Source organism: Rhizobium beringeri, from assembly GCF_004306515.1.
GTDB lineage: Bacteria > Pseudomonadota > Alphaproteobacteria > Rhizobiales > Rhizobiaceae > Rhizobium > Rhizobium beringeri.
In genome coordinates this window covers 227,644-284,933 of sequence record NZ_SILG01000002.1, presented here as the reverse complement: position 1 = coordinate 284,933, position 57,290 = coordinate 227,644, and the positions used below count along the sequence as shown (strand labels likewise).

Annotated in this window: 54 protein-coding genes and 1 pseudogene (2 of these 55 only partly in view); 17 read left to right on the top strand and 38 right to left on the bottom strand. The window is 59.8% G+C overall.

Annotated elements, in window-relative coordinates:
• From ELH03_RS25010 to ELH03_RS24975, 7 genes are all read left to right on the top strand, one after another.
• Nucleotides 1-295: the final stretch of a sugar-binding transcriptional regulator gene (locus tag ELH03_RS25010; RefSeq protein WP_027686361.1), read on the top strand. The gene continues 641 nt to the left of window position 1, outside the view; only the last 295 of its 936 coding nucleotides appear in the window; the start codon falls outside the window, past its left edge; its stop codon occupies nt 293-295.
• 99 nt (nt 296-394) lie between these two features.
• Entirely contained in the window at nt 395-1,171 is a 777-nt protein-coding gene (locus tag ELH03_RS25005) for a DeoR/GlpR family DNA-binding transcription regulator (RefSeq protein ID WP_128403332.1), read from the top strand.
• The gene (locus ELH03_RS25000; RefSeq protein ID WP_130766861.1) at nt 1,168-1,938 is read left to right on the top strand and encodes a triose-phosphate isomerase; all 771 of its coding nucleotides are present in this window, start codon (nt 1,168-1,170) and stop codon (nt 1,936-1,938) included. The genes ELH03_RS25005 and ELH03_RS25000 overlap by 4 nt, the downstream gene beginning before the upstream one ends.
• 11 nt (nt 1,939-1,949) lie before the next feature.
• Nucleotides 1,950-2,405, top strand: a complete 456-nt coding sequence (gene derI, locus ELH03_RS24995) for a D-erythrulose-4-phosphate isomerase (protein WP_003562478.1) — start codon at nt 1,950-1,952, stop codon at nt 2,403-2,405.
• Between the two features lie 279 nt (nt 2,406-2,684).
• Entirely contained in the window at nt 2,685-3,743 is a 1,059-nt protein-coding gene (gene ligD, locus ELH03_RS24990; protein ID WP_128411064.1) for a non-homologous end-joining DNA ligase, read from the top strand.
• Between the two features lie 299 nt (nt 3,744-4,042).
• Nucleotides 4,043-4,276, top strand: coding sequence for a BrnA antitoxin family protein (locus tag ELH03_RS24980; protein ID WP_128403330.1), 234 nt, complete (start codon nt 4,043-4,045; stop codon nt 4,274-4,276).
• 226 nt (nt 4,277-4,502) lie between these two features.
• The gene (locus ELH03_RS24975; RefSeq protein WP_128403329.1) at nt 4,503-4,898 is read left to right on the top strand and encodes a hypothetical protein; all 396 of its coding nucleotides are present in this window, start codon (nt 4,503-4,505) and stop codon (nt 4,896-4,898) included.
• 114 nt (nt 4,899-5,012) lie between these two features.
• Here ELH03_RS24975 and ELH03_RS24970 read toward each other — a convergent pair whose 3' ends face one another.
• The 13 genes from ELH03_RS24970 to araD form a co-directional block, all read right to left on the bottom strand.
• Nucleotides 5,013-5,912, bottom strand: a complete 900-nt coding sequence (locus ELH03_RS24970) for a carbohydrate ABC transporter permease (RefSeq protein ID WP_128411063.1) — start codon at nt 5,910-5,912, stop codon at nt 5,013-5,015.
• Between the two features lie 10 nt (nt 5,913-5,922).
• Nucleotides 5,923-6,855: a carbohydrate ABC transporter permease gene (locus ELH03_RS24965; protein ID WP_018516760.1), complete on the bottom strand. Its 933-nt coding sequence runs from the start codon at nt 6,853-6,855 to the stop codon at nt 5,923-5,925.
• 145 nt (nt 6,856-7,000) lie between these two features.
• Nucleotides 7,001-8,305, bottom strand: a complete 1,305-nt coding sequence (locus tag ELH03_RS24960; RefSeq protein ID WP_128403327.1) for an ABC transporter substrate-binding protein — start codon at nt 8,303-8,305, stop codon at nt 7,001-7,003.
• Nucleotides 8,306-8,455: 150 nt separating this feature from the next.
• The gene (locus tag ELH03_RS24955; RefSeq protein WP_128403326.1) at nt 8,456-9,523 is read right to left on the bottom strand and encodes an ABC transporter ATP-binding protein; all 1,068 of its coding nucleotides are present in this window, start codon (nt 9,521-9,523) and stop codon (nt 8,456-8,458) included.
• Between the two features lie 169 nt (nt 9,524-9,692).
• On the bottom strand, nt 9,693-10,679 hold the full coding sequence (gene denD / locus ELH03_RS24950; protein ID WP_128403325.1) for a D-erythronate dehydrogenase: 987 nt from the start codon (nt 10,677-10,679) through the stop codon (nt 9,693-9,695).
• A 21-nt stretch (nt 10,680-10,700) separates the two neighbouring features.
• Nucleotides 10,701-11,429, bottom strand: coding sequence for a FadR/GntR family transcriptional regulator (locus ELH03_RS24945; protein ID WP_128403324.1), 729 nt, complete (start codon nt 11,427-11,429; stop codon nt 10,701-10,703).
• Between the two features lie 82 nt (nt 11,430-11,511).
• Nucleotides 11,512-12,573, bottom strand: a complete 1,062-nt coding sequence (locus ELH03_RS24940) for an Ldh family oxidoreductase (RefSeq protein WP_130766860.1) — start codon at nt 12,571-12,573, stop codon at nt 11,512-11,514.
• A 77-nt stretch (nt 12,574-12,650) separates the two neighbouring features.
• A complete protein-coding gene (locus ELH03_RS24935; RefSeq protein ID WP_130766859.1) occupies nt 12,651-14,171 on the bottom strand; it encodes an ABC transporter substrate-binding protein in 1,521 nt (506 codons plus the stop codon).
• 186 nt (nt 14,172-14,357) lie between these two features.
• Entirely contained in the window at nt 14,358-15,263 is a 906-nt protein-coding gene (locus ELH03_RS24930) for a 5-dehydro-4-deoxyglucarate dehydratase (protein WP_018245658.1), read from the bottom strand.
• 17 nt (nt 15,264-15,280) lie between these two features.
• Nucleotides 15,281-16,798 carry an aldehyde dehydrogenase (NADP(+)) gene (locus tag ELH03_RS24925; protein WP_130766858.1) on the bottom strand — a complete coding sequence of 506 codons (1,518 nt, stop codon included), beginning with the start codon at nt 16,796-16,798 and terminating at the stop codon, nt 15,281-15,283.
• Between the two features lie 179 nt (nt 16,799-16,977).
• Nucleotides 16,978-17,688, bottom strand: a complete 711-nt coding sequence (locus ELH03_RS24920; protein ID WP_128403320.1) for a ribonuclease activity regulator RraA — start codon at nt 17,686-17,688, stop codon at nt 16,978-16,980.
• Between the two features lie 22 nt (nt 17,689-17,710).
• Entirely contained in the window at nt 17,711-18,901 is a 1,191-nt protein-coding gene (locus ELH03_RS24915) for an L-talarate/galactarate dehydratase (protein ID WP_128403319.1), read from the bottom strand.
• 9 nt (nt 18,902-18,910) lie between these two features.
• Nucleotides 18,911-20,647: an L-arabinonate dehydratase gene (gene araD, locus ELH03_RS24910; RefSeq protein ID WP_130766857.1), complete on the bottom strand. Its 1,737-nt coding sequence runs from the start codon at nt 20,645-20,647 to the stop codon at nt 18,911-18,913.
• 142 nt (nt 20,648-20,789) lie between these two features.
• Between araD and ELH03_RS24905 the strand changes: the two genes are divergently transcribed.
• Nucleotides 20,790-21,509, top strand: a complete 720-nt coding sequence (locus ELH03_RS24905; protein WP_130766856.1) for a GntR family transcriptional regulator — start codon at nt 20,790-20,792, stop codon at nt 21,507-21,509.
• Between the two features lie 27 nt (nt 21,510-21,536).
• Here the strand turns inward: ELH03_RS24905 and ELH03_RS24900 are convergent, their stop codons facing one another.
• From ELH03_RS24900 to ELH03_RS24870, 7 genes are all read right to left on the bottom strand, one after another.
• Nucleotides 21,537-22,484: a 2-hydroxyacid dehydrogenase gene (locus tag ELH03_RS24900; protein ID WP_130766855.1), complete on the bottom strand. Its 948-nt coding sequence runs from the start codon at nt 22,482-22,484 to the stop codon at nt 21,537-21,539.
• Nucleotides 22,481-24,115 (bottom strand): ABC transporter ATP-binding protein, encoded by a 1,635-nt coding sequence (locus ELH03_RS24895; RefSeq protein WP_128403315.1) that lies wholly within the window; start codon nt 24,113-24,115, stop codon nt 22,481-22,483. Before ELH03_RS24895 ends, ELH03_RS24900 begins: the two co-directional genes overlap by 4 nt.
• Nucleotides 24,108-25,034, bottom strand: a complete 927-nt coding sequence (locus tag ELH03_RS24890; protein ID WP_197727828.1) for an ABC transporter permease — start codon at nt 25,032-25,034, stop codon at nt 24,108-24,110. Before ELH03_RS24890 ends, ELH03_RS24895 begins: the two co-directional genes overlap by 8 nt.
• A 3-nt stretch (nt 25,035-25,037) precedes the next feature.
• On the bottom strand, nt 25,038-25,952 hold the full coding sequence (locus ELH03_RS24885; RefSeq protein ID WP_128403313.1) for an ABC transporter permease: 915 nt from the start codon (nt 25,950-25,952) through the stop codon (nt 25,038-25,040).
• 160 nt (nt 25,953-26,112) lie between these two features.
• The gene (locus tag ELH03_RS24880; RefSeq protein WP_128403312.1) at nt 26,113-26,988 is read right to left on the bottom strand and encodes a DMT family transporter; all 876 of its coding nucleotides are present in this window, start codon (nt 26,986-26,988) and stop codon (nt 26,113-26,115) included.
• A 271-nt stretch (nt 26,989-27,259) separates the two neighbouring features.
• Nucleotides 27,260-27,541: a hypothetical protein gene (locus tag ELH03_RS38680; RefSeq protein ID WP_024321456.1), complete on the bottom strand. Its 282-nt coding sequence runs from the start codon at nt 27,539-27,541 to the stop codon at nt 27,260-27,262.
• Between the two features lie 153 nt (nt 27,542-27,694).
• Nucleotides 27,695-28,177, bottom strand: coding sequence for an NUDIX hydrolase (locus ELH03_RS24870; protein WP_128403311.1), 483 nt, complete (start codon nt 28,175-28,177; stop codon nt 27,695-27,697).
• A 427-nt stretch (nt 28,178-28,604) separates the two neighbouring features.
• On the opposite strand from ELH03_RS24870, the gene ELH03_RS24865 reads away from it, so the two are divergent.
• Nucleotides 28,605-29,285: a redoxin domain-containing protein gene (locus tag ELH03_RS24865; protein ID WP_128403310.1), complete on the top strand. Its 681-nt coding sequence runs from the start codon at nt 28,605-28,607 to the stop codon at nt 29,283-29,285.
• Nucleotides 29,286-29,396: 111 nt separating this feature from the next.
• Here the strand turns inward: ELH03_RS24865 and ELH03_RS24860 are convergent, their stop codons facing one another.
• From ELH03_RS24860 to ELH03_RS24820, 9 genes are all read right to left on the bottom strand, one after another.
• Nucleotides 29,397-30,467 (bottom strand): ABC transporter ATP-binding protein, encoded by a 1,071-nt coding sequence (locus ELH03_RS24860; RefSeq protein ID WP_128403335.1) that lies wholly within the window; start codon nt 30,465-30,467, stop codon nt 29,397-29,399.
• A gap of 67 nt (nt 30,468-30,534) precedes the next feature.
• On the bottom strand, nt 30,535-31,833 hold the full coding sequence (locus ELH03_RS24855; RefSeq protein WP_128403309.1) for a D-tagatose-bisphosphate aldolase, class II, non-catalytic subunit: 1,299 nt from the start codon (nt 31,831-31,833) through the stop codon (nt 30,535-30,537).
• A complete protein-coding gene (locus ELH03_RS24850; RefSeq protein WP_128403308.1) occupies nt 31,830-32,783 on the bottom strand; it encodes an SIS domain-containing protein in 954 nt (317 codons plus the stop codon). The genes ELH03_RS24855 and ELH03_RS24850 overlap by 4 nt, the downstream gene beginning before the upstream one ends.
• A gap of 11 nt (nt 32,784-32,794) precedes the next feature.
• Nucleotides 32,795-33,628 (bottom strand): carbohydrate ABC transporter permease, encoded by an 834-nt coding sequence (locus ELH03_RS24845; protein ID WP_197730014.1) that lies wholly within the window; start codon nt 33,626-33,628, stop codon nt 32,795-32,797.
• A 20-nt stretch (nt 33,629-33,648) separates the two neighbouring features.
• The gene (locus ELH03_RS24840; protein WP_130766853.1) at nt 33,649-34,569 is read right to left on the bottom strand and encodes a carbohydrate ABC transporter permease; all 921 of its coding nucleotides are present in this window, start codon (nt 34,567-34,569) and stop codon (nt 33,649-33,651) included.
• The gene (locus ELH03_RS24835; RefSeq protein WP_130766852.1) at nt 34,566-35,822 is read right to left on the bottom strand and encodes an ABC transporter substrate-binding protein; all 1,257 of its coding nucleotides are present in this window, start codon (nt 35,820-35,822) and stop codon (nt 34,566-34,568) included. Before ELH03_RS24835 ends, ELH03_RS24840 begins: the two co-directional genes overlap by 4 nt.
• Nucleotides 35,823-35,853: 31 nt before the next feature.
• Nucleotides 35,854-36,813, bottom strand: coding sequence for an N-acetylglucosamine kinase (locus ELH03_RS24830; protein WP_130766851.1), 960 nt, complete (start codon nt 36,811-36,813; stop codon nt 35,854-35,856).
• A complete protein-coding gene (locus ELH03_RS24825; RefSeq protein WP_130766850.1) occupies nt 36,810-37,604 on the bottom strand; it encodes a DeoR/GlpR family DNA-binding transcription regulator in 795 nt (264 codons plus the stop codon). The genes ELH03_RS24830 and ELH03_RS24825 overlap by 4 nt, the downstream gene beginning before the upstream one ends.
• Nucleotides 37,605-37,802: 198 nt before the next feature.
• Nucleotides 37,803-39,119: an alpha-glucosidase/alpha-galactosidase gene (locus ELH03_RS24820; protein ID WP_130766849.1), complete on the bottom strand. Its 1,317-nt coding sequence runs from the start codon at nt 39,117-39,119 to the stop codon at nt 37,803-37,805.
• Nucleotides 39,120-39,218: 99 nt separating this feature from the next.
• On the opposite strand from ELH03_RS24820, the gene ELH03_RS24815 reads away from it, so the two are divergent.
• Nucleotides 39,219-40,085 carry a helix-turn-helix domain-containing protein gene (locus ELH03_RS24815; RefSeq protein ID WP_128403302.1) on the top strand — a complete coding sequence of 289 codons (867 nt, stop codon included), beginning with the start codon at nt 39,219-39,221 and terminating at the stop codon, nt 40,083-40,085.
• Between the two features lie 164 nt (nt 40,086-40,249).
• Here the strand turns inward: ELH03_RS24815 and ELH03_RS38040 are convergent.
• Nucleotides 40,250-40,423: pseudogene (locus tag ELH03_RS38040) on the bottom strand (blue-light-activated histidine kinase); the annotation flags it as partial.
• An 11-nt stretch (nt 40,424-40,434) separates the two neighbouring features.
• On the opposite strand from ELH03_RS38040, the gene ELH03_RS37530 reads away from it, so the two are divergent.
• The gene (locus ELH03_RS37530; protein WP_164902111.1) at nt 40,435-40,623 is read left to right on the top strand and encodes a hypothetical protein; all 189 of its coding nucleotides are present in this window, start codon (nt 40,435-40,437) and stop codon (nt 40,621-40,623) included.
• A 182-nt stretch (nt 40,624-40,805) separates the two neighbouring features.
• Nucleotides 40,806-41,990: an MFS transporter gene (locus ELH03_RS24805; RefSeq protein WP_130766848.1), complete on the top strand. Its 1,185-nt coding sequence runs from the start codon at nt 40,806-40,808 to the stop codon at nt 41,988-41,990.
• Nucleotides 41,991-42,321: 331 nt separating this feature from the next.
• Here ELH03_RS24805 and ELH03_RS24800 read toward each other — a convergent pair whose 3' ends face one another.
• Genes ELH03_RS24800 through ELH03_RS24775 form a run of 6 tightly spaced genes read right to left on the bottom strand, consistent with a single transcriptional unit; the run spans nt 42,322 to nt 48,397 of the window.
• Nucleotides 42,322-42,993 carry a flavin reductase family protein gene (locus ELH03_RS24800; protein ID WP_128403300.1) on the bottom strand — a complete coding sequence of 224 codons (672 nt, stop codon included), beginning with the start codon at nt 42,991-42,993 and terminating at the stop codon, nt 42,322-42,324.
• A gap of 1 nt (nt 42,994) precedes the next feature.
• A complete protein-coding gene (locus tag ELH03_RS24795; protein ID WP_128403299.1) occupies nt 42,995-44,419 on the bottom strand; it encodes a M24 family metallopeptidase in 1,425 nt (474 codons plus the stop codon).
• 45 nt (nt 44,420-44,464) lie between these two features.
• On the bottom strand, nt 44,465-45,286 hold the full coding sequence (locus ELH03_RS24790) for an ABC transporter permease (RefSeq protein WP_128403298.1): 822 nt from the start codon (nt 45,284-45,286) through the stop codon (nt 44,465-44,467).
• Nucleotides 45,279-46,106 (bottom strand): ABC transporter permease, encoded by an 828-nt coding sequence (locus ELH03_RS24785; RefSeq protein ID WP_018444758.1) that lies wholly within the window; start codon nt 46,104-46,106, stop codon nt 45,279-45,281. The genes ELH03_RS24790 and ELH03_RS24785 overlap by 8 nt, the downstream gene beginning before the upstream one ends.
• Nucleotides 46,107-46,115: 9 nt before the next feature.
• Entirely contained in the window at nt 46,116-47,156 is a 1,041-nt protein-coding gene (locus tag ELH03_RS24780; RefSeq protein ID WP_128403297.1) for an extracellular solute-binding protein, read from the bottom strand.
• A gap of 5 nt (nt 47,157-47,161) precedes the next feature.
• Entirely contained in the window at nt 47,162-48,397 is a 1,236-nt protein-coding gene (locus ELH03_RS24775) for an ABC transporter ATP-binding protein (protein ID WP_130766847.1), read from the bottom strand.
• Between the two features lie 505 nt (nt 48,398-48,902).
• Between ELH03_RS24775 and ELH03_RS24770 the strand changes: the two genes are divergently transcribed.
• The 4 genes from ELH03_RS24770 (at nt 48,903) to ELH03_RS24755 (ending at nt 52,851) form a co-directional block, all read left to right on the top strand.
• Nucleotides 48,903-49,835, top strand: coding sequence for an ABC transporter substrate-binding protein (locus ELH03_RS24770; RefSeq protein WP_128403295.1), 933 nt, complete (start codon nt 48,903-48,905; stop codon nt 49,833-49,835).
• A 5-nt stretch (nt 49,836-49,840) separates the two neighbouring features.
• Entirely contained in the window at nt 49,841-50,713 is an 873-nt protein-coding gene (locus ELH03_RS24765; RefSeq protein WP_130766846.1) for an amino acid ABC transporter permease, read from the top strand.
• 88 nt (nt 50,714-50,801) lie between these two features.
• Nucleotides 50,802-51,932 carry a sugar phosphate isomerase/epimerase family protein gene (locus tag ELH03_RS24760; protein WP_128403293.1) on the top strand — a complete coding sequence of 377 codons (1,131 nt, stop codon included), beginning with the start codon at nt 50,802-50,804 and terminating at the stop codon, nt 51,930-51,932.
• Nucleotides 51,933-52,104: 172 nt separating this feature from the next.
• Entirely contained in the window at nt 52,105-52,851 is a 747-nt protein-coding gene (locus tag ELH03_RS24755; RefSeq protein WP_130766959.1) for a GntR family transcriptional regulator, read from the top strand.
• Nucleotides 52,852-52,934: 83 nt separating this feature from the next.
• Here ELH03_RS24755 and ELH03_RS24750 read toward each other — a convergent pair whose 3' ends face one another.
• A complete protein-coding gene (locus ELH03_RS24750; protein ID WP_348630540.1) occupies nt 52,935-53,894 on the bottom strand; it encodes an HD-GYP domain-containing protein in 960 nt (319 codons plus the stop codon).
• Nucleotides 53,895-53,981: 87 nt separating this feature from the next.
• Nucleotides 53,982-55,796, bottom strand: coding sequence for a putative bifunctional diguanylate cyclase/phosphodiesterase (locus ELH03_RS24745; RefSeq protein WP_128403291.1), 1,815 nt, complete (start codon nt 55,794-55,796; stop codon nt 53,982-53,984).
• A gap of 367 nt (nt 55,797-56,163) precedes the next feature.
• Between ELH03_RS24745 and ELH03_RS24740 the strand changes: the two genes are divergently transcribed.
• A protein-coding gene (locus tag ELH03_RS24740; RefSeq protein ID WP_128411025.1) for a sensor histidine kinase crosses the window boundary here: on the top strand, nt 56,164-57,290 show its 5' portion. It continues 409 nt past the right edge of the window; the window shows 1,127 of its 1,536 coding nt (coding positions 1-1,127); the start codon lies at nt 56,164-56,166; its stop codon lies off the right edge, out of view.

The following is a 57,290-nucleotide window of genomic DNA, read 5'->3' as shown; positions in this document are numbered from 1 at the left end:
CGAGGCGCAGCTTGTGTTGTCCGGCATGGTTGAACCCGGTGAAATTGACGACATTGCTGCGGCAGGCGGCGTCGGCGAAATCCTCGGACACTTTTTCGACGCCGACGGCCACATCCTCGACACCGCGCTGACGGCGCGTACGCTCTCTGCGTCTTTCCCCAAGACCAAGAAAGAGCGGCTTGTGGCGCTGGCGGGCGGACAGTCGAAAGTTCCGGCCATCCGGGCAATTCTGAATAGCCGCCGTCTTTTCGGGCTGATCACCGACGAGCGAACCGCGCAGGCATTATTGAAGTAGCGATCGAATGCAACAACATTTGATCGCAAAATAACACAGACGATGTTGATTATCACGTATGTTCCGTTATCTTAACATCAAACGAGGGTGGAGAGCGGGATGAGACGGGAAGAGCGGCAGCAGTTGATCGTCAACCTGCTCGTCGAAAACAAGACCGTCGATCTCGACGACCTTGCCGATCGCTTCACCGTGTCAAAGATGACGATCCATCGCGATCTCGACGATCTCGAGCAGGCGGGCGTCCTGCGCAAGGTTCGCGGCGGTGCGACTATTGATGCCGGAACGCAGTTCGAAAGCGACTTCCGCATTCGCGAGCGCCAGGGCAACGAGGCCAAGCTGGCCATGGCGCAGACCGCGCTGGAATTGGTCGAGCCGGGGATGACGGTGATGGTAAACGACGGCTCGATGGCGGCCGTGCTCGGCGAAATGCTGCTGCAGAAGCGGCCGCTGACGTTGATCACCAACAATGCGGCGATCATGGAGCGGCTGAAAGGCGAAGCCGGCATCACCCTGATCGCGCTTGGCGGCATCTATTCGGCGAAATTCAACGCCTATCTCGGCGTCGTCACCGAGGAGGCATTGTCGCGGTTGAGGGCCGACATTGCCTTCATTTCAACGCCTGCCGTCAGCGGCAGGCTGGCCTATCACATGGACGACAACGTCGTGCGCGCCAAGCGGGCAATGATCGCATCGTCGACCAGGACCTGCCTTCTGGTCAATCATCAGCGCATCGGCCACACCGCCCTGCATGTCATGGCGAATCTGGCCGACTTCGACGCGATTATCACCGACAGCGCACCGGATGCTGCTGTCCTGGAGGAATTCGAGCAGGCGGGCATTACGCTCACCATTGCATCAACGCAGGATCCGACATGACCGAAAAGCCGCGCTTCTGGATTGGCACCAGCTGGAAGATGAACAAGACGCTTGCTGAAGCCGAACATTTCGCACGCGGCCTCGAAGCCGCCGATGCCGCGCGCGACCCGCGCATCCAGCGCTTCGTGATTCCGCCCTTCACGGCCGTGCGCGAGGTCAAGGCGATGCTTGCCAAGACCTCGGTGAAGGTCGGCGCGCAGAACATGCATTGGGCCGACCAGGGCGCCTGGACCGGCGAAGTCTCGCCGGTGATGCTGAAGGATTGCAATCTCGATCTCGTCGAGCTCGGTCATTCCGAGCGGCGCGAACACTTTGGAGAGACCGACGAGACAGTGGGGCTGAAGACCGAAGCGGCCGTTCGCCACGGTCTCATCCCGCTGATCTGCATTGGCGAGACGCTTTCCGACCGCGAAAGCGGAAAGGCTGCCGACATCCTCGCGACCCAGGTGCGCGGCGCGCTTTTGAAACTTTCCAGCGCCCAAAAGGCTGCCGAAATCCTGCTGGCCTACGAGCCGGTCTGGGCGATCGGCGAGAAGGGCATCCCGGCGAGCGCGGATTATGCGGATGCCCGCCAGTCTGAAATCATCGCCGTTGCCGAAGCTGTGCTGGGCCGCAAGATCCCCTGCCTTTATGGCGGGTCGGTCAACCCGCAGAACTGCGAAGAACTGATCTCGAGCCCGCATATCGACGGGCTCTTCATCGGCCGTTCGGCCTGGAATGTCGAAGGTTACCTCGACATCCTGACCAAATGCGCCGCCAAACTCTGAGGAGAAAGACAATGAAGCTTGCCATTGCAGGAGACAGTGCCGGCGAAGGCCTCGCCAAGGTTCTGGCCGACCATCTGAAGGACCGCTTCGACGTGTACGAAGTCTCGCGCACGAGCGCCGGCGCCGATCCTTTCTACGCCAACCTTTCGGATCGCGTCGCCTCAGGCGTCATCGACGGCACCTACGACAAGGCGATCCTTGTTTGCGGCACCGGCATCGGCGTCTGCATCTCGGCCAACAAGGTTCCGGGCATCCGCGCCGCCCTGACGCACGACACCTATTCGGCCGAGCGCGCAGCGCTTTCCAACAATGCGCAGATCATCACCATGGGAGCCCGCGTCATCGGAACCGAGCTGGCAAAGTCGATCGCTGATGCGTTTCTTGCCCAGACCTTCGACGAGAACGGCCGTTCTGCCGGTAACGTCAAGGCCATGGATGATCTCGACGCGAAGTACAGCGCCCGTTGAGAAATGCTGAGGGTGATGCCGGGCCGGAGTGTGTTCGATGCCACTGAGGCCGCACCGGGACGACTAATGCGACGACTGCTCGGCCCGATCCAGATCCGGCAGCGATTTCGGGACTTGGAATACGGGAAGCATCGACGCGTTAAGTCCCAGAATTGAGAGTCGTTTCGACTCGGAACAATCAGCCAAGTGATTTGGTTGAGTCGCGTTGTTGCCATCGACGCGAAGAAGAAGCAGATGAAAAAACCGAGCAGGGCACCCGGGGAGGTGTTAGACCTGATCATGAAGCACCCGCGCCGCCCAATTCTGCCCTTGCTTGGCGAGTCACAGTCGAAGCTGCAGTCTCGTCCGATCCGTAAGCGCGATCCTGACCAGCCCAGTCTGCCCTTCGATCCAATGCCGCTGCGCGTCGAGCCCTGCCTCGCGCTGCTGAAGCCGACCGTGCCTGTCGGGCCGGACTGGCTCTACGAGGTGAAGTGGGACGGCTACCGATTGGCAATCCATATCGAGCCGAAGGGCGTGCGGGTCATCACCCGCGGCGGCCATGACTGGACCCACCGCTTCCCCACCATCGTCGCGGCAGCAAAAGGGCTTGGGGTAACCACTGCCATTCTCGATGGCGAAGCGGTTGTGCTCGATGATCATGGCCGGTCGGATTTTGGCGCCCTGCAACGTTCGCTCGGCGGGCGGGGCGGCAAGCGGGTGTCGACCGAGTCGATCCTCGTCGTCTTCGATCTTCTCTATCTCGACGGGCACGATCTCACCGGCACCGAGCTTGACGTGCGCCGGCACCTCCTTAGGGACCTGATACCGGAAGGCGGCGATCAGGCAATCCGCATTTCGGAAGAGATAGAACTGCCGGCCGAAGACCTTCTCGAGCACGCCTGCCATCGGCATCTGGAAGGCATCATCGCCAAGCATCGCGACCGCCCCTACCGCAGTGGCCGCACGGGCGACTGGCTGAAAATAAAATGCGTCCAGAGCGAGAGCTTCATGATCGTCGGCTATGAGCAGTCGGCATCCGCCCGTGGTGGCATCGGCAGCCTGCTGCTGGCCGGCAGACAAGGCTTCGACTGGGTTTACGTGGGGTCGGTCGGGACAGGTTTCAGTGCCAGGGATGCTGAAGACCTGAAAAAAACGCTCGACCGATTGAAGACGAGCCGGCCGGTCGTTCCCCTGAACGGCAAACGCCTCGTCTTCGTGCAGCCAACGCTGATCGCCGAAATCGAGTTTCGCGGCTGGACGGATGACGGCAATCTCCGTCATGCCTCCTACAAGGGGCTGCGTGAGGTTCAGGACAATGCCGCCGTTTTCGACATGAAAGGCATCTTGGGCCGTTAAGGATCACGATTATCAGCTTTCCCCTTTGAGCTGGAATTCGCTCCTATGGCTGCCTGTTCATCGCCGACGGCTTTTACGAGATCACCGAGCCGGAAGATCCGAAGATGAAGCGTAAGGACAAGCGGTCGTTCCGGCCGTCTCTGCGAAGTCGCTAATCAAGTCCCTGCCGCCGGCACGCTGCCGATCGAGCAGGTCGGCTAAATCGCCGTGTCGTAAAACAAGATAAATGGTCGACGAAGCTGCCGACATCACGTATGCCGCTCATATGTCGCTCCGACAGGCAATAGAAAGTGACAACGATGACAAACCCGCCCCGCCGACCTGTCAATCCAATGGATGCCGCCGAAGCATTGTTCAAGCCCGTAAAGAAGAAGCTGGAACAAGCTGTCGAGCGGCCGGCACTGCCGAATACCAAGGAGCTTGTTTCGCTCAAGATCGACAGCGATGTGCTGGCCTTTTTCCAGGAAAATGGCCCTGGCTGGCAGGATCGGATCAACGATGTATTGCGCGCCGCGATGAAGAACAGGCTCTGACCTTGCTGCACCCGAGCCGCGCCGCCGCCCGACGTGTGGCCAGCTTCGCCTATCCAAATATACTGCTTGAAAGCAATTCGCAGCCAATCCTACGCAACTGGTCGAGCCGCGGATAGGCACTCCGCATGCCAGGCATTAGAGGCGCCCGTAAGATGATCGTTTTGATCGATAGGCTGGATTTCCTCGTCTTCTCGGCGCCTATCCATCGTTACGGGTGGTCGCTGTGATGCCGAATGCACTGCACCGGCTTCTCCGCAGCGGCATTGTCCATGTTCTCTTCGCCTTTTTGGCAATGGGCAGCTGGGCGGTTTTCGCCAATCGTGCGCACGCCATGCCATTGCCGCTCTATGCCGGCCTTGTGCAGGGTGCGATATCCGCCTGCCTGACGCTTTTCCTGAAATCTGTGATCGACTGGCTTTCAAAGCGCTTCTTCGGATCGGTACGATTTTGGGCGCCGCCTCTCATTGCTTGTCTCGGCTCAGCCAGCATTCTCGTGGCGATCCATGCGGCGACCGGTACACCGGAAATACTCAAGACCATCGCATTTCCGCTGCTCGTATCGACGAGCTACGCGGCAATTTACAATTATTCGATCTCGGCAAGACGAGGTTTCGATGCATGACGGGACGGACGCTGATCCCATTTAAGCTGCGGACACGCCTATCATTGCTACTGCGCACCGGTAACAACCAGTCGCAGTTGCTGCGGAAAGCAAGGGCGTGCCCGCGGTAGGCTCTCACTCCTTCACCGCCCCGGTCATCGATGAGACGTAGTAGTCCACGAAGAACGAGTAGAGGATGACCACCGGGAGCGAGCCGAACAGCGCGCCTGCCATCAGTGCTCCCCATTCGAAGACGTCGCCGCGCACCAATTCGGTCAGCACCCCGACCGGAATGGTTTTGTTTTCCGACGACTGGATGAAAGTCAGCGCATAGATGAATTCGTTCCAGGACAGCGTGAAGGCGAAGATGCCGGCTGAGATCAGCCCTGGCACCGCGAGCGGCAGGATGATCTTGGTGAGAATCTGCCATCTATTGGCGCCATCCACCAGCGCGCTTTCCTCCAGCTCGAATGGGATCGACCGGAAATAGCCCATCAGCAGCCAGGTGCAGAAGGGAATGAGGAAGGTCGGGTAGGTGAAGATCAGCGCCATCCGCGAGTCGTAGATCCCGAGCTTGAAAACAATGAAGGCAAGCGGGATGAAGAGGATCGATGGCGGCACGAGATAGGCGAGGAAGATCACCAGGCCGACTGAACGCGAGCCGGTAAAGCGGACGCGCTCGATGGCATAGGCGCCGAAGACCGAGGCTACCAGCGAGAGGAAGGTGGAGCAGACCGCAACCAGCATCGTGTTCCATAGCCAACCCGGATAGGACGTCTCGAAAAACAGATATTTGATGTGGTCGAGCGTTGGCCCGACCACCCAGAAGGGGCTGTAGTTGTTATAGTCGGTCAGCTGGTCGTTCGGCTTCACTGCGGTGATCGCCATCCAGTAGAACGGGAAGAGCAGCACGAAGACGAAGACGGCCATCGGCAGGTAGAGCATCACGATCCGCCGCGGCAGCCGGTTCAGATAGCTCATGCCTTCGGCATTGTCGGTCACGACCTGATCGGCGGCGTTTGAATTTATCGACATCATCAATCTCCTAATCCTGGCCGCCCTGTTGCCATTTGCGCCGCTGCAGGCCGAAGAAGCTGAACATGATCGCGCCGAGCAGGAAGGGCACCATGGCGACCGCGATGGCCGCACCTTCGCCCAGCTGACCGCCGGGAATGCCGCGCTGGAAGGAAAGCGTCGCCATCAGATGCGTCGCGTTGACGGGTCCCCCCTTGGTCAGCACGTAGATGAGCTGGAAGTCGGTAAAGGTGAAAAGCACCGAGAAGGTCATCACCACGGCGATGATCGGCGTCAGCATCGGCAGCGTCACATAGCGGAAACGCTGCCAGCTCGTGGCGCCGTCGAGCGAGGCGGCCTCCTGCAGCGACGCCGGAATCGTCTGCAGGCCCGCAAGCAGCGAGATCGCCACGAAGGGAATGCCGCGCCAGACATTGGCGACGATCACCGATATGCGCGCATTGATGGGGTCGCCGAGGAAGTTGATCGGTCCGCTGATCAACCCCAGCTTCATCAGCGACCAGGAGATGATCGAAAATTGGGAATCATAGATCCACCAGAAGGCCAGCGCCGAAAGCACCGTCGGCACGACCCAGGGAAGCAGCACGATTGCCCGGAAGAAGGACTTGAACGGCAGGTGCTGGTTGAGCAGCATCGCCAGCCAGAGGCCGAGCGCGAATTTTAGCACCGAGGCGACGGAGGTATAGAGAATGGTGTTGAAGACCGACAGCCAGAAGACGCTGTCGTCCATCAGGAACTGGTAGTTCTCCAGCCCGATGAAGATGCCGTCGCGGCCGATCCTCGTATCGGTGAAGCCGAGCCAGACGCCGAGCCCCAGCGGATAGGTGAGAAAGCAGACGAGGAACACGGCCGCCGGCAGCATGAACAGGAAGCCGAGCACATTGTTGTTCTGCAGGAGTGAAGAGATCGGCCCACGCCTGTCCTCCGAATTCACCATCGACATTGCCTATCTCCCAGATTGCGTTTGAACTCGCAGAGGACTTGCGGCATGCCGGGGGCCGGCACACCGCTTGCTGCGTTAAATAGTGAGAGCATGATGTCGTCCGAAAACCGCTCACACTTTTCGGCATCATGCTCTAAGGCGTGGCTCAGACGCGATAGTAGCGGTTTGCCCGGCGTTCAGCTTCCTTCATCGCATCTTCGGGCGACATCTGGCCGGTGACGGCGGCCGCATACATGTCGACCAGAACGTAGTCGGCCATGGTCGCTGCCGAGGCATAACCGAGTGGGCCGGCATAGCCGTTCGGACGCAACTTTTCCGAGGCACGCGCATAAGGCGCGTGGATCGGGTCGGATGTCCAGATCGGGTTCTTGGCAAAAGCCTTGAGCGGCTGGCAGCAATAGGCGCTGGAGCCCTGGATCCAGGCATTCATCTGGTCGGCTTCCATCATGAACTTGATGTAGGCCTTTGCCGCTTCCGGATATTTGGTGTGCTTGAAGAGAAGCAGCGAGCTCGTCTGGCAAAGTTCGACGCTCTGACCGACCGGACCGATCGGGAAATTCGTCGTGCGGATGTCCTTGGCGATCTCGGCAAGTTTCGGGTCGCCTTTGGCTGTGTAGTAGACCGAGACACCGTTGGCGATCAGCGAAACCTGGCCTGCGAGGAAGGCGCGGTTGTTGTTGACGTCCTGCCAGCTTTCCGTGCCCGGAATGAAGGTCGCATAGAGCTCCTTGGCATAGTTGATCGAAGCCAGAGTTTCCGGGCTGTTGATCGTTACCTTGCCGCCTTCGTCGACCATCTTGCCGCCATGGCTCCAAAGCAGCCAATGGGCGTAGTTGTTGCCGTCGCCGACGGCCTTGCCGTGCGGGAAGCCGGCCGGCGTGCCCTTGGCTTTCATCGCCTTGCAAAGCTCGAGGAAGCCTGCGGTGTCTTTCGGGAACTCGCTGAAACCGGCCGCCTTCACATGAGTGTCGCGATAGACCACAGCATTGCCGATTGCCGTCAGCGGCATGGCGATGAACGTGTCGCCGCGCGCGGCATAGCCCCTCACACCATCATACCAGCCGCCATATTTGTTGCCGAGATAGTTGGCGAGCTCGGTTAGGTCGACCAGCTTGTCGGGATACTGGTGAGCGTCATCGAACCAGCACATGATGAGGTCCGGGCCGGAGCCGACATTGGCCGCGACGGCGGCCTTTGGGCGGATATCTTCCCAGCTTTCCTTATCGATGCGTACCTGGACGCCGGTCGCGTCTATGAATTTCTTGGTGTTTGCAAGCCAGGCCTCCTCGTCGCCCTTGACGAAAGGTGTCCAGCGCAGCAGCCGCAGGCTAGCGCCGCTTTCCGGTGTGTAGGTCGGTTCGGCCTGCGCAAAGGATGGCCGGATGCCGAGGCCGGCGGCGCCGGCGACGGCTGCCGAGGCGGCAAGAAAGTCACGTCTCTTAATCCTCATCATATTCCTCCTCTTCAAAACAGCGGGTGCGAACTCTCCGCCATTCACCTCCCGCTTGGTGAACGGCGGTCCTTGCATCCCTGAACCAGGGTGCAGCCGACCTGCGGCTGACGGGGGGCTCCTCCGCCCCCGCGCAGCCGCCGGACGGCGTCAGTCGGTCAATCTCCGGCCGCTCTCGGCATCGAAGAGATGAATATGCGCGGCGTCGATCGCAACGCGCAGGGTCTCCCCTGGCCGCGCGCTGACGCGTTCGCGGAAGACGCAGCTGAGATCGCTGCCGCCGAGCCTGAGAATAAGGTGCGTCTCATAGCCGGTCGGCTCGATCACCACGATTTCACCGGGCAGGCCATTGGCATCGAGCAGGATGTATTCCGGGCGAAGACCATAGACGAGGTCGCGGCCCATGGCGCCGGCAGGCGGATTGGAAACCGGGAGCGCCGTGCCGTCGGGCGCCTTGAAACTTGTCGGGTTTTCAGGATCGAGCCTGCCCTTGATCATGTTCATCGCCGGCGAGCCGATGAAACCGCCAACGAACAGATTGGCGGGCTTGTCATAGAGCTCGAGCGGGGTGCCGATCTGCTCGACGACGCCGTCATGCATGACGACAATCTTGTCGGCCATGGTCATGGCCTCGATCTGGTCGTGGGTGACGTAGACCGTCGTCGTTTTCAGCCGCTGGTGCAGTTCCTTGATTTCGGCGCGCATGGCGACGCGCAGCTTCGCATCGAGGTTGGATAGCGGTTCGTCGAACAGGAAGACTTCCGGATCACGCACGATCGCCCGCCCCATGGCGACACGCTGGCGCTGGCCGCCGGAAAGCTGGCGCGGATAACGGTCGAGCAATTTGTCGAGACCGAGGATGCCGGCGGCATATTTCACCCGCTTTTCGGCTTCCGCCTTCGGCGCCTTGTTCAGCATTAACGAGAAGCCCATGTTCTGCTGCACCGTCATATGCGGATAGAGCGCATAGTTCTGGAACACCATGGCGATGTCGCGATCCTTGGGCGGCAGCGTGTTGACCACGCGCCCGCCGATCTTGATCTCACCGCCGGAAATGTTCTCAAGTCCCGCCAGCATCCGCAGCAGAGTGGATTTGCCACAACCCGACGGGCCGACCAGGATCACGAATTCCCCGTCGGCGATGTCGATATCCACGCCTTTGATGACCGGAAATGCCCCGAACGATTTCCGCACATCCGCGAATTGAACGCCTGCCATACTCACTCCTCCCAGAAATCGAGCGCTACATGCTATGTATTCGTATTTTCGTATATCTTGGCCGCGGCCGTCATCTCCTCAAGGCCCTCGGCCGCTTCAATCCCGCATCTGTGGGCGTGCCCGGTCGGGGGTTCTCCTCCCATGCGACCGTGTTAGCCCCAGTTTGATCTCATCCGGACGCACCCGGAGCGTCTTCGTCGAGGTAGACCTCAATCAACTCATCGACGGTGGTTTCGGCGATGAAACCCAATTGCGTTGCGCGTTCCGGCGTAAAGGACTTCGGCCATCCCGCGACGATCCCTTCAATGACCTCGTCGCGGCGGCGGTCGATCAAATCCGCCGCCTCGGGACCGGCAGCACGGCGCAAGGCGGCAATCTGGTCGGCAACGGTGGCGGCAACGCCCGGCATGGTGAGCGTGCGCCGAACACCCAGCGCCGATGTGTCGAGCGTCGAAGCATGGATCAGGAATTTGATGGCAGAACGCGGGCTCGCCAGCCAGTGTTTGACGGTCTCTTCGACCGGAAGAACAGCCCGCTGGCCCGCGAGCGGTTCACGCAGGATTCCAGAAAAGAAGCCCGATGCGGCAGCATTCGGCGCTCCAGGCCGGATCACGATGGTCGGCAACCGAATTCCGACGCCGTCAATGAAGCCGCGGCGCGAATAGTCGGCAAGCAGAAGCTCGGATATCGCCTTCTGGACTCCGTAGCTGGTGAGAGGTGCGAGCACGTAATCGTCGGGAATCGGATCCGGAAACGGCGAGCCATAGACCGCGATCGATGAGGAGAAGACGAACCGGGGAACATAGGCTTGGCGTGTTCCTTCCCGACGGATCGCTTCCAACAGCGATCGCGTGCCATCGAGATTGACCCGGTAGCCGAGTTCGAAATTGCGCTCGGCTTCGCCGGAAACGATCGCGGCGAGATGGAAGATCACATCGGCCCGGCGAGCCGCCAGGGCTTCTGCCGCACCGCTTTCGGAAATATCGGCAGCCAGCGCTTCCACCGGCCAGGAGATGCCTGTGGGTACCGGCGGCGGCGTGATGTCGGCGAGCGTCATGCGCGTGATCGCATGGCCGCCGAGGGAGCCGCTACGCCCCAGTGTGGCGGCGAGCTTCCGGCCGATCATTCCTCCCGCCCCTATAATGAGAATATGCATCGTGTTTCACCTCCCTGCGAGCTACGAAAAGAGCAGCTTGGTCGTCGTATAAATACGGGTTTCGTGGATCGCGAAGGCAGCGGCAGCGGCATCCGGATCCCGCGTCTCCAAGCCAGCCAGGATCATTCGGTGATCGGCGATGCTGGTGGCGATGCTCCCGGGCTGCGAAACGACGCGCCTTCGGTGGCTCAGCAGATAGGAATAGAGGTCGGCGGCCATATCAGCCAGCACCGCGTTGCCGCTGGAACGGTAGATAGCGGTGTGAAATTCCCGGTCACATATCAAAAAACGAACGGGATCGTCACAGGCGGCTTCCTGTGCTGCGATCGACTTGCCGAGATAGTCAAGAGTTGAAGGCTCCATCTTGAGCGCGGCAGCCCTGACGACCTGTGCTTCGATAAGAAGCCGCGCCTCATGAACATTGTCGAGACTGTAGGCCGCGATGTCGCGATACCGTGCAGCCTGGACAGCCAGTTCGCCGACGTCCACCGATGCCACCACCGTGCGCGTTCCGTGCACAACCGAGAGAATGCCGTGGGTGGAAAGGATAAGGATCGCGCCGCGGACGGTCTCGCGGCTGACCGAGAGTGCGGAGGCGAGTTCACGTTCGCTGGGCAGCGGATCGCCCACTTTAAGGATGCCGGTGGCGATGAAGGTCGCAATCTTCTGGACGACGAAGTCTTTCATCGACTTCTTCGGCGCTCCACCGAGCGCTGCAACGTCGTCTTCGAGCATCGCTCGAACATCCATTGCCTTTGCCCTCCCCCGCGCTCAGGTCTACTGGTCCGGTTAGTGGACCAGTAGACCTGAGCTGACGAGGGTTGTCAACGCTTCAGGGGCATGCGGCGATGTCAGGAATAGGCAAGCCTAGAATTTCGGCATGTTTACAAAGCTTCTGCCAAGGTGCATCGCCGACCGGCACGCCCTCTTCCAAGGCCGCGCGGCGCCTTCGTGCTGCGCTGTCACCCGGCATGCGCACGGGGCCATTGTTCCAGGGCGCGGGAGGATTGCTGCGGCATGCAGAGGCGAGAAAATCAGACTGCGCCGTAAAGGCATCCAGCCCAGCGAAAAAGGCGGGGTCAATGACCTGAAGGAAAGCGCTTTGCGAAAAGACACCGGACGGCGCGTTCGCCCGTCCCTTGCCGGAAAGCCCCTGCCCCAGCAATTCGACGATCAGCCCGAGCCCAAAGCCCTTGTGCCCCTTCAGCTGACCGCCGAGAGGCATCATCGTTCCGCCACGTTCGGTCACCTCGCGCGGATCATCGGTCGGCTCGCCTGCGGCGGTGAAAGCCCAGGCCTCCGGAAATTTCTTGCCGGCCTTGGCCAGGTTTTGCGTCATGGTCGTGGTGGTGATCGAGGCCGAGACGTCGATCAGGATCGGATCCTGAGATGTCGGGAATCCGGCAGCCATCGGGTTGGGCGTCAGGAGCGGCTTCGTGCCGCCATAGGGCGCAACGCGGCTTGCAGCGGGGTGCGAGACGGACAGCTGCACGATGAGGCCCCGTTCGGTCACTTGCCGCATGAAGGCTGAAAGAGCGCAGGTATGATGGCAGTTGCGGATCGCGGCGGTGACGACGCCATGATCGCCGACGCGTTCGCAGGCCTGTTCGATCGCCTTGGTCAGCAGCCATGCGCCTGGGAGGGATTTGCCGTCCCAAACAAAGGCCGCGCCGCGGTCATTGACCACCTCATAGCTGCCCGACTTCGCCAGCGAGCCGTCTTCCAACGCCTCGACATACCAGTTCAAAAGGCTGACGCCATGGGTTTCGTGGCCGATCATGTCGCCTTCCACCAGCACGGCGGCAGTCGTTTCGGCCTTGTCGGGCTCCATGCCGGCGCGGGTCAATATCTGCTCGGCGAATTGGGTCAGGGCGATGCGGTCAATCAGGGGCATAGGTATCCCTCCGTCACGTCATGGAAAGCACGGGCCGCTATTTGCGGGCGACCCGTGCCTGAGTTCGGCTTGCCGGCTTACTTGAAGCGGATTTGCGACAGCTGCAGTTCGGAATTCGTCGCGATCGTCGGCTTGAAGTCGAGACGCGGCGAGACGCGGGTGAAACCGACCATGTGAAACATCGGGATGTCCGCGATGATCTCGGTGTTCACCTTGGCGAACAGCTCCTTCCAGAGCTTTGTGCGCTCGTCGCCGGTGGCAGACGTCGCCTTGGCGATCAGCCCGTCGACAGCGGGATCCCGAACCATGGAGTGGGAGCCGTCGGTCGCGTATTTCACGAATGCGGTGAAGACGGGATCGCCGGTCGCATTATCGTGTTGCGACTGGGTCAGCGTCGGACCGGAATCGGCGACAAAGGGTGCAACGAAGTAGCCGTTCCACACGGAAACGTCATACATGTCGAGCTTCACGTTCAAGCCGACTTCCTGAAGCATTGCCATTATCGCTTCCATCGCTTCGGTGGCGTTTGGATATTGCCCGTTGCGACCGATGATGCGGATCTCACGATCGACCGGGACGCCGTCAGCTTTCGCCGCTTCGACCAGTGCTTTCGCTTTTTCGGGATCATAGGGCCAGGCGGGGATATCGGCATTGTAGCCGATCGTTGTGGGTACGACGAGCTGCGTCGCGATCTTCGCCTGTTCGGGGAACAGCGTTCCGAGCATCGCCTGCCGATCGATGGCGAGGTTCATCGCTTCGCGGATGCGCCGATCGTTAAGGGGTGCTGCGCGCGTATCGATGCGCAGCGATGTCGTCTCCGAGTTCGGATAGGCGAAATCGGTTTCCTTGTTGGTGGCATCCTGCACGGATACGGCCGGAACGATATCGGCTTCGCCGGCATCGACCATGGCCGCAGCAACGGCGCTGTCAGAGCGGAACAGATAGGTCGCCTGTTCCACCTGCGGCTTCTCCCCCCAATATTCCGGGTTACGCTTCAGCACGATCGACTGGCCGATTTCCCATTTGTCGAACGTATAGGGGCCGGTGCCAATCGGCTTGCGGGTGAATTCGTCGGCTGGTGTCGCCTCGGCCGGTTCCACAGCCATCACCGTCATCAGAAGCGGAAGAATCGGCTGCGCCGGTTTTGTCGTAATCCGGATCGTGTTGGCATCCGGCGTTTCGAAGCTGAACTCCGTGCCGCCGAAATATTTGCCCCCGGTTTCACAGCTGAGCTTCTTGTTCTTGTTGCGCTCGATGGTGAACTGGACATCTTTGGCGGTGAACGGCTTGCCATCGTGCCATTTGACATTCGGGCGCAGCTTGAACTCCCAGGTGTCGTCGTCGATCTTCGACCATTCCGTCGCCAGGCGGGGTTTGAGGCCGCCATTGACGTAGTCGAATTCCACCAGCATCTCGTTGACGTTTTCAGAAATGACCCGGCCGACGTCCTGGCGCGCTGCCATACAGGGCTCGACGACATCGACGGTTTCGGCAAGCACGACAGTGACTTTGCTCTTGGCATCCTCAGCGTGAGCCGAGCCGGCGCTCAGCGCGAGCACCGTTGTTGAAAAACAGGCAGCTAGCAAATGCAATTTCATTTCGTTCTCCTCCCATGCGCCTTTGGCGCTCCTCACAGTGAACTGCGTCCCGTTTCCGGGGCTCCGGCATTTATCTCCTCAGTAGTTTCTATAAAGTACAAGTGCACTAATATACTAGTTAACGACGGCTTTCAACCCTGGCGCTTCCAAGCGTGAAGCCTTCAACCTTGGCTGGGATGCGAAATTTTACCTTGCCGAAGCAATCAGTTCGCGCATCATCTCGACTTCCTCGTCGGTAAGATCCGTCAGCGGAGCCCGCACCGGTCCTGCCTCAAAGCCGCGCAAACGCACGCCTGCCTTGACGGCGGATACCGCGTAACCGGCCTTGCGATCGCGAATACGGGCAAAGGGATAATAGAAATCGCGCAGCATCTGTTCACAGGCCGCATCGTCACCGGCAAGGAATGCCTTGTGGAATTTCAATGCCGTTTCAGGCACGAAATTGAAGACCGCCGAAGAATAGGTCGGCATGCCGGCTCCGCGATAGGCCTGGGCAAATAGTTCATGTGTCGGCATGCCACCGATATAGGAAAGCCGATCCCCGAGCGCGATCGTGACACGGCGCACCGTATCGATGTCGCCGGTACCGTCCTTGAAGCCAATCAGATTTGGGCATTCGTCGGCAAGCTGAGCAAGCTGCTCGGCCGAAACCCGCGCCTGGCCACGATTATAAACGATAACGCCCATATTGGTGGCCTTGCAAACGGCTCGTACACGCGCGGCAATGCCATCTGCCGGCGCCTCGGTCAGGTAATGCGGCAGCAGAAGAATGCCGTCGCCACCTGCCGCCTCGATCTCGCGAGCCATGTCGCAGGCAATGCGCGTGCCATAGCCGCATCCGGCAATAACAGGCGCATCGCCGGACACCGCGCGGGCGGCCTTTACCACCTCGACCACTTCGCCCGGCGTCAGCGAGAACAGCTCACCGGTGCCGCCGGCAACGATCAGGCCGGCAACGGGGTAGGATGACAGCCATTCCAGATGCGCTGAAAACGGCCTGGGGGCAAACCGGTCCTCGGCATCGAAAGGGGTGACGGGAAAGGACAGCAGGCCGTTGCGAATAATCTCGCGAAGTTCCGTCGGGGCGATCAACTTTATACTCCTCAGTTTCAGTTGCGTAGGTCTTGCGGCAACAGGTCGGCGGGGAAATTCTGATAGGCGACGGGGCGCAGAAACCTGCGGATCGACATGGTCCCGACGCTGGTCGCGCCGAAATTGGTCGAGGCCGGGTAGGGTCCGCCATGCACCATGGAATCGACAACCTCGACGCCGGTTGGGAAGCCATTGACCAGCAATCTGCCCGCCTTCCTTTCGAGGATCGGCAGCAGGTCGCGGGCAAGGCCAAGATCGGCGTCGTCCATATGGATCGTCGCGGTCAGCTGTCCTTGAAAGCTTTCGGCAAGGGCAACCATCTCTTTAGGCGAGCCGACGCGCACGACGAGGCCGAGAGGGCCGAACACCTCTTCGCTGAGCGAGTGATCGGCAAGCCAGGCCGAGCCGTTGGTCTCGAACAGGTTCGGCGCTGCGTCGCGGCCAGCATTCTCTGCGGTGAGAACCGGCGCGACTGCATTGCTTGCCCGCATCCGGTCGACACCTTCGTGATAGGCCGTGGCGATGCCTTTGGTCAGCATCGTCTGCGGTGCGACTTTTTCAAGAGCCGACTTGGCAGCACTGGTGAACTTGTCCGCCTCCGGCCCGTCGACGACGACGGCGATACCGGGGTTGGTGCAGAACTGGCCGGCACCAAGCGTCAGGGAACCGGCCCAGCCGGAACCGATTGCCTCCGCCCGGGCAGCAGTAGCGGCCGGCAGCAGGAACATCGGATTAACGCTGCCGAGTTCCCCGAAAAAGGGGATCGGCTCAGGGCGCTGGGCGCAAAGGTCGAAGAGCGCACGACCGCCGGCAAGCGAGCCGGTAAAGCCGACGGCTTTGATGGCCGGATGCGTCACCAGAGCCGTTCCGACATCACGGCGGCCCCCCTGGATCAGGCTGAAGACGCCGGCCGGCATTCCGGTGCGCTCGATAGCGGCGGCAATCGCCTCGGCAATGATCTCACCTGTGCCGGGATGGGCTGAATGTCCCTTCACCACGACCGGGCAGCCCGCCGCAAGCGCGGCCGCCGTATCGCCGCCGGCCGTCGAGAATGCGAGCGGAAAATTCGAGGCGCCGAATACGGCGACGGGGCCGATCGGCCGTTGTACCAGACGGATCTCGGGCCGCGGCGCCGGTTGCCGATCGGGTTGGGCCGCGTCGACGCGGGCGTCAAGATGCGCGCCCTTGCGGATATGGTCGGCAAACAGTCTGAGTTGTCCGGTGGTGCGAGCGCGTTCGCCGTTGAGCCGGCCCTCCGGAAGTCCGGTTTCCTGCGTTCCAATGAGGGTGACGGCCGCGCCGCGCTTGTCGATCTCCTCGGCGATTGCCTCAAGGAAAAGGGCGCGCTCCTCGCGTGTCGTTGCCGAAAATGCTGCAAAAGCAGCTTCGGCAGCGCGGCAGGCGCGGTCGACCAGTTCCGTTGTGCCAACAGCAAAGTCATGTGCCTGCCCATGCACCGGCTCTGACCGAAATGTCGTCGTTCCGGCAATCCACTCGCCGGCGATGAAATGCCTGCCTGAAGGGGTCCAGCTCATTGTTATTCTCCTTGGCGGAGCCTCGCTCCGTCCTGATGCGTGAAGTGTTGTTTAAGGTGCGCCGCCTTAGAACGGGATGATTTTAGGCCAAGTCGGCCTAAAATCTGAATCCTGTTCTCAATTAAAGAGTTAGAGCATGATGTTGTCCGAAAACCGCTTACACTTTTCGGCATCATGCTCTAGCGGCCATTCACCTTCCGCCATTCGGCAAAGAGCGGCAGATTGCTTTCGTCGGTGGCCGGGTAGAGGCCAATGATCGTGTGACCTTGCTTGACGCGCTCGGTGACGAAATCCTCGTAAGCGGTCATCTCTACCGCTTCATCGGCGATCTCGTCGGCGATCTCGGCAGGGATGACGATCACGCTGTCATCGTCACCAACCATGATGTCGCCTGGGAAGACCGCAACATCCCCACAGCCTATCGGCACATTGATGTCGATTGCCTCGTGGAGCGTGAGGTTCGTCGGGCTGGAGGGACGATTGTGATAGGCGGGAATATCAAGGCCACCGATCGTCATGGCGTCCCGGAAGCCACCATCCGTGACGACGCCGGCGCCGCCGCGCATCATCAGGCGGGTAATCAGGATGTCGCCGGCAGAGGCTGCGCGCGGATCCTTGCGGCTGTCCATCACCAGAACAGAGCCTTCCGGGCAAGTCTCGATGGCAAGCCGTTGCGGATGTTTCGGGTTCCGAAAGACATTCATCGCATTGCGGTCCTCGCGCGCCGGCATGTAACGCAGCGTGAAGGCCGGTCCCACCATATTGCGGCCCTTCGGCTGCACCGGCCGAACATCCTGGACCGTCTGGTTTCTCAGGCCACGCTTGAACAGTGCCGAACAGAGCGTCGCGACGGAGACGCCCATCAGCTTTTCACGGGTTGCAGGGTTCATGTTTCCTTCTCCTCGTTCTCATTCAGACGCCGAAGCTGCAGGTTTCCACGGTCCAGTCACGGGCTTTGCCCGTCAGGCTGCAACCGAGCCCCGGACGGGCCGGCACGATCATCCGACCGTCCTTGATATCGAGTTGTTCGTTGAACAGCGGCGCCAGCCAATCGAAATGCTCTACCCACGGCTCATGCGCATAGGCGGCCGCCAGATGCAGATGGATTTCCATGGCGAAATGCGGCGCCAGGCGCATGCGTTTCGCCTCGGCGTGTGTGCAGATGCGCAGAAAGGGCGTGATGCCGCCGACCCGCGGCGCATCAGGCTGAATGAAGTCGACGGCATCGGCCCGGATCAGCGCCATGTGCTCGTCGGCGCTTGCCAGCATTTCCCCGGTGGCGATCGGCGTGGCGAGTTCGCGTGCCAGTGCCGCATGGCCCTCGGCATCATAGGCATCGAGCGGCTCTTCGATCCATTCGAGATTGAGCGGCTCGACCATCCGGCCGAAGCGCAACGCCGTCGTGCGGTCCCATTGCTGGTTTGCATCGACCATCAGCGGAACACGGCCATCGATATGGCTGGTCACCGCATCGAGCCGACGAAGGTCGATCATCGGGTCCGGCTGCCCGACCTTGATCTTGATGCCGCCGATACCGGAGGCGATCGAGTGATCGATGGCATCGCGGATTTCCTCGACGCTCGATGACAGGAAGCCACCGGAGGTGTTGTAGCAGGCAACACTGTCGCGATGGGCGCCAAGCAGTTTTGCAAGTGGCAGGCCGGCGCGTTTCGCCTTCAGGTCCCAGAGGCAGATGTCGATGGCGGCGATTGCCTGGGTCGCGATGCCGGAGCGGCCGACCGAGGCCCCGGCCCAGCAGAGCTTGTCCCAGATGCGCGCGGTATCGTTGGGGTCTTCGCCAATCAGGTTGTCGGCAAGCTCGCAGGCATGTGCATACAGGGCAGGTCCGCCTGCCCGCTTCGAGTAACTGAAACCGAGCCCACTATGGCCAGCCTCGGAGACGATCTCGCAAAACAGAAAGGCCACCTGCGTCAGCGGCTTCTGTCGGCCCGTCAACACCTTGGCATCGCTGATCGGTCGCGCCAACGGCAGGTAAGCGAGCGACAGGGTAACCGATCGGATGGCGTCCAGTTTGGACGGACCGGCAGCGAAGCCAGCCTTGGGAGGCTGTGCGGGGATCGTGCGTCGATTGGGATCAAACATCGTCGTGCCTCAGTTGATAGCCGGTTCCGGCGTCTTGCCACCGAATTCCGTCGTCAGGAAATCAAAGTCGCAGCCTTTGTCGGCCTGCTCGATATGGCTGGAGAACATGAACCCGTAACCGCGCTCGTAGTGGCGCGTCGGCGCCACCCAGGCGGCTCGCCGCGCTCTGATCTCTTCTTCGGAAACCAGCATATTGAGGCTGCGGGCCGGAATATCGAGCTCGACCATGTCCCCCGTTCTCAGCAGCGCCAGAGGCCCGCCAACATAAGATTCAGGTGCGACATGCAGCACGCAGGCGCCGAAACTGGTTCCGGACATGCGGGCGTCCGAGATCCGTACCATGTCGCGCAGGCCGAGCTTCAACAGCGCCTTCGGCATCGGGATCATGCCCCATTCCGGCATGCCCGGTCCACCCTGGGGGCCAGCATTGCGTAGAACGAGAACCGTGTCCGGCGTCAGTGGATAGTCGGGATCATCGATGATCTTCTTCATCTCCGCATAACTGTCGGCGACCAGCGCCGGGCCGCAATGGCGCTGGAATTTCGGGTCGCAGGCCGCTGGTTTGATAACCGCGCCATCGGGACAGAGGTTCCCCTTGAGCACGGCCAGCGAACCTTCGTGATAGACCGGGTTCGACAATGGCCGGATAACGTCGTCATTGTAGATCTTCACCTGGTCGAGACCTTCCACCAAGGGTCTTCCCGTCACGGTAATCGCGGTTGGATCCAGCTTGTCGCCGAGCTGCTTCATCAGGGCGCGCAAGCCGCCCGCATAAAAGAAATCCTCCATCAGATAGGTCGAACCGGAAGGCCGGATGTTGGCGAGAACCGGCGTCGTGCGACCGATGCGATCAAGCTCGTCGAGCTCCAACGGGACGCCGGCGCGGCGGGCCATGGCAATCAGGTGAATGATGGCATTGGTGGAGCAGCCGGTCGCCATGGCGACCGTGACCGCGTTGTCGACGGCCCCCGGAGTGATGATCTGATCCGGCGTCAGATCCTCCCACACCATATCGACGATACGGCGGCCACAGGCCGCCGACATGCGCTGGTGGTTGGCGTCGGCTGCCGGGATCGAGGATGCGCCCGGCAGTGTCAATCCCATAGCCTCTGCGATCGCCGTCATCGTCGATGCCGTGCCCATGGTCATGCAATGGCCGTAGCTGCGGGCGATTCCACCTTCGATGCCCTGCCACTCCTCCTGGGTGATCGTGCCGGCGCGCCGCTCGTCCCAGTATTTGAAACCGTCGGTACCGGAGCCTAGCGTCTTGCCGGCATAGTTGCCGCGAAGCATCGGGCCGGCGGGCAGATAAATGAAGGGAATGCCCATGCTGGTTGCGCCCATGACAAGGCCGGGTGTCGTCTTGTCGCAGCCACCCATCAGAACGGCGCCATCGACAGGATGGCTGCGCAGCAGTTCCTCGGTCTCCATCGCCAGCATATTGCGATAGAGCATGGTGGTCGGCTTGACGAAGTTTTCGGAAAGGGAAAGAGCGGGCAGTTCCATGGGGAACCCGCCCGACTGAAGAATTCCGCGCTTCACCCATTCGGCGCGTTCACGGAAATGCATGTGACACGGCTGGGCATCGGACCAGGTGTTGATCACGGCAATGATCGGCTTTCCCTGCCAGTCCTCCGGTGCGTAACCCATCTGCATGGTCCGCGACCGGTGGCCGAACGAGCGCTGATCATCCGGCAGCATCCATCGGGCGGACCGCAATTGCTCGTAGGTTTTCCTCGCGGTCACGGCTTTCTCCCACTTTTTCGCTTGCTTATCTCAGCGTTTGCACCAACTGATATTTTAGTTTGACATATATATCAATGGAAAGTTTGCGTTCTTGTGCATTAGGTCGTGCAAAGCTATGAATGGACTGAAAAGGATGCCTCACATGAATTCCCAGTTCGCCTCCACATTCGGCCTGACTGCACCCGGTTTTCCGGTCGTCGCCGGCAGCACGGTCCAGCGGGTCTATGATGATCTACGAAAGCGCATCATCACCATACAGCTGCCGCCAGACACCACGCTGTCGCGCACCGAGCTTACGGAGACTTATGAAGTCAGCCAGACTCCCATCCGAGACGCATTGCAGCTTCTCAAACAGGAGGGTCTGGTTCGCATTTACCCGCAGTCCCGCACTGTGGTGACCAGGATCGACGTCCTGCAAATTTACGAGGCGCATTTCCTTCGTGTTGCGCTAGAAACGGAGGTTTGCCGCCGCCTCGCAACCGATCCGGACCCGGACCCGAGCGTCATCACACGCGCTCGGTCGATCATCAAGATGCAGTCGGCAGTCGCTGACGACGTCGATCAGATTGCGATCTTCCAAGAGCTCGACGAGCTCTTTCACCAGACATTGTTCGCAGGCGCCAAGCGCAGCAGCCTCCACCAATTGATACGCGAGCGGTCCGGCCATCTCGAGCGCATTCGTCGTCTGCATCTGCCCGAAAAGGGCAAGATCGTCAGCATTCTCGATGGGCACCACGCCATCATCGATGCGATTGCCGCTCGCGACGAACAGGGTGCGGTCGATGCGATCCGCGAGCATCTCAGCCGCACCGTCGCAAAAGTGGAAGACCTCAGGAAGGAGTTCCCGGACTATTTCGTCTGATCTGCCGGGCCGCGGGTTTTGCCGGCGTCAATTGACCGGCGTCAGCAGCGGCCTGCCTGCGAAGAAGGCGGCAAGGTTGTCGACCGTCAATTGTGCCATCCTGTCGCGCGTTTCCTCGGTGCCGCTGGCATGGTGGGGATAGAGCACAATGTTGTCGAGCGCTGCGAAGCGCGGATCGGGATTGGGTTCGTTGAGGTAGACATCGATGCCGGCCGACGCGATCCGCCTTTCCTGCAAGGCCTTGATCAAGGCCGGCTCGTCGACCACGGTGCCCCGGGCAATGTTGATGAAGCTGCCGGTCGGTCCGAGCGCATTCAGCACGTCCGCCGAAATCAACCCTTCGGTCGAGGGGCCGCCAGGGGTTGCGACGATCAGGATATCGGCCCAGTCCGCCAGTTTTACCGGCGCGTCGAAATAGGCAAAATCGTTGCCGGCTTTCTTCGTCCTCCCATAATAGCCGACCGTCAGCCCGACAGCTTCGCATCGCCTGGCAATCGCCATCCCTATGCGGCCGAGGCCGACGATCCCGGCCTTCTTGCCCGAGGTCGACGTCGTCAGCGGCATCATGCCCTTTTGCCCCCAGTCGCCGGAGCGCACGTAGCGATCGCCTTCCGGCAGGCGCCGGCGTGCCGCCAGCATCAGAAGCAATGCCATGTCGGCAACATCGTCGCAAAGCACCTCGGATGTGTTGGTGAGCTTGATGCCGTGCCGGGTCATCGCCTCGACATCCATCTGGTCGTAGCCAGCCGAAGAACAGGCGGCGAGCTTTAATGCCGGCAATTTCGAAAGCAAAGCTTCGTCGATCGTCACATGGCCGTTGCAGACCAGCGCGGAAGCGATCGGGCCGGCTTCCCGCAACAGAGCATCCCGCTCTTCGCCTTTGACAAGATCCAGCCGGTGCAGCGTGTAGGTCTCCTCCAGCATTGCCATCTGATGGGGCCGGAGCGGATAGGCGACGATGACATCGGGCTTCATGCGGAAACGAGTCCTTCTTGTATGTGGCGGGCAGCGCGTCGGGTGGCCTGGACCTCCGGATCGGGATCGAGGCTCGCGGCAAGAAGCGCCTGCGTGTAGGGGTGGGAGGGCGCGTTGAAGATCTGTTCCACCGGCCCCTCCTCGACAATCTCGCCGGCCTTCATGACGATGACACGATCGGCGAAATCGCGAACCACCGGCAGGTCGTGCGCAATGAAGAGATAGGATAGGCCGAATTCGCGACGCAGGCCCTCAAGCAAGGCAATCACCTGTGCCTGGATCGACACGTCGAGCGCCGAAACCGCCTCGTCGCAGATGATCAGTTTCGGCTCCATCGCGAGCGCACGGGCAATCGCGATGCGCTGGCGCTGGCCGCCGGAAAACTGATGTGGATACCGGTCGGCCATATCCGGTTTCAGGCCAACCTTGACCAGCAGCTCGGCCACTCTCTCCTTCCATCTCGCCTTCGGCAGGATATCCGGGTGAATGACCCAGGCCTCGGAAATCAACCGGAAGACGCTCATCCGCGGGTTCAGTGACTGGGTCGGGTCCTGAAAGACCATCTGCAAATCGCGACGCAGCCCGAATATTTCTCTGGGGGTCATCGCAAGCAGATCGTTGCCGCGATAGAGAACCTGGCCCTCCTGCGGATCATCGAGGCGAACGATTGCCCGGGCAAGGGTCGACTTACCGGAACCGCTCTCGCCGACAACGGCAACCGTCTCGCCGGGCATGATGACGAAGTCCACGCCCTTCAGGGCCTGGAATGCGCCAAAACTCTTTTTCAAGCCAATGGCGCGCAGCAGCGGTTCGCCCTGCCGGTCACGCTCTTGCGCCATCGCACCCTTCCCGGGTGCGGCGGCAATCAGCTTCTTCGTGTAGGCGTTCTGCGGGTTGCGATAGACTTCGGCCGCATTGCCGGTTTCGACGACGCAGCCGGAATTCATCACCACGACCCGGTCGGCGATCTCAGCAACGACGCCCAAATCGTGGGTGATCAGCAGCAGGCCCATTCCGGTTTCCTGCTGCAATTCCTGCAGAAGTTCGAGCACCTGCGCCTGCACCGTAACATCAAGCGCGGTGGTGGGTTCATCCGCGATCAGGATATCGGGCTTGCAGGCAATCGCCATGGCGATCATCAGGCGTTGCCGCTGTCCGCCGGAGAACTGGAACGGATATTTTCGCATCGCCGCCTGCGGATCGCTTATCTCGACGCGCCCGATCAATTCGAGCGCCCTCGCGCCGGCCCGCTCCGCCGACTGACCATGCGTCGTCATCATCTCGGTGATTTGCCAGCCGACCGGATAGACCGGATTGAGATGGGCGAGCGGGTCCTGAAAGATCATGGCGATCTTGGCGCCGTTGATCGAGCGCCGCTCCTCTGGCGTCATTTTCAGCATGTCGCGCCCGTTGAGGAGAATTGTGCCGCTGGTGATCTTGCCGGGTGGCATGTCGATCAGGTTCATGATCGCCGAGGCCGACACGGACTTGCCCGAACCGCTTTCTCCGAGGATCGCCAGCGTCTCGCCGCGATCGAGATGCCAGCTGACATCCTGCACCGCCTTGACGGTCCCGCCGACGGTGTGGAATTCGACCGAGAGGTCACGCACTTCCAAAAGATGTTCAGCCATTTTTCCTGCCCCTCATTTCAAGGCGCCAGCGTTGTGTCGGATCGAGCGCGATGCGCAGCCAATTCGACAGAAGGTTCAGCGACAGCGTCGTCAGAATGATTGCAAGGCCCGGCCAGAAGGAAAGCCACCAGGCATTGGTGAGATAGGGTCGTCCTTGAGCAACCATGAGACCCCAGGTGATCTCCGGCGCCTGAATGCCGATCCCAAGGAACGACAGCGAGGATTCCGCCAGCATGACGAAGGCGAAATCCAGCGTCGCGATGGTCACCAGCGTGGGGAAGATCACTGGCAGGATGTGATGGAAGACAATGCGCCAGTATGATGCCCCCATGACCTTGGCTGCCTGCACGAACATCCGCTCGCGCACTTCCAGCACTTCGGCGCGCGTGGTGCGCAGATAGATGGGAATGCGGGTGATCGCCAAGACGAGGACGATATTGGTGACCGAGGGCTCGAGCATGTAGAGCACGATCACCGCCAGAAGCAGCGACGGAAAGGACATGATGACGTCGCCGAGGCGCATGATCCATTGAGCCGCGGAGGAGCGGCTGTAACCCGCGATCAGACCGAGCGCCGTACCAACGACAGATGATGCGAGCACGGCTGCCGCGGCAACCAGGATGGTGTTTTGCGCCGCCACGATGACGCGGGCAAGAAGCGGCCTGCCCAGCGCATCGGCGCCGAGGACATAAAGCCATCCGCGGGTGATATCGAACGGCGGCGCGTTCCGGCCCCGCAGGTTCTGCTTGGTGGCGACGGCCTCCAGCAGGAACGGGCCAAACAGCGCGCAGAGAAGAACGATCAAGAGGAACAGAGCGGCGAAGAAAGCGAGCTTGTCCGCCCACAGCATCGTCAGCCAGCGCCCGATCGGGCCGCTCGGTTTTTTCTCGGCGAGGATTTGTGTGTCGGTCATCGTCATCGCTCAATACCGGATACGCGGATCGAGCAGCGCATAGGCGATGTCGATCAACAGGTTCATGATGAAGATCGCCAGTGCCGAGACCATGATGACGGCCAGCACGACGGCAAAATCGCGAAGCAAAATGGAATCGATCATCAGCTTGCCGATGCCAGGAAAGCCAAACACCGTCTCGACGACAACGGCACCGTTCAAGATGGCGGCCGCCTGGTCGCCGATAACGGTGATCACCGGCAGCATGGCGTTGCGCAATCCATGAATGAAGATGATTGAGTTCGAGCGGACCCCCTTGGCGCGGGCCGTCTTCACATAGGCGGAAGACAGAACACTGATCATCGAGCCGCGGACCACCTGCAGGATCAGGCCGAAAGGCCGGATGAACAGCACGCTGACCGGCAGGATCCAGTGCCAGAAAGTTCCCGTTCCCGATGTCGGCAGGGCATGCAGTTTGACGGCGAAAATGACGATCGCCACGATGGCCAGCCAGAAATCCGGCGCAGCAGCGCCGATCAACGAGAAGAAGGTGGCAAGACGGTCGAAGACGCCGCCGACACGAAACGCCGCGAGCGAACCGATGACGATCGCGGCGATCGTGACCAGCACCATGGTGATGACAGCCAGCCAGAAGGTCCAGACGAATGCCTCCAGCACGACATCCATGGCAGGGCGGGCCTGTCGCAGTGATTGACCGAAATTGCCTTGTGCAAGATCCGAGACATAACGGCCGAACTGCATGATCAACGGATCGTTGAAACCGTTCATCTCACGGAATTGCTGGCGCATCTCCGTGGTCGCGTCGATCGGCAGATAGAGGTCGGTCGGATCGCCCGTCAACCGGGAGAGGAAGAACACGATGACGATAAGCACCACGAGCGATACGCCACTGGCGATCGCGCGTTTGCCGATGAAACTCTTCATGCCACTCCTCCCGAGTGAAACCCATAGGGGTCGTGATGTCTCGTCTTCGTCGGTACCGAAGCCGCCTGTCATACCCCTCCGGCAACGGGCACGGCTCGAAGACCAGTCGCTACAACTGAAATATTAGTGCATCTAGAATTTTTGTGAACCCCAAAAATGATCAGGGCTTATCAACCGGCGGCTTGCGTCGCCATGTCATGCCGCGGGTTCCAATAATCGCCGCGCCGATGATCACCGCCGCGCCGATCCAGGTCTGTGCCGCCGGAACTTCCGCGAAAAATGAGAAGGCCATCAGGGCCACAACGGGCAGTCGGAGAAAGTCGAGCGGTGCCAGAACGCTTGCAGCCGCCATGCCGAAGGCACGTGTGATCAGCGTCATGTTCAGTGCGCCGAGGGCTCCTTGCATGGCAAGCAGCCCGAGTTGGCTCCAAGTCGGCATTGACCAGACCGGCAGCATGACGATCACGCCAAGCGGCACCGTCGCTATCAGATTCCATGCAACCAGTCGGTCCGCACTATCCCTCAATGCCATCCGCCGCAGCATCAATTGGCTGGCCGCCGTCAAGACTGCTCCTGCCAGTGCAAAGAGCAGCCATTGGTCGAAACCGGACGCTCCAGGGCGAATGATGATCATGACGCCGATAAAACCTGCGACAATACCAGCCACGCTGGAGATGCCGACATGTTCCTTGAGCACCAGCCACGCACCGAGAACGAGAAACATGGGCATGGTGAAATTGATTGCCGTGGCATCGGCGAGTGGCGCATGCGCAAAGGCGACGAACAATGCGACCAATGAGGCAAGCTTCAGACCCGCACGCACGACATGCAGAACACGATAGGGTGAGGCTTTCAGGTCGACCCGTGACACAATCCAGGGCGTGACGACAAGAAGTCCGAAAAACGACCGGAAAAAGCCGATCATCAATGGATGCACGTCGCCAGCCAGCAAGCGTACGATGACTGCGTCGAGACTATTTAGAAAAGCGGCGGCCACCATCATGCATACGGCAAGGCTTGTGCGACCAGGCTGCATCACGCTTCTCCTGATCGAACAAAGCTGAACCCTGCTATATCGGCCTTTCGATACAGCTGCGCGTTGAACCGGCAATCCATTGGAAATAAAGCCTTCCTGGCGTGTCTGCTAATCTCCGGGCACCCAACGGTGCCACGGCGAAGACCGCTCGTTCTCACCAGGGGCCGGTAGATCCGTTATCCCCGGCGCGGATTAACGGCTTTATCTCACTCCATCTGCCGCCGTCCACACTGACAGAGCGCATTTCTGACAGGGCCGCCCTCGCCCTCGGCTAGTGGAGCACTCCGTTCGTTTTCGCCCGGTTCGAGAATTGGTGGACGAGCATGATGCCCTGCTCAAGGAGCAACTCGGCCGCCTGCAGATCGCGCGGCGTGAGATCGCCGGATAGTCCGCGAATCGTATTCGCGACGCAAATGGAGTTGGCGACGAAGCGGGCGTCGCCCTCACCTTCTGCCTCCTCGGCAGTTGCTTCCAACGCGTCGGCGACGGTGTCGAGCAGGCTCGAGCGTTCGACAAGCGTCATGTCGTTCAGGGTTTTGGAAATGCCGTTCATGATTGTCTCCTCGCGCGTGCCCAAGGCGGATCGCAGCTCCAATTTCTCGATTTCAGTCACATGGCGGTGACTGTCAGATAGGATGGTTGTCTTCAGAAGCAACTCATGGCTGCCGCGCACCTTACGCATGAGTGCAGCGAGATGACGGCTCAATCAAAAACTTCGGGCCGATCGTTCCAGATGTGTCAGGAGGCCGGGAAGCATTGGTCGCTGCCCTTTCAAGAGCTTTATGGCTGCGTCGGACAGGGAAAACCACCCCGCGCGATCAACCTCCGGAAAGCTCTTTACGCGGCCTGACCGTGGCGGCCATTCCATTTGAAATTCGGAACTCTGTATCGCATTCACGTCCAGTACCGGATCGGCTTCGATCGACCAAGCGATAACTATCTTTCCGCCAGGTTGTCGGTATTCGCCCAACGGTGTGAACCTGCCATCGACTGCTACACCCAGCTCTTCGGCAGTCTCCCTTATTGCCGCCGCGAGCTCGTCTTCTCCAGGCTCGACCAGCCCCTTCGGGATCGACCACGCAGCCTCGTCTTTCCTGGCCCAGAAAGGACCGCCCGGATGGACGAGAAGGACTTCGATGTCCCCGGAAACGTGCCGGTATATCAGAAGTCCGGCGCTGCGGAGTACCATCGCCTTGTGCCCTTCTTGTGTCGATCACGAGGCCAGGCATTCCTCACAGATGCCGCAGCCGTCATCGTCCATCCACCGACGCCGGCGCTTGCAGCAAAGGCAAGCAGCACTGTCTGGTTGTTCTTTTGTATCTTCCGGAGGAATGATCTCGATCGTCGTGTCGAATAGAGTGTCAGCCACAAGCTCCGCCATCTCGTTGCTCCATTAGTCTGTTCTAAATAAGATAGGAACGGCGATCGATACCGGCAAGCTCTCGACGACGTCAGGCGGTTCAATGAAAGGGTCAGCTTCGACGCCGGTCGGAGCGGCAAATGCCATGCCGAACCACATTCGGCGATCTCAGCATCGAACGCTGGGCCTTCTTGCGACAAGTGATATAGTTAAATTTCGGTCGTCCACCTGGACGATGCGACAAAGGAATTATTCCATGGGAGACCAGAAACGCCCTCTGCAACCAGGAGAAACTGCCCCCGCCTTCGCACTAGCCACGGCCAACTTCGACGGAACCGTCTCTTTCGCCGACTTGAGCGGTCGCCCGTTCGTGATCGGGTTCTTTCGCGGGCTGCACTGCCCGTTCTGCCGGCGCCAGTTAGAACAACTTGCCGGCGTACAGCCGACCCTGCGCGCCGCCGGTGTGGAGACCGTGGCCGTCATCAACACGCCGGTGGAACGTGCCCGCCTGTATTTCCGCCACCGGCCGACGCCAATAACGCTTCTGTGTGACCCGGACTGCCGCACGCATGAAGCCTACGGTGTGCCGCATGGCGAGTTCCTGCCCGAAGGGAGCTGCGAGCAGCCCGAATGGCCCTATGGTGCAACGATGGCGCAGTTCCAGGCGGCACGTATCAACCCCACGGGCGAGCTGCCGGAACCGCTGCACCCGATGGAAGCCAACACTGTACTCAACGCCAAGGATGGCTTCGAGCTTGACGAGGCCGATAATGCGATCTTCGCGAACCACGCTACCCAGCTCGTCGGGCACTTCCTGGTCAATGCGAACGGCACCATCGGCTGGACCCAAATCGAGGCGCTCGACGGACCGAACAGCCTCTCGATCTTCCCGACCGCGGCGGAGATCATCGCCGCCGCCGGCAGCCTTGGACGCTGACCTGCAGCGAACCCGCCCGGCCAGCGTTGCTGCACGATGTCGAATGAGGGCAACTCTCCGACCTGTCATCAGCTTGAATTCCATGTCACGTTCTGCCGGAAAATCATCAGGTTAGACGGACCTCAACCGCTTTTCGGTTTTTGCATCGAACAGATGCAGTTTGCTGAGATCTGGGGCAATGACGATCTGGTCGCCGGCGCGGAGATCAAGGCGTTCTCTTACCGTCGCAACGAGGTGATCGGCGCCAAACTTCGTGGTTATCTGGATCTCAGCACCGGTAGGCTCAACGAGGACGACCTCAGCGGCAGCAGGACCTTGTCCGATTGTGAGATGCTCAGGGCGAATGCCGTAGATAATCTGCGCGCCGCGTTCCAACGACGCTGCTTCGGGCAATGGCAACCTACCTCCGCCGTCCACGATGAACTCCAGCGGTCCCGAGGTGCTGACCTGCCCTCGAATAAGGTTCATCGCCGGCGAACCGATGAAGCCGGCCACGAAAAGGTTTGCCGGCCGGTCATAGAGATCCAGCGGCGAGCCTATCTGCTCGACGAAGCCGTCCCGCATCACAACAATCCGATCGGCCATCGTCATCGCCTCGATCTGATCGTGGGTGACGTAAATGGTCGTTGTCTTCAGTCGCTGATGCAGTTGCTTGATTTCGGAACGCATCTGCACCCGCAGCTTCGCGTCCAGGTTCGACAATGGTTCGTCAAACAGGAAGACCTGCGGATTTCTAACGATCGCACGGCCCATCGCCACACGTTGGCGTTGGCCACCCGACAGGTTTCTCGGATATCTGTCGAGTAGATGCTCAAGCCCGAGAATTTCAGCGGCCTCTCGAACACGCTGCTTGGTCTGTGCTTTGGGTGCTTTGGCCAGCTTCAGCGAAAAACCCATATTCGCCTCCACTGTCAGATGGGGGTAGAGCGCATAGGACTGGAAAACCATTGCGATATCGCGTTCTTTTGGCGCGACATTGTTTACGACCTTGCTGCCGATCGAAATCCGACCAGCCGAAATCTCTTCGAGGCCGGCGATCATCCGCAACAATGTCGACTTCCCGCACCCGGAAGGACCGACCAGGATAACGAATTCGCCGTCTTGGATATCAATATCCACACCATGCAGAACTTCGAAGTGACCGTAGCTCTTGCGGGCATTCGCCACACTTACTGACGCCATAACTTTCTCCGGCTGAATATTGATATCTTCAGGATGCAGCCGCTCGTCTGACACGGCTGTCGATTGCTCATTGGCTTGTGGTGGCGGCCGAATAAGGCGCCAATACCGCATCGACCGCAGCAAGGCAGAGCTCGCGGGCCTTCGGAGCGACCCGCTTTGACACCACATCAGAATACAGTCGGCCGAGATATTGGCTGATCAGAGTTTCGGGAATTTCATCAGGAAGCCGGCTGAACAATTCACCGACCGCGGCGGATGCTCGAGGATCCGGCCAGTAATAGCGAATTCGATCACTATAGCTGAAATGCCGTTGCAGTCGCTGCTCATCGGGACTGCCGCCATAGTGGCCCGCCCAGCTTGCCGGTTGCTCAACCATGATTTTTTCCATGGTCGTCACCAGTCCTGTTCGTGGCGTCTTCCCTGCAAGTAGATCAGCGATCGCATCGAGACCGTACAGCGCTTCGCGCAGCGCGAAAGTCAGCCCTGGTCCGACCTTGAGGATTGCAAAGCCGCCGTCAACGAGAGCAGACAAGGCTTCGGCCGGTTGGTAGTCGGTGGAATGTGCTTCGAAAACCAAGCCCGGCATGTCGTCCAGCGAACGAATGAGGCTTTTGGCCCGTTCAGGCTTGTAGAGCGCCACGTCCGTGTTGCCAAACTCCACACCCGGCTGAACTACTATCCCAATGACCCGCTCCATTGCCGACGCCAAACCTGCTGCGGCAAACGACGCCCGGTGAACCGCCAGGGTTTTCATCGCCGCATCGGCCCGCGTAATTTCGATTTCTTCGAGTGCGTGCGTTGCGCCACCTGGAGGCGGCACCTCGGTTCCGATGATATAGACCGGTGGGCGGCGGCCTGAACGAAGAGCGGCCTCCTCAGCGGCCTTTGCCAATCGAGCGGCCCGCGCCGCGGTCAATTCGTCATCGAGCGCCGTTGGTTCACCGGCACAGCCCATCGACGTGTCCAGGTGAATCTTTTCAAACCCTGCCTCGACATAGGCCGTCACCATAGCCGCGGCGCGCAGCATTGCCTCCTCGGCCGCCAATTTTCTCCATGGGTTGGGACCGAGGTGATCGCCTCCCAGGATGATGCGTTCGGCTGGAAAATCAGTCGCTGCGGCGATGTCCTCGATGAACCTGCGGAAGTCTGCCGGCGTCATCGCAGTATAGCCGCCCTCCTGATTAACCTGATTGCAGGTGGCTTCGATGAGGACCGCCCGGTGCTCCATGCCGGCACGCCGAAGGGCTGCCTCGATGACCAGTGGATGCGCCGAGCAGACCGAAGTGACGCCATGGGGAAAAGGCAGGTTCCGGGCACCGAAAAGCTTTCGCAGCGCGATCTGCCGGTTCTCTTCGATCGACGTCATGCGAGCGTCACGACCTTCGTCAGGTGACGGGGAGAAACCGTATCGATTTGCCGAGCCTGCGCGGCCCGTTCGCCGAGGACCTGCAGCGCCGGAAGGACAACGAGACCCGCAAGCGACAGATCGACATCAACGGCGAGTTCCAGATCGCCTGGACCACCTACACCGATGACAACCGCGCCTTTTTCTCTCAGTTCTCCCACCAGTTTCGTCTCCGCCTCCCTCTGGTCGGAGCTGTACAGCATGACCGCAACCGTCTTCCCGTCAACGAGGCTGATCGGCCCATGCCGGTATTCCAGCGGGTGGAAGGCCTGGGTCATGATCTGGCTCATTTCCATCAGCTTGAGCGCTCCTTCCAGGGCGACGCCGAAGAGGGGGCCCCCACCGAGAAAGACGAAGTGCGACCGGTCCGCGATAATTCCAGGCAGCGCGGCATCGAGAGCGCTGGCGAGCTGGCGGGCCGAATTCACGACAGAGGCAGGAACCTTCTGCCCGATCATCTGCAAACCGAGAAGGACCATGAGGCTTGCCGATACCGTCATGACAATACCTTCGTCCGGATGGGTTTCGGCCGCGACCATCCGATCGCAATTTTTCGCAAGAGAGCTTTCCGGTTCGACGGTTATCGCCGTCACGAAGGCGCCGGCGGCCCGGCTTGCCTTTGCGGCGGCGACTGTTTCTGTCGTCTCGCCGCTCCGGGAAAGCGCGACGACGTGCGTGTTGCGCCACTCCGGCCAGAAGGCCGACGGCCGGTTTTGCCATTCGGCACCAGGGACCGCGATTGCCTTGCGTCCGGCCATATTGGCATAGGCTGCCAGCGAGAGCGCGAGATTGAAGGATGTGCCGCAGCCGACGAAGACGAGCAGCTCCGCGCGGTCGTCGGCTGAATTCAATTCAATGGCCTTCTCCCAGTAAGGAAATTGCTCGAAAATAACCTTTTCGGTCGTGCTCATGAAGTCTCCGATTATTTGACAGAACCAGCCAACAGGCCGCTGACGAGGTAACGGTTGAGGAAAATGACGACGAGGGCGGGAATGACGATGGCGATCGAGCCGCTCGCGGTGATGAGGCCGTAGTCGATGAAGTTCTTCGTTACGAATTCCGGGATCAGAACCGTTAGGGGCTTCGTTGCCTGCGGCGAGAAAATGAGCGGTACGAGATACTGCCCCCAGGCGCCAAGGAAGGTGAGGATCGCCGCTGCCGTCAGACCCGGTCCGGCCAGCGGCAGGACGATATTGAAGAAGATGTAGAGCCGACCGGCTCCGTCGAGTTGCGCCGCCTCTTCCAGTGCGATCGGAAGCGCTTCGAACACGCTCCGCAGCAGCCATAACGACAGGGGCAGGAAGGCCGAGACATAGATCAGCGAGACGCCCACATAGGTATCGACGAGATGCAGCTTGATCATGATCTGATAGAGCGGGATCAAGACTGCGTAGGCAGGAATGGCCAGCGTCGCGACGACGGCGACAAAAAGCACTTTCCGGCCAGGAAACTGAAGCCTCGTGAACGCGTACGCTCCAAGAGAGGATATCGCGACGCAAAGCAGGGTGGCAGCGATTGATGTCACCACGCTGTTGAGCAACGCGGCCCGGAACTGTTTGAATACCTCCACACCTCCGATCCGCGCAATATTGATGCCGAGCAGCCGGGAGTAGTGATCGAGCGTAAAGTGCTGCGGGAAGAAGTTGATCGGTCGGGTCGAAAAGTCGTCGCTGGGCGTAACCGAACTCGCGATGGTCCAGTAGATCGGCCCTAAAGACCAGATCAACAGGACGCCGACGCCGGCCCAAATCATCATTCGATAGGCAATAGTGGATTTCATGAGTCGAACCGTGTGCTGCGGTAGACACGAAGGACGTAGACCAGCGAAATCAGCAGAGAAACGAGAGTGATCACGACCGATAGCGCCATGCCATACGAGAAACGGAGATTCTGGAAGGTTTCGAGGTAGATCTGGACGAGCACCGGTCGGGTCTCGAGGCTGGCACCGGCCAGAACCCAGGCCTCGTCGAAGAGATTGAAAGCGTTCACGGTTGCGTTCGTCATGGCGACAGCGATCGCACTGCGAACCAGAGGAAGAGTTACCAATGTGAACATCTGAACGCGCGTGGCTCCATCGATCCGCGCAGCCTCATAGAGATGGGCAGGGATACTCTGCATCGCCGCAAGGACAATGACGATCGTCAAAGGCATCATGCGCCAGACGTGGACGATTGTTACGGCGACGATGGCGCTGGTGCGATCGTTGAACCAGACGTGATTTTCGAAGGGAAGCCCGAGCGCCGAAAGAATGCCGTTCAACAGACCCGCGCCAGGTTGATAAATCCAAAGCCAAATGACCGAATTCACAACGCCGGGCAGCGCCCAAGGCAAGATCACTGCTGCGAGCACCCACTGCCGCCCGACCTTGATCTGATTGATGAGAGCGGCGGCAAGAACGCCGAACACGGTTTCGGCGACGACGGCCAGAACAACGTATGTGAGCGTGTTGCTCCAGGTGGTCGCGAGCTGGCCATCCGATAGCATTCTGCTGTAGTTTTCCAGGCCGACGAATGGAGTGCCGGCCTGCATGGGGTTGACCCTGTGCAGGCTGTCCCAGATGGTTCTTCCCATCGGGTAGAAGACCAAAGCTGCCATCGTGATAACGATGGGCGACACCAACAGCAAGCCGAGCGTGGCGTCGGCGTTGAAGCCGACCCCACGCTTGCTCGGGGCCCCTTCGGACGCCAAAGCTGTCATTGCGCCATCGCCTGCTTGGCGGCGGAAGCGATAGCCTCCATCGCCTGGTCGACGCTCATCTGTCCTTTGGCAGAGCTATTGATCGCTGTGTTTACGCCGCTGGAAAATTGCGGATACCAAGGCGGCGTGCCTTGCGGGAAGAGCGGCTCAACGGTTTTGGACTGCGCCACGAGAGCGTCACCGCTGTTCAGCTTTCCGGACTCGTTGAGTTCGGAAAGCGCCGACGTGCGGGTCGGCAGGAAGCCGTTCACGGCATTCTTCTTCTGGAAGTCCTTGCTGGTGAACCATTTGACGAAAGCGATCGCCGCCTCCTTGTTGGGAGAGACGTTTGGAATAGCCAGCGCTTCTGGAAGGCCGAAACTGCGCGTTTCACCACTCGCCGTCGGTACGAGGATCGCTTCAACCTGGCCGGCGACTTTCGACTGCTTCGGGTCGTTCATCTGGCCGAGACGACCGGGCTCTCCGGAGATCATGATGCTGGCGATGCCCTGCCCGAACATGCTCTCATTGATCTGGCTGTCTTTCAGGCCGGTAGACGCCGGATCGACCAGCCCTTCCTTGAGGAGCATCAGCTCGAAAGCAAGCGCCTTGTAACCAGCCGAATCCGGCGAGGTGAAGAGCGGATTGAAGTCCTTGTCGAAGAGTTCGCCACCGAAGGCCTTGGTCAGCAAGTACCAGCTCGTTGACGCGCCTTCGGTTGCTGAAACCGGCAGGCCGATCGGATACTCGACAATGCCCTTTTCCTTGATTTTCTTGGCTGCAGCAACCAGGGCGTCCAATGTTTTCGGCATCTCGGTGATGCCTGCATCCGCGAAATGCTTCTTGTTGACGAGCATCACCCGGAAGTCGTTGGTGTAGGGAATTCCCAATAACTTGCCGTCGACGGTGAAGATCTTAGCAACGCCGATATCTTTCACGGTGTCGGCGTCGATCACATCGTCAAGCGGCATATACCAACCGGCGGCGCTGAACTGACCGGTCCAGGACCAATCGAACTCGGTCACATCAGCCGGCGCTGTACCGGCAACCAAAGCCGTCACCAGCTTCGGGCGGATGTCGTCCCAGGACAAGGTCTGCAGGTCGACGTGAATGCCGGTTTCGGCCTCGAAGTCAGAGGCGATATCCGGTCCCTGCGGCGATGGCATGAGCACTGTGATCGACTGGCCGGCAAGCGGCTTGGCGTCCTGGCCAAGAGCAGGTGCGGCGATTACCAGAGCTGCTGATGCAAGTAGAGGCAAGATCAATTTATGCATGTTCCCATCCTTCATTATTCTTGAGCTCAATTCACTGGGATGCGCGGTCACCGCCTTCGGCCGTGGCCACGATTTGCCCGAACCAGCCGTCGTCTAACGGCCAGTCGAGAAGCTGGGCGGCAGCCAGGAGCGCACCGCCAATGGGGGGAAGTTTCGGCAAAGCCGGAGGCCTGCCAATTCGGCGTTCAAGCGCCTCCAAAAGAAGCCGGCTCGAAAAAGTACCGCCGGCATAGGTCCAGTCGGCATCCGGACCACAATGGCCGGCAATTGCCTCATGATGCTTCGCCAGTTCATCGGCGGCCTGCTCGATCAACGCGATCGCCCCTTTGTCGCCGCCAAGTGCGACCTGATCGACGAGGGCCGAAATTGCTGCAATGTCTGCCCGTGGGTTCGCCAAGGAGCTGGCCCAATCGCCGAGGCCATTCATGGGATTGCTCGGGTCGATGCGAAGGTGGTCAAACAAGGCCTTTGCGAGAGCCGTTGCCGGAGCACGCCCGTCCAAGCTTTGGCTGACAAGGTTGAGCGCCCTGCGCCCGATCCAATGGCTGCTGCCCTCATCGCCGATGAGATCTCCCCAGCCGCCGGTCCGCGCCGACCGGTCTTCAGAGTTGCGCGCCCATGCCATTGAACCCGTGCCGGAAAGAATGAGGATACCCGGCTCGCCCGCAAAAGCACCAAGGTGCGCCGCGTCGACGTCGTTGAGGACGCGCCGGTGGATGTTCGGGAATAGGCGCTCGATCGCATCCCGTTGTAGAACCGATAGGCGTTCAACCTCCCCGTAGGCGGGCAGCGCTGCGGCGACGGCCGCCAGATTTCCTTCACCGCGAAAGGGAAGGAGATGCTGCTCCAACTCCTGGAGCCAATTGGGATTGTCCATGGGATTGACCCCGTGGCCGTGGGAACGCCGCAATATCCGGCCACGCTTGTCAGCGAGGGCAACCAGCACCTTGCTTCCGCCACCGTCGATGCCGAGGATCAGCGCCTCGCTCACGCTTTCGCCCTCAGGTCGGCGATCGTCGCGTCGACGCCGAAGTTGACAAGCTCGTCGCGCCAGTGCCGCGAAAGCCCGGAATCGGTAATGACTTTCGCGGTGTCCAGCGGCGCGACCTTGTAGGTCGCGGTGGTTCCGAATTTCGAGGAATCGGCCAGGACGAAACGATTGGCCGACCGAGCCAGCATGCGCCGGTTGAGGCTCGCTTCCGCACTGTCCACGCTGTAGATCGCCCCGTCGGAACTAATGGCGCTGGCGCCAAGAAAGAGCTGGTCGAACCACAATGTTTCCAGCATTGCCTCCGCCTGAGGTCCGACAAGCGACGCGTTCTCGCTACGCAGCTGACCGCCGAGAAGCACCACCTCCAAATTCGGGATATTCAGGAACTCCTGCGCTACCGTCAGGCCATTGGTGAATATCCTGAGCGGCATGGGGTTGATGCGAACGAGGCGCGCAAGCTGCAGGACGGTCGTTCCCGCGTCGAGAAAGATTGCTGTACGCGGATGAAGCAGATCGTAGGCCGCGGTGGCAATCGCCCGCTTGGCCGATAGATGGCGCTTTTCCCGCTCCTGAAATGCAACCTCAACCGATGATCCTTCGGCAATGCGCGCTCCACCATGCACGCGATCAATGGCCCCCTCCTGCTCAAGGATCTGCAGGTCTCTACGAACCGTGGCAAGCGATGCTCCGATCGCATCGGCAAGAGCCTGGATGGTCGAAAAGCCGTTCGCGTAGAGGTGGCTGCGAATGGCATCCAGCCGATCGACCTTCACTCCGACTGCTTGGCTCAACGAAAATCTCCCTCACGGCCAATCCCAATTTCGATCACATTTTCATTTCAAATGATCAGTGTCAATCAATTTTCTGACGTTTTATGATTTATTGGGTGGGAGCCGGAATGAAAAAGACGCGCCGTGAATTCACGGCGCGTCAATAACGAATGAACTGCCATCCGCAGCAGCGCTTGTGGCTGGCTTACCCGCGGGATCTCACTGATATCTCGGCAACAAATCGCCGTGCGCATTGATCAGGTCGTCGACAAGGTTCCAGATTTGGTCTGGAGACAATTCCGCAGACGTATGCGGATCGAGTAGAGCGGCTTGGTAGATGCGCTCGCGGTTTTTTGTAAGAGCCGCCTCGACCGTCAACTGCTGAACAGAAACGCTCAAGTTCATGACGGCGGAAAGCTGAGAGGGGATCCGACCGACCCGGACCGGCTGAATTCCGTTTCTGTCGACATGGCAAGGCACTTCCACGATACATTCAGCGGGCAGATTCTCGATCAGGCCGTTGTTTGGGACGTTGCCGTATATCAGTGCCGGGTTGCCAGTGACGGCGGCATGAATGATGCCGGCCGCATATTCATTGCTGCGGCGCACCTCGATCGGCTTGTCGCCTTCCAGTTCCTTCCGCAAGGCATGCCACTCTTTGATCTGCACCTCGCAGCGCCGGATGTATTCGTCCAACGGGATATTGAGCTGATCGAGCAGATCCCCTCGCCCCTCCTTGATGTACCAGGAGGTATATTCGGAGAAATGCTCGCTGGATTCGGTGACGAAGTGGCCGAGCCGTTTGAGCACATCGAACCGCACCCGATCGTCCGGCGGAACGCGTCCATCGGCGGCGAGAGCGTTCAGTCTCGGATAGAGATCTTCCAGCCGTCCGTCGCTGTGAACTTTCTCATACTTCAGGAAGAAGGCGACGTGATTGATGCCAGCCGAAACGTAGTTCACGTCGGCAATGTCCTCGCCGAGGCATTGCGCGAGATGCCCGGCTGTGTGCTGCACACTATGACACAAGCCGACGGTCCGGATTTCCGGGGCCAGATCCTTGATCGCCCAGCAGTTGATGGCCATCGGGTTGACGTACTGCATCAGAAGAGCCTGCGGGCAAACCTCCTGCATGTCTCGGCAGATCGTCTCAAGGACTGGTATCGTCCGCAAACCGCGGAAAATACCCCCGATGCCAAGGGTGTCGGCGATCGTCTGACGCAAGCCATATTTTTTCGGAATGTCGAAGTCCGTGACGGTAGCCGGCTTGTAGCCACCGACCTGCATCATGAGGATGACGAAATCCGACCCGCGCAGCGCTTCCCGCCGGTCGAGCGTGGCGTCGATCCTGACACTTGAAAGCTTAAGCGACTCGCAGATCCGGCGAGCGACGATCTCTGACGTCTTCAGTCGCTCTGGATCGATATCGAAGAGGCTGATGACGTAGTCGCCCCCTCTCTGCGAGGACAGGACATCTCCCAGAATGTTCTGGGCGAAAACGGTGCTACCAGCGCCAACCAGACAAATCTTCGGCATTGCAATCTCCCCATCGGTTGTGATTGCTTATTGCTCCTTCTAGATAAGAATTTCCTCCTGACATCGGCCTATTAATTCCGGGATTCGAGTCTTCTACAAATGAAACATACCCAAAGCCGCGGCGAATGGATTGGATCCCGAGGGCAGTTCCTGATCGAGCGTCACATCGCTGATGCGATGGCCGCACCGCATTGGCACGACCACGTTGAATTAAACCTGCTCATGGCAGGCCAGATGACCTACCTTTTCAATGGAAGGCAGGAACGGGTTGAGGCCGGCCGCCTGGTTTTATTCTGGGCCGCAATTCCCCATCAGACGATCGCCGTTGCCGACAACGCGCCGCTCGTATGCCTCTATCTTCCCCTCATCGATTTCCTGGGTCTGCCGGTGGACAGAAAGGCCAGGCAGTCGATCATGCAGGGGAGGTTTCTGGCGCAGGCAAATCAGGAAACGATGGATGCGTTGACACTCCCACGATGGGAAAAGGAATGGCAGGGCGGCAGTGCGGCAAGACGGAAATTGGTCGTGGAGGAGGTTCGACTGCGAATACGTCGCCTGATTCTGGACAATGCTGAAATCGACAATTCGCCAACCCATGTCTCTCCGACATCGTTGGCTGGCCACGCAGTGCGCCACGTCGAGCTGCTGATCGACCTCATCAATTCCCGCTACGCAGATCCGGTGAGCGTACCCGATCTCGCCAAGCTTGCGGGAATGCATCCAAGCACTGCCAACAGCGCTTTCCGAAAGGTTCTCGGAATATCAGTCAACGAATACCTGACCCGACATCGGATTGCCCGGGCGATGCAGCTTCTGACAGACACGGAGGATCCTGTCCTCCAGATCGGTTTTGACTGCGGGTTTGGTTCCAGCAGTCGCTTCTACGAGATTTTCAAGGAGCGAACGGGCACGACCCCCCGTCATTTCCGAGAAGCGGTGAACTCCAGGAACAATCCGGCGCCTTGATGGGATTCGAACCGCACACCCGCGAGTTCGAGTGCTGGCGACATAACGCTTTTTTTATGGAACCCACGTAGATGCTGGCGCATTGGCGGTGGAGCAGATCAGCTAATTCAGCGTCTGATGCTGGTGCCGAGCGACCCATCAAAGGAAAATCGGAGAAGTAAAAGTCGTGCACCTGCAAGCGCGCCGTGACGGGCCGCATTGACAGCGAGTTCGTGGAGTACGAGCGCGAGTCGCTGGACAACCGGCGCCGGGAGTCTCATATCCTGACCGCTGAAAGAAGCTCGTGCTGCGGAGAATGGTGTCACCTGCAGGTGAATGAGTTCTTTAACATTGACGCTGCAGTGCGCTGGTGGCGGAAGACGTGTTCCCCTCGCCGACCGGCTTCGACCGCGACGTGCTGCCGAAGAGGTTCCCAAAGGAGTACATAATCCGGAACATGGTCGAGCCTTTCGAGGTCCTGATTGGCGTAGCGTTGACGATCGCGGGTCGAGCGATGGCCTGCGTTATCGCCGCCGGCGCTCTTCGCGGGCGCTCGTGAAGATTACAAGGATCGTGCCTTCCAAAAGTCGACCGAGCGAGTGATCACGAAGAATGTCAAGCAAAACCGCCTGCTCCGTCGCATCCACTTAGAAACAAGTTTTGATCTCCGGCCCTGTGGGGTATTCATCACAGATCAAAAGCGCTGCTCTGCTTCGAAGCGTCAATCCCCGGAGTTGCATCATGAAAATTGCGCCGCAGCAGCGGATCTATGTCTGCTTCTTTCTCTTCGCTGTGTCGCTGGGGGCGCTGCTGTCGAGGATGCCGGATTTGCAGGTTGCGCTTGGCGTCGATAAGACCGAGCTTGGGTTGACGTTGATAGGGGCTGCGATCGGCGCCTTGATTTCGTTGACTTTGTCTTCGCCCTTGATCGCCCGGCTCGGCGCGCGGACGACGGCGTTCATTACAGTTCTCGGCACATCTGCGCTGCTGTCGCTGGTGCCATGGATCGGTGCTGCGCCGGCCGTATTCTTTTTGCTTTTCGTCGAAGGGCTGCTCGCTGGGGCGCTAGAGATCAATCTCAATGTCGAGATCGACCGCATCGAAGCGCAGCTGGGACGCGGCGTGATGAACAGAGCCCATGGCTTCTGGAGCCTCGGCTTCTTCGTCACGGCGCTTGTCTCTTCGGTAGTCCGCCAAGCCGGTATTTCGATGCAGCTACATCTCGCCGTGACCTTTGTCGCGGTCCTTGTCATCGGCATCTGGGCGATCACCGGCATGCGCAATGCGCCAGCGCGGATCACGGTGGACGAGGGCAAGGCGCCGCTGGTAGCGCTTCCTACCTGGGGGCTAATGCCGCTCTGCGTCATCGGCATCGCCGCCTTTCTCGTCGAAGGTGCCGGGATCGACTGGTCGGCGATCTATATGCGCGACGTGTTTTCAGTCGAGCCCTTCATCGGCGGACTGGGATTGACACTCTTTACCTTTTGCATGGCGCTGGCGCGCCTGTTCGTTGATCCGCTGGTCGATCGGTTTGGCGCGCGGGCCGTCGCCACGATGCTGCTTGTTCTTTCGGCGATTGGCATCTACGCCGTCTGGGGCGCACCGCATGCCTATGTCGCACTGGCGGGCTTCGCCTTGATGGGCGCCGGCTGCAGCGCGGTCTATCCCCTCGCCGTCTCGGCGGCGGCCCAGCGTACTGATCGCGCGGCGTATCTCAACGTCGCCGCTCTCGGCCAGATGACCTTTGTCGTCTTCTTCCTGGCGCCGCCGCTGCTCGGCTTAATTGCCGAACATGCAGGCATCAGGACATCCTATCTCGCCTGCCTTCCGCTGATCATCTACGCGCTCTTTTCGGTCAAGGCGCTTGCCACGCGCCGGACTGCCGGCGGCGGTAGTGTTGCAACTGTTCGGAGCGTCAACGGATGACGGATTGTGCCGCCGGTTCCGCCGCGCGATTGTTTCAACGAAAGCATAGGCGATAACGCCGTTGGGCCGCCGCTCGGTGCTCCATTTTTCGCAAGGTGGAGCTGTTGGTCGAAATCTACCACCATTGTTCCTCGCCCGAGATATGGCGGCGATTTCCTGCGCGACGAGTTGGTGGTCGATGGTCGCGCGACGAATATCCTTGGCCTTGATGCGATATGAACTGTCGACCTCCAAATTGTTCGCGGGATCGACAAGAACGAGTTGATGCTCGATATACCGGCGTCAGGATCGGACAAGGTCGGTGGAAGAAAATCTCGGATTGGTGGCAAGTTCAAGCGGTGGCCGCATTCGAAACCTCTTGGCGCAAAGCCCACTCCTCCTTCGTCAGAGTCTTGATGTCGAACTGGTCGCGCGTCCTCGCATAAGTATGGCCACCCATTCGTCCGACGGCGTCCATCAGTTGCTGGTCGATGTGCAGGTTCGCCGGATTGACCGCATCGCTTCTGACATAGACGCCGAGGACTTCGCCGAGGATGATTTCGCGGGCGGGGCCGACCTGCAGGGTCGTGTGGCGGCGGCATTCCAGCGCTGCGGGGGCTGCGAGGATGCGTGGGCTTCTGACCATCTGTCCCGGTATCGTTGCCAGTCCGGCTTCCGAGAGTTCGTCGACCTCGGGCCCGAACTTGATGGCGCAGACCTCCATCCGGTCGACAAGGGCGTCATCGCAGATATGTACCGTGAACTCGCCGGTTTCGCGGATGTTGCGGGCCGTATCCTTGAAGCGCATGTCGGCATAATTCTCGACGCCGATGGCGACGATTGCCGGGTCGTGGGTGAGGACGTTGAAGAAGCTGAACGGGCCGGCATTCGGCTTGCCATCCTTGCTCACCGTCGTCACCAGCGCGATCGGGCGGGGAATGACCGTGCCGATGAGGATCTTGTAACGCTCGCGCTCGGTCAGTTTGGCGAAATCGAAATGCATGTGTTGTTTATGATGGGTCATCTCAGGCCTCGGCAGCGATGCGGTGGGTTTCAAGCGGGGTATGGCGGCTGAGGTTCTCAAAGCCGTCCTTGGTCACGACATACATGTCGCCGATATTGCAGCCGGCCGACAGCGGTTCCAGCCATTGGGTGTGGAGGACGAAGACCATGCCCTCCTCCATCCTGTCGTAGTTGTGCGAGGAGATGTTGAAGCTGTTCTGGCCGCCGGCCATGCCGACCGAATGGCCGAGGTTTGGATTGTGCGGTCCGTGCGTTGCCGGATAGACGTGCATGAGCTTGCGGCCCTGCGCCTCCCAGTCGATGTCCTTCACATACTGATTGGGGATCAGGCGTGCTCCGCCGTCTTCCATAGGCGACCAGTTATAGGGCATCGTGCGTGCCTCGGGTGACATGAGCATGCCGCGCTCGATCATCGGTTCGAAGGCGGCATTGTTGACGTCGCGCATCAATGCGCCGGGCTTGATGAGCTTTTCGGCCCGCTTGACGCCTTCGGTGCAGGCGGCAAGCACATCCTCCTGATGGCTGGTGATATCGCCGACCGCGATCATGCGGGCGGTCTGGGCCGTATAACCGCGATAGGTGACGTTGGAGATATAGAGGTTGATGAGGTCGCCGGGCCGGACGATGCGGCCATAGGGCTTGCCGCAATGGGTGCCGAATTCGTTGATACCGATCTGGTAGCCGTCGCCGGTTTCGCCGCCGAGCGCCATCTGCGCATAGGTGAAGGCGGCAAGGATTTCATGGTCGGTCACGCCTGGTTTCGCCACATGATAGGCAGCCTGCGTGCCGATGCTGATCAGCTGGGCGGCGGCGCGGAATATCTCGATCTCGCGCGGCGAGCGGACCTTCTGCATGCGGTCGAGAATAGCGTTGTCAGCCACGAACTTGCTCTTCGGCAGCAGGTCGTCCAGAGCAGACCAGAAGGTCAGCGACGTACGGTCGCCGATCCTGCCGATCTGGGCCTTGGCAAGACCGAGACTGGCGAGAACCTCGGCGCATTTCTCTGCGGTCTTGAGGACGGAATCGCCGGGGCGGTCGGCGTATTCGCGGCCGATCGGGCCAATCTGCCAGATCTCGTCGACGAGCACGGGCTCGCCGCCTGGCGGAAGCAGGACGGATTGGGTGAAGAAGGAGAGAAGTACCATCGCCTTGTCGGCATCGGTCGGAATGATCAGCACGCCTTCGCGCATCCAGTCGCAGATGTAACGCAGATAGGCATTCGAGGCGTGGAACCAGCCGACGCTGCCGGCGTGGACGATCAGCGCGTCATGACCGGCTTCGACCGCCTGACGGCGAACTCTGCGAAGGCGATCCTCGAACTCTTCGACAGGAAGCGGCAAGGGCGCGGAGAAGTCGAAATCCGGTTGGAAATCGGCCAGCAGCGATCCCATCCGATAGCCGCCTGCGTTTGTCGCGCGCATGTTCATGAGTTTGTTCCTTCCAAGTTCAGGCATAGGTCAATGACGGATTGTTCAGGCCTGCCGTGGCGGCGCGAGCACGCGCCGGGCAACCAGCAGTCCCACCAGCGTCACGGCGATCAGAATTCCCGAGATTGCCGCGACGCGCACATCGAGCGATTCCTCGATCAGCGCGAACATGCGCAGCGGCAGGACGGTCGTTCGCGCGTCGGCGAGGAAAAGCGATACCGACACATTGTCGAGCGACTGGATGAATACAAGGAATGCGCCGGCCAGAATGCCGGGCATCAGCAGCGGTAGGGTCACGCGCCGCAGTGTCATGAACCAGCTCGCGCCCATGGTTGTCGATGCCTCGGCAAGCGAGGGGTTGAGACCCTGAGCGACGACGGAGGCGGCGCGGTACATCAGCGGCCCGAAGACCACGACATGGCCTGATACGGTCAGCCAGAGCGACGGCTTGAAGCCGATGAAATTGGCGACGATCAGAGCGGCAAGGCCGTAGACCAGACTCGGCAGGACAAGCGGGGCGAGCAGCAGCGGCTCGATCGTGCCGGCGGTGCTGCGCTGCATGCGCGTCATGCCGATGGTTGCCGGAACCGCAAAGAGCAGCGATCCGAGGACGGCAAGGCCGGCGATCTTCAGCGAGTTCCAGGCGGCGATATGTTCGGTTGCCGAGCGCACGGGGTCGAGCAGCGCCGCATACCACCTGAGCGAAAAGCCCTGCGGCGGATATTTCAATGTCTGCCCCGAAGTAAACGACATCGTCAGCGCTATCACGATGGGTGCCACGAGATAGATGACGCAGAGCCCGCCAAATCCGTAGACGAATGCCTTGTAAAGCATGACGGGAATGGGATTTTCGCGACGATCACGCATGACCGACCAACCTCCTGTGACGGGACATCATGGTAAGGGCGACCAGCAGGCAACCGGTGGACAGCAGGAGAACGACGGCGATGGCCGAGGCCAGCGGCCAGTCGAACAGCGTGCCGACTTCGCGGTAGATCAGCTGCGGAACATAGACGTTGCGCGCACCGCCGATGACGGCCTGGGTGACGAAGGAGCTGCTGGTGCTAGCAAAGACGAGGATCCAGCCTGCCAGCAGGCCCGGCAGCATCAGCGGCAGAAGCACGGTGACAAGGATGCGCCAGGGACCGGCGCCGGAAACCTGGGCGGCTTCCGTCAGCTGGACGGGCGTGCGTGACAGGATCGCGATCAGCGGCAGGATGATCAGCGGCAGGTCGATCTGGCACATGGCCATGACCAGGCCGAGTTCGGTAAACAGCAGGCTCGTCGGCATGCCCACGAGGCCGAGCCCAACCAGCGCTTCGCTGATCGGCCCCTGGCGCCCGAGGATGACGATCCAGGCGAAGGTGCGCACGACATTGCTGGTCAACATCGGAATGAGCGTCAGGAAAATCAGCACCTGCCGCAGGTTTCGGCCGCCATGCCAGTAGAGAAGCGCGATCGGCACGCCGAGCAAGGTCGTGCCGATGACGGTTTCGAGCCCGAGCCTTGCGGTATTGACGAGGACGCGGAAATTGAACGCGTCCCCGAAGAAGCGGGCATAATGTTCGAGGGTTGCTCCGCCGGAGCCGGCGAAGCTGAAACCGACGAGGACGGCGAGCGGCGTTGCGAAGAACGCCACGGAAAGCAACAGCATCGGTAGGACGTATGGGAAGCCGCTCGCCTTCATCACATCACCTCAACCGGCAACGAGGGCGTCGAACTGGCGAATCCAGTCGTCGCGGTTCTTGTTGATCGCGACCCAGTCCGGATAGACCATGGTCTTGATCTGGTCGCGGGTGACATAGGCTTCGATGCCAGGTGTCAGCGCCACGTCCTTGTTGGTCGGGAACATCTCGGTCGGCGGTTCCTTGAGCTGGTCCTGGGCGGCCTTGGAGATGGCGGCATCCATGTAGGCATAGGCCGCATCGAGATTGGCCGTGCCCTTGGTCAGATGGATGTTGACGGGGGCCGCCGGCGAACCGGTTTCGGGATGGACGAACTCGGCGTTGAGGCCGAGGCTCTTCAGGTGGGCGACATTGCCGGTCGAGCACATGAACACGGCGATTTCGCCCTGCTGGAACAGCGTCATCTGATGGTTGGTGCTGTCGACCACGCCCTTCAGATGCTCCGGATGATCCTTGAACAGCTTGAAGACGGCGTCCATGTCGTTGGGGCCTGAGCCGAAGATCTTGGCGATCTCGGTATAGGCCATGACGGCGGTGTTTGAGGCAAAACCGGTCCAGGAAACCTTGCCGCTGTAGGCCGGGTTTTCAAAGAGATCGCGATAACCCTTCGGCTTCGGAACGAGATCGGGATTGTAGGCAATGCCGTTGACTTCGATGGTCACGGTCGGGCCGTATTCGCCCTGGAAGGACGGATCGAGCATGCCCCAGTTCTTGAGCTTGCTCGGATCGATCTTCTGGATGAGATCCTTCTCGATGGCGACGGCCATCTGGCCGGGCGACATCAGCAGCGTGTCATAGGGCGGGTTGCCGGGGCTTGCCATGATCTTGGCAAGCTGGTCCTGCGCCATCGCCGGGGCAATCGTCAGGTCGTAGCCTGCATCCTTGACCATCGGCGTCAGCACTGTGCGGTAGGCATCCTCCCAGCTGCCTGGGAAAGTGGCGGCAACGGCTCCGCCGCCGGCAGCGCGGGCGGAAAGCGGAAGCATGGCCGATGCGGCGACACCGGCCGCCAGGAAACCGAACCCACGACGGGTAATCTGAAAGTCCTTCATCTCGTTCACCTCTGTTGATCTGTTTCTTCACTCATGATTTCCGGTTCGGCCGGAAAGGCGTGACACCTTGCGGTGTCGATCTCGGCAAATAGCTTCGTTCCCGGTTCGGGAATGAATGTGGAGGGGCCTCTGACCTCGGAAGCGCGCAGGCCCGTGCCGTCTTCCAGAACAAGGTCATGGACGAGGGATGGGCCGAGTGGCACGGAAACCGTCATGCAAACAGGCAGGGTTCTCTCGCTCGGCTGCGTCGACAGGCGAACTTCTTCCGGCCGGAAGGTGATCGTGATCTTCGAGCCGAGGGTGAAGTTCAGCCGGCGCGGCAGGAGCAGAGTCCGGTCATTCGCGAGGCCGATCAGCGTGCTCTCGGCATCGAGCCGCAGCACCGTTCCATTGAGCAGGTTTGCCTGGCCGATGAAGGTGTTGACGAAGAGCGTCTTCGGGCGGTCATAGACGGTCATCGGCGTGTCGATCTGCTCGACATTGCCCCCGTTCATCAGCACCAGCCGGTTTGCGAGGCTCTGGGCCTCCTCCTGGTCGTGTGTGACGATCAGCGTCGTGATGCCGAGCGTCTTCTGCAGGTGCAGCAACTCCACCTGCAGATCGAAACGCAAGGCGCGGTCGAGCGCGCCGAAGGGTTCGTCGAGAAGCAGAAGGGAGGGGCGCCCGGCAATGGCACGCGCAACGGCGACGCGCTGCTGCTGGCCGCCGGAGAGTTCGCGCGGCAGGCGGTTGCCATAATCCTTGAGCCTGACGAGAGACAGCATCTCCTCGACGCGCTCCTTGCGCTGAGCGCGAGGAAGCTTCTGGCAGGCGAGCGGATAGGCGATGTTTTCTGCGACCGTCAGATGCGGAAACAAGGCATAGTTCTGGAAAACCATGCCGACGCCGCGCGATCGGGCCGAGACATTGGCGAGGTCTTGATCCCCGAGCACAATCCTGCCGGTCTTCGGCTGTATCAGCCCGGCGATGGCACGCAGCACGGTCGACTTGCCGCAGCCGCTCGGCCCGAGCAGGGCAACGATCTCGCCAGCCTCGATATCGAAAGCCACGTCGCTGATGGCGTTCTGGCCACCGTAACTGTGGGTGAGGCCCTGAACGCTGAGCCGCTTGCGTACAGCCATATTCGGTATGCCTGGCATAGGGCCTCCCTGGTTCTGGGTCGAGGTCACGGATTGCTGCGCTGTCTCCGGCACAAGACGGAGATGCGGGCCGGCGAGAAATTTTGCGTCGAGCTTGTTCATGAGAAACGAATTGCAAGCGGCATGCCAGTTTTGCTGTTCGTCCTTGTCGCCAAAGACAAGTTAATGAAAACTAAGCAGTATTTTCGACTTATAAAGTTGCGAAAGTTTATAATAATGCGTATACGATTTGAAATTCGCATTTAGTTTTTGTATAAATTTTCGCCAGCGTCGTATATTAAATGGGCATCAGATAGAAAAAGCAACGGCCCCTGAACGGGCGATCAAGCGCCGAAAAGCGCGGGATTTGGCATCTGAAGAGGTGTTTTTGGGTCTTGTGAGCGAATGAGGCGGTCAAAAGTGATGCGGCAGGGCCGGGGGAGCGTAAAAATTGTGCATTATACGTTCGAAACTTTATGCGAATTATATTGCGAAACTCTATCCGAAATGCCGTCATCAACAAAAATCCTATTGATATCAGGTAATTATTGACGCACCACTGCAGCTGGCACGGCGATTGCATGGATGATCTCGAGAATTCACCGGTACAAAAATGAAAGGGGATCACATGATGCGCATTCAGAAAATCTTGAAGGCCGGGGTTGCCGCAGCGACGGCCTCTTTGATCGCGGCCTCTGCTTATGCCGCCGGAGGTGCCGCTGAGAAGATGACGCCTGATGCCAATGTCGCCAAGCTCCCCGGCGTCGTCCTCACGCAGAAACTGGCCGACGGGCTGCCGCCCTCCATCAAGTCATCGGGCGTATTGAAGGTCGCGACCGACCTGACGCCGCCGATCAGCTTTCACGGCGAGGATGGCAAGCTGATCGGCATCGATGCCGATATCGCTGCCGCACTCGGCGTCATCCTGGGTGTCGATGTTGAGATGACCGATGTCGGGGCGGGTGCGGCGATCGTGCCCTCCATATTGGCAAAGCGCTTCGACATCTCGATCTCGGGAATCAACGACGATCCGGAGCTGGAAAAGCAGGTCGACGTCATCGACTACATGTACGACGCCACCACGATCATGACCGGCAAGGACAATCCTCTCGCCATCAAGGGCACGGAGGATCTGTGCGGCAAGAAGGTCGCCGTTCCCGTCGGCACCTTCCAGGCGAAGATGGTCGAGGCGGCATCGGCCAAATGCGCGACCCCGGTCAACATCATGTCGATCCCGAAAATGCCGGATGTGCTTCAGGCCGTCCGCACAGGGCGGGCTGACGCCACGGTCAACGGTTACGCCACCAGCGTCTACACGACCGAGCACCAGACCGGAAACGGCAAGGGCCTGCAGGCGCTGCCGGATATCCGCCTTGCCGTCGGTTATCTCGGCATGCTGACGGCCAAGGACAATCCGCAGCTGCGCGACAGTGTCGTCGCCGCCTTGCAGCAGATGGTGGACTCCGGCGCCTACGAGACCATCATGAAGAGGTGGAGCCTCGGACCGCTGGCCGTGAAGACCGTCAAGGTCAATGATGCCGCCAGCATGCCTGCGGATTGACGCCGATGGCCCTGTTTCAAGCGTCACCCATATCGCTCTCCCTTGCGCCATCGGTCGGAAGAACGATGCGTTGGGGGCAGATCGCAACCGGTGCCATCGCGATTTCAGCGCTGGCCTTCTTCGCGCTCGTCGTCGGGCAGAGCCAGAGCATCCAGTGGTCCGAGATCCCCCGCTATCTGGCGGATCCTTCGATCCTGCGCGGCGTGCTGCTGACGCTTGAACTGACGGCAGGCGCCATGGTGTTCGGCATCGTGCTCGGATGCCTGCTGGCGCTGATGGCGACGAGCCAGAATCCGGTTCTCAAGGTGATCGCCGCCGGCTTCGTCTGGTGGTTTCGCGGCGTGCCGCTGATTGTCCAGATCTTCTTCTGGTTCAATATCGCCCTCTTCATCCCGCAGGTCGGGATGGGAAGCTTCACCATTTCGATCAACGATCTGGTGACACCGGCCCTGGCCGGCTTTCTCGCACTCGGGCTGCACGAAGCTGCAAACATGTCGGAGATCATCCGCGGTGGCCTGGTTGCGGTCGATCGCGGCCAGCGCGAAGCGGCCACGGCGCTCGGGCTGAAAAAGACACAGACTTTTTTCACCGTCATCATGCCCCAGGCTACGCGTATCATCGTGCCGCCGACGGGGAACCAGGCCATCGGCATGCTGAAGGCCAGTGCCATCGTCTCGGTCATCGGTATGCAGGATCTGCTGACCCAGGCCCAGGCGATCTACGCCCGGAACTTCCTGGTCATCGAACTGCTGTTCGTCGCTTCGATCTGGTACCTCGCCATCACGACTGTCGCATCCATAGGCCAGCACTATCTCGAAAAGAGTCTCGTTCCGAAAGGCCGGACAGCAGAGAAGCCTCGCGCTCCCGGACGGGCGTGATCGCGGATCCACCGAGGTGAATTGAGATCAACAACGAAGGGGTCGCCAGTGCAGCGCGCGCCGTCAGGAAACAACAGAGGAGCATGACATGAAATTGGGAATCGACAGCATAAAGCTGCCTGAGGCGAAGAAGCGGGGGCCGATGGCAAGCCTTGATCACGTCAAGGAACTTGGGCTCGCAGGCATCTTCTTCAGTACGGCGCTGGACATGAGCCCCGACCTCGACAGCGGCCTACTGCGCGAGATCAGGGCGAAGGCCGACGACCTTGGCCTCTATCTCGAAAGCGGCATCGGCAAGATCAATCCCTATTGCAGCGCCGAGGAACCGGCGCTCCGGGCCGCCGGCGGCGGCGATATCATTGCCGGTTTCACGCGCATGATCGAGGCGAGTGCCGCGATCGGCTGCCATGAACTCTGGGTTGCTCCGGGCAATTTCAAGAGCGAATATCGCGGCAGGCTGGCCAATGACCGCTTCCGCACCGACGTGACCTGGGAAGAGCAGCTGTCCGGGATGGAAAAGGTCCTCCGGAAGCTGGCTCCCGTCGCCCGCGCCAATGGCGCGCATATGAACATCGAAACCCATGACGAGATCACGTCCTTCGAGATCCTGCGATTGATCGAGAAGGTCGGCGCAGATTGCGTCGGCGTCGTCTTCGACACGGCAAACGGACTGCAGCGGGGCGAGCATCCGGTCTTCGCCGCCAAGCGCCTGGCTCCCCATATCCGCCAGACCCATATCAAGGATGCCTATGTCGGGCGCGCTCCGGGTGGTCTCGATTTCCAGACCAGACCCGTCGGCGGCGGCATCGTCGATTTCGCCGCCATCCTTCCTATTCTTGCGGAGGCCAACCCCACGCTGAACCTGTCGCTGGAAGTCGCCCAGTCTGTCGCCGACAAGCCTCGCAAGGCCAATCCGCGCCAGTGCATCGAGATCGACGATCCGGTCTGGCGAGCTGGCCACCCGGACCTGACGGCCGATGAACTTGCGGCCTACATGGCGATGGTGGATGCCTATGAAAAGCGGGTCGCCTCAGGAGCGGTTCTCGACTGGGAAGCTTATGAGAGCCGCCGCTACGGCTACCCGACCTATGAGACGCAATCCTACGGCTTCAATGAGGCGATTGGTTTCATCAAGCAGTCGGCCCGCCACATCGAGGCTATTTGCGCCGAAAAGGGTATTGCCTTGTCCCCGCCGGCAAAAGAACAAAAGGCAGCCTAGCCTTCGAAGACAGCGCGCGGGCGGAGACTTTCGTCGGCGCCTTCAATGGGGATTTCTGACAAAATGCAGTGGTTGCGCAGAAACATTCTTATAGAAATAATTACAACGAATGGATATTCGGTACACGAGTAACTGGACGCAAAACATACCGAGGCTTGAAGTGGTGAAGGCAATAAGGAAAACGCGCCGTCAAAGCGTAAAGACGCCGTCCGCGTCCATTGGGGCGGCCGATAGCGCCGACAACAACGACGACGTCTCCGAGCGCATTCGCGCCACGCTGGCGGCAGCTATCGGCGAGGGCGCCTTAAAGCCGGGCACGAAAATCCTGGAGGAGGCGATCGCGGAGCATTTTGGCGTTAGTCGCACGGTCGTACGCGGCGCGCTCGGTGTTCTCGAAAGTGATCACCTCCTGGAGCGAAAGAGAAACCGCGGCACTTTTGTTGCCGAACCCAGCATTGCCCAGGCCAAGAACCTGTTCGAAGCCCGCCGAAAACTTGAAGGACTTCTGCTGGAACTCGTTATTGCACGGGCAACGGCCGAACAGCTCGATGCCCTGCAAAAACTGACCGACGAAGAAGAGCACATCCATCACCATGGTGATGAGAAATCCAAGACGGTTTTGTCTGGCAAATTTCATATCGTACTCGCCGAAACCGCCGGAAATCCTGTCTTGACGGAAATGCTCTCGAAGATCGTCGCTCGCCTGTCCCTCGTCATGTCCTTGTACGAAGAAGAGCGTAAGGACGACTGCGGCGCAGACCACCACCGAATGATCGTGGCGGCGCTGAAGGCCAAGGACCTGGCGAAGGCTAAGCAACTAATGGACCATCACCTGGCCGATATCGAGGGCCGCGTACGGCTCACCGAAGGACACGGTGATCGGCATACGTTCTTGGCTGTCCTGGAGAACTTCTCGTAGTTTCGAACGTCGCCCCCCGAATAAGTGAATGGCCATCAATGTTCGCCTTGGCCGGTACGACGCGTCGTCCTGCAATGACGGCTCTAGTGGAGCGTGCCGCTGATCACCATTTTTGACACGAATGCGGAAAGAAGCTGGCTATCGAAATGGCCCGGCGAATTCATCATCATGTTGATCGCCTCCGCTTGTGAGAAGGCGCGCTTATACGGCCTGATTGTGGTCAACGCTTCGTAAACGTCACAAATCGCCGCAAGCCGGGCTACGTAAGGGATCTTCTTTCCGGCGAGCCGACCAGGATAGCCAGAGCCGTCGAACTTTTCGTGGTGGTAGCGACAAATGTCGAGCACCTGCTTCGGAACATGCGCGACATGAGAAATCAGCTCATATCCCCGCTGAGGGTGCCCGCGCACAAGATCCATTTCCTCGGCCGTCAGCTTACCGGGTTTCGTCAAAATTTCGTCCGGCAGCGCCATTTTGCCAAGATCGTGAACCAGTCCACCCAGTCCCAGGACCCGTACCTCCTCTTCTCCATGACCGAGGCTGCGCCCTAGGGTGATCATAAGCGCGCTAACCGCCAGCGAGTGGAGGAACGTCAGCTCATCTTTTTCCTTCAGCTTCGCGACTGCGATCAGCGCACCGGCATTCTCGAAGGCTGCCGACATGATCCGCTCGACAGCTGAGCTTGCCGCATCGCTGGCAAAAGAGGCTTTGATCCTGGCATGGGCAAGCATTTGGCGGATCTGTGGTCTCGTATCCTCTACGCATTCCCTCGCCTGCTTGATATCCCTCGCCGAAAACACGGCACGAAGCTGGGCGTCAAACGCAGCCCGGTCGATGTCCTGTGGCGCACCCGGGTCGACATCCGCGCCTTTTCCGACGTCGATCACGACAGTCATTAGGCGGCTTGACATCAAACTCTCGACCTCACCGGCTGCCGAGATCAGGAACGGCTTGAACCGGCGTGTCCTGTCTTCTCCCTCAATTTCGACGTCCTCGACATACATTCCGACCCGCAATTGGCTGACATGTATCCGTTTTCGCATATCTGATCCGTTCAAAATGATCTTGGTACTCATGCGTTGTCTCAGGTATCCGGGCTGGCCCGAGCGTGAAAACCTCACTCAAGGAGGCTACAGGGCTCCGGCACGGGTCTTGTCTTTGTTGGGCCGTTGTCCATGCTGCTCTAAAATGGCTGCGGCAACCGTTCGATCGACTGCTTTCGAAAACAGATAGCCTTGTCCGAGCTTGCAGCCGAGCTGGCTCAACTGAGCAGCTTGGGATTCTGTTTCAATCCCCTCTGCGACAACCCGGATTCCCAGCTTCTCAGCTATTCCGATCAGGCCCTCGATGATGAAAGTCCCCGCGTCGCCCGGGACCATGCGATCGATGAATGACTTGTCGATCTTGATGATGTCGACCGGCACCGTCAGCAGGTGGGTCAAAGACGCGTAGCCCGTGCCAAAGTCGTCGAGGGCAACCAGTAACCCCTTGGACCGGAGAGCCTTTATCTCGTTCGCTACGACATAGTCCCGTTGTCCGAGATAAACCGATTCCGTCACTTCGAGGATGATGTGCTTAAGAGGAACCTCTGCTTCCACGAAAATGCGGCACAGCCTGTCTTGCAGATTACCGCCACGAAAATCTGCGGCGGACAGGTTGATGCCGACATGTTGGAGAGGAAGGCCCCGGGCGAGCCAGCTACGGATGTCCCTCGCGACCCTCAGCAACATCCGTTGGGTCAGCTCAGCAGCAATATGCGCGTCTTTCGTCGCCTCATGGAAATGCGCTGCGGCTATGATTTCGCCGGAAGGCGTGGTCATTCGACACAAGGCTTCGAAACCCACAATTTCGCGAGTATCCAGGCGCAATATCGGCTGGTAATGCGCGTCGATCCGATCGTCTTCGAGGGCGACGCCCACATCGCGAACCGCCCTGAAGCGTCGGGTCAGGGCGGTGCCTAGGCCGGGATAGTGTTGCACGTACCGGCCGCGGTTGTGTTCTTTCGCATGATAGAGCGCCACATCGGCGTTCTGGCGGATCTGGTCAGAGTTTGTTTCCATCTCAGCCAGCGCGCCGCCAATCGTCGCGGTGGGAAAGACCACATGACCGTCGCACGTTGAAGGAGAGGACAGGGCTTTGAAGATGTCGGTTGCCCTCGCATTCAGATCAAGCTCTTTGTCGTCCGACACAATGACAGCAAACTCATCTCCACCGAGCCTGAATGTGTTTTGGGAGCCTGCTGTCGCGGCGATCCGGTCTGCAACCACTTGAATCAAAGCGTCGCCGGCTGCGTGCCCGAACGTGTCGTTCACGAGTTTCAAGTTGTCGATGTCCACCAGCAAGATGCCCCAGGCGCGCCGGGATCGAGGCAGCTCTTCGGCTAGAAGCTGATTGAAACGAGCGCGATTCGACAGGCCTGTTAAAGCGTCGCTGTATGTCAGCCGCTGACGTTCCATCACCCGTTCTTCGCGATCGATGGCGATTGTGCAGAGATGGACACAAGCGTCGACAAGGTCCCGTTCGACAGCCTTCGGACCGCGGTGGTCTCGATAGTAGAAGGCGAAGCTACCAATCACCCGCTCGCCACGCTTGATCGGGCTGGACCAGCAAGCCTTCAACCCCAGCGGAAGGACCAGGGATTTGAAGTCCTGCCAACGATGATCAGTCTCGATATCGGTGACAACGACCGCTTCTCCGAAATAGGCAGCAGCGCCACAGGAGCCCGCAAGAGGGCCGGCCTCAAGATTGTCGACAGCCGCTGAATAGTGAGGCGGTAGGGAAGGTCCAGCGAGTGTATGAAGACGGCTCCCGTCGAACGTCAGCACCGAAGCGATGATCCCAGGAACGGCGGCCTCAACCTTGAGGCAAAGTTGCTCCATCGTTGCCGCAAGCGGTTCGCCTTTGGCAATCATTTCCAGAATGGCATTCTGCAACTCAAGGATCATGACGTCACTTCCCGGAAGGAGACCCTCCCTAGCAAACCGACTTTCAGATCAGGTTACGCCGTTGATTAGATTTTGATCGAATAGACGCCGGATGATCAGTTCAGGACCCGTCGTGCCGAGCTTCGCGTGCGAAAAGTTTTCTCCACCATTCGGATCTCCTTTCAACGGTGTGAGATTGACCGAATGTCACGGTTATTCTCTAAAGATGATTATGAACATACAATCCTCAGTCGTGCTCTTGAGGGCGCCGAGTCAGCGAGCACTGCATAATTTTCGAGAGTCAGAAATCAGCTTATCGGATATGGTTCGGAATGCGTTGCAATGTCCCCATCTGGCCGTCGCCGCACAATGGAAATTGGCCTAAAAGATGATCGGTGGCGATAAATATGTTGGCTCCGTAGGCAAAGCATCGCTCGCGATTATCGCGCTGATGTTCCTGTCACTGACCACCCTCTTGTCGCTCTGGCTCATATCCAGTTACGATACAGCTGTTCGCCGGGGCGATGAGCGTGTCAGCGCCGCTTCCAAAATCGTTGCAGCGAACGCGAATTGGTTGAATTCCCTTGCTCGGGAGACCCTGCACCGAATTGACGATGCTCTGGGGTCGAGTACATCTTTGCCCGGCCCGGACCGTGTGCGCGATCTGGACGCTGCCGTCTATGACCTTCCTCCTCAGGCGACTGCTTACGTCATCGGGGCCGATGGAGAAACGCTCTATTCAAATGATCGCAATATCCGGCCGATCAACGTTACCGACCGCGACTACTTCGTTCGCCTGAGAAACGGTGCTGACGAATATACATCCCCGCTGATCATCAGCCGCCTTTCCCAGCGGCAGATATTCGTCTTTAGCCGCAGGCTCGAACGAAATGGCGTGTTCGCCGGCGTCGCCGTGATTGCCTTCGACGCGAGCATCCTAAGGCCAATATGGGACGCGGTCGCGATAGGCGAGAACTCGATTGTCAGCTTCATAAGACGCGACGGGCAACTTATCGCCCGATACCCGGAACCCGCCGGACCAGTCGATATGCGAAACCACAAGCTGTTTACCGACTACATGAGGAAGGCGACATCAGGCACGTATCGCTCCGTGTCGCCAGTCGACAATGAAGATCGCCTGGTCGCATACCGAATCCTCGAGCGCACCCCTTTTGTGGCCATTGCTTCGGCAGATATCCATGTGATCATGCAGCCCTTTTGGGAGGATGCCAAAATTGCGGCTTTGTTGGTCGCTTTCGCCCTTGTCGGCGCTTTTGCCGCCGCATTGTGGATTCAGAATCTGATCAAGGTGGACACATTGCACACCAGGCAGCTTGCGGATGCGTTGCGATCGAATGAAACGCTCATGCGCGAAATACACCATCGAGTGAAGAACAACCTGCAGACGGTGATGGCCCTGCTGCGCTTGCAGGGTTTTGAAGCGGAGGCCGTTCAAAAATTAAACGAGCGCATCTCTGCAATGTCCGCAGTTCACGAGCAGATGTACGGCTTCGA

Excerpts from the sequence above, each read along its gene's own strand:
- ELH03_RS25005 (WP_128403332.1), top strand. The coding sequence starts at position 395 with ATGAGACGGGAAGAGCGGCAGCAGTTGATCGTCAACCTGCTCGTCGAA.
- ELH03_RS25000 (WP_130766861.1), top strand. The coding sequence starts at position 1,168 with ATGACCGAAAAGCCGCGCTTCTGGATTGGCACCAGCTGGAAGATGAAC.
- derI (WP_003562478.1), top strand. The coding sequence starts at position 1,950 with ATGAAGCTTGCCATTGCAGGAGACAGTGCCGGCGAAGGCCTCGCCAAG.
- ligD (WP_128411064.1), top strand. The coding sequence starts at position 2,685 with ATGAAGCACCCGCGCCGCCCAATTCTGCCCTTGCTTGGCGAGTCACAG.
- ELH03_RS24980 (WP_128403330.1), top strand. The coding sequence starts at position 4,043 with ATGACAAACCCGCCCCGCCGACCTGTCAATCCAATGGATGCCGCCGAA.
- ELH03_RS24975 (WP_128403329.1), top strand. The coding sequence starts at position 4,503 with ATGCCGAATGCACTGCACCGGCTTCTCCGCAGCGGCATTGTCCATGTT.
- ELH03_RS24970 (WP_128411063.1), bottom strand. The coding sequence starts at position 5,912 with ATGTCGATAAATTCAAACGCCGCCGATCAGGTCGTGACCGACAATGCC.
- ELH03_RS24965 (WP_018516760.1), bottom strand. The coding sequence starts at position 6,855 with ATGTCGATGGTGAATTCGGAGGACAGGCGTGGGCCGATCTCTTCACTC.
- ELH03_RS24960 (WP_128403327.1), bottom strand. The coding sequence starts at position 8,305 with ATGAGGATTAAGAGACGTGACTTTCTTGCCGCCTCGGCAGCCGTCGCC.
- ELH03_RS24955 (WP_128403326.1), bottom strand. The coding sequence starts at position 9,523 with ATGGCAGGCGTTCAATTCGCGGATGTGCGGAAATCGTTCGGGGCATTT.
- denD (WP_128403325.1), bottom strand. The coding sequence starts at position 10,679 with ATGCATATTCTCATTATAGGGGCGGGAGGAATGATCGGCCGGAAGCTC.
- ELH03_RS24945 (WP_128403324.1), bottom strand. The coding sequence starts at position 11,429 with ATGGATGTTCGAGCGATGCTCGAAGACGACGTTGCAGCGCTCGGTGGA.
- ELH03_RS24940 (WP_130766860.1), bottom strand. The coding sequence starts at position 12,573 with ATGCCCCTGATTGACCGCATCGCCCTGACCCAATTCGCCGAGCAGATA.
- ELH03_RS24935 (WP_130766859.1), bottom strand. The coding sequence starts at position 14,171 with ATGAAATTGCATTTGCTAGCTGCCTGTTTTTCAACAACGGTGCTCGCG.
- ELH03_RS24925 (WP_130766858.1), bottom strand. The coding sequence starts at position 16,798 with ATGAGCTGGACCCCTTCAGGCAGGCATTTCATCGCCGGCGAGTGGATT.
- ELH03_RS24920 (WP_128403320.1), bottom strand. The coding sequence starts at position 17,688 with ATGAACCCTGCAACCCGTGAAAAGCTGATGGGCGTCTCCGTCGCGACG.
- ELH03_RS24915 (WP_128403319.1), bottom strand. The coding sequence starts at position 18,901 with ATGTTTGATCCCAATCGACGCACGATCCCCGCACAGCCTCCCAAGGCT.
- ELH03_RS24905 (WP_130766856.1), top strand. The coding sequence starts at position 20,790 with ATGAATTCCCAGTTCGCCTCCACATTCGGCCTGACTGCACCCGGTTTT.
- ELH03_RS24900 (WP_130766855.1), bottom strand. The coding sequence starts at position 22,484 with ATGAAGCCCGATGTCATCGTCGCCTATCCGCTCCGGCCCCATCAGATG.
- ELH03_RS24895 (WP_128403315.1), bottom strand. The coding sequence starts at position 24,115 with ATGGCTGAACATCTTTTGGAAGTGCGTGACCTCTCGGTCGAATTCCAC.
- ELH03_RS24890 (WP_197727828.1), bottom strand. The coding sequence starts at position 25,034 with ATGACGATGACCGACACACAAATCCTCGCCGAGAAAAAACCGAGCGGC.
- ELH03_RS24885 (WP_128403313.1), bottom strand. The coding sequence starts at position 25,952 with ATGAAGAGTTTCATCGGCAAACGCGCGATCGCCAGTGGCGTATCGCTC.
- ELH03_RS24880 (WP_128403312.1), bottom strand. The coding sequence starts at position 26,988 with ATGCAGCCTGGTCGCACAAGCCTTGCCGTATGCATGATGGTGGCCGCC.
- ELH03_RS38680 (WP_024321456.1), bottom strand. The coding sequence starts at position 27,541 with ATGAACGGCATTTCCAAAACCCTGAACGACATGACGCTTGTCGAACGC.
- ELH03_RS24870 (WP_128403311.1), bottom strand. The coding sequence starts at position 28,177 with ATGGTACTCCGCAGCGCCGGACTTCTGATATACCGGCACGTTTCCGGG.
- ELH03_RS24865 (WP_128403310.1), top strand. The coding sequence starts at position 28,605 with ATGGGAGACCAGAAACGCCCTCTGCAACCAGGAGAAACTGCCCCCGCC.
- ELH03_RS24860 (WP_128403335.1), bottom strand. The coding sequence starts at position 30,467 with ATGGCGTCAGTAAGTGTGGCGAATGCCCGCAAGAGCTACGGTCACTTC.
- ELH03_RS24855 (WP_128403309.1), bottom strand. The coding sequence starts at position 31,833 with ATGACGTCGATCGAAGAGAACCGGCAGATCGCGCTGCGAAAGCTTTTC.
- ELH03_RS24850 (WP_128403308.1), bottom strand. The coding sequence starts at position 32,783 with ATGAGCACGACCGAAAAGGTTATTTTCGAGCAATTTCCTTACTGGGAG.
- ELH03_RS24845 (WP_197730014.1), bottom strand. The coding sequence starts at position 33,628 with ATGATGATTTGGGCCGGCGTCGGCGTCCTGTTGATCTGGTCTTTAGGG.
- ELH03_RS24840 (WP_130766853.1), bottom strand. The coding sequence starts at position 34,569 with ATGACAGCTTTGGCGTCCGAAGGGGCCCCGAGCAAGCGTGGGGTCGGC.
- ELH03_RS24835 (WP_130766852.1), bottom strand. The coding sequence starts at position 35,822 with ATGCATAAATTGATCTTGCCTCTACTTGCATCAGCAGCTCTGGTAATC.
- ELH03_RS24820 (WP_130766849.1), bottom strand. The coding sequence starts at position 39,119 with ATGCCGAAGATTTGTCTGGTTGGCGCTGGTAGCACCGTTTTCGCCCAG.
- ELH03_RS24815 (WP_128403302.1), top strand. The coding sequence starts at position 39,219 with ATGAAACATACCCAAAGCCGCGGCGAATGGATTGGATCCCGAGGGCAG.
- ELH03_RS24805 (WP_130766848.1), top strand. The coding sequence starts at position 40,806 with ATGAAAATTGCGCCGCAGCAGCGGATCTATGTCTGCTTCTTTCTCTTC.
- ELH03_RS24800 (WP_128403300.1), bottom strand. The coding sequence starts at position 42,993 with ATGACCCATCATAAACAACACATGCATTTCGATTTCGCCAAACTGACC.
- ELH03_RS24795 (WP_128403299.1), bottom strand. The coding sequence starts at position 44,419 with ATGAACATGCGCGCGACAAACGCAGGCGGCTATCGGATGGGATCGCTG.
- ELH03_RS24790 (WP_128403298.1), bottom strand. The coding sequence starts at position 45,286 with ATGCGTGATCGTCGCGAAAATCCCATTCCCGTCATGCTTTACAAGGCA.
- ELH03_RS24785 (WP_018444758.1), bottom strand. The coding sequence starts at position 46,106 with ATGAAGGCGAGCGGCTTCCCATACGTCCTACCGATGCTGTTGCTTTCC.
- ELH03_RS24780 (WP_128403297.1), bottom strand. The coding sequence starts at position 47,156 with ATGAAGGACTTTCAGATTACCCGTCGTGGGTTCGGTTTCCTGGCGGCC.
- ELH03_RS24775 (WP_130766847.1), bottom strand. The coding sequence starts at position 48,397 with ATGAACAAGCTCGACGCAAAATTTCTCGCCGGCCCGCATCTCCGTCTT.
- ELH03_RS24770 (WP_128403295.1), top strand. The coding sequence starts at position 48,903 with ATGATGCGCATTCAGAAAATCTTGAAGGCCGGGGTTGCCGCAGCGACG.
- ELH03_RS24765 (WP_130766846.1), top strand. The coding sequence starts at position 49,841 with ATGGCCCTGTTTCAAGCGTCACCCATATCGCTCTCCCTTGCGCCATCG.
- ELH03_RS24760 (WP_128403293.1), top strand. The coding sequence starts at position 50,802 with ATGAAATTGGGAATCGACAGCATAAAGCTGCCTGAGGCGAAGAAGCGG.
- ELH03_RS24750 (WP_348630540.1), bottom strand. The coding sequence starts at position 53,894 with ATGCGAAAACGGATACATGTCAGCCAATTGCGGGTCGGAATGTATGTC.
- ELH03_RS24745 (WP_128403291.1), bottom strand. The coding sequence starts at position 55,796 with ATGATCCTTGAGTTGCAGAATGCCATTCTGGAAATGATTGCCAAAGGC.